The sequence below is a fragment of the Paenibacillus agaridevorans genome (genome assembly GCF_018604145.1).
Taxonomy (GTDB): domain Bacteria; phylum Bacillota; class Bacilli; order Paenibacillales; family Paenibacillaceae; genus Pristimantibacillus; species Pristimantibacillus agaridevorans.
Genome location: NZ_CP075889.1, coordinates 2,399,188 through 2,456,858 on the forward strand (window position 1 = coordinate 2,399,188; position 57,671 = coordinate 2,456,858).

General features: G+C 46.1%; 52 protein-coding genes and 5 pseudogenes (2 of these 57 only partly in view). 7 read left to right on the forward strand and 50 right to left on the reverse strand.

Annotation, left to right across the window (positions count from 1 at the left end; translation table 11 throughout):
* The 5 genes from KJW29_RS09830 to lspA form a co-directional block, all read right to left on the reverse strand.
* On the reverse strand, positions 1-1,835 hold the 5' portion of the coding sequence (locus KJW29_RS09830; RefSeq protein ID WP_246608672.1) for a heavy metal translocating P-type ATPase. Its footprint begins 745 nt before the window's first position; the window shows 1,835 of its 2,580 coding nt (coding positions 1-1,835); its start codon is at positions 1,833-1,835; the stop codon falls past the left edge of the window.
* 13 nt (positions 1,836-1,848) lie between these two features.
* The gene (locus KJW29_RS09835; RefSeq protein WP_246608673.1) at positions 1,849-2,178 is read right to left on the reverse strand and encodes an ArsR/SmtB family transcription factor; all 330 of its coding nucleotides are present in this window, start codon (positions 2,176-2,178) and stop codon (positions 1,849-1,851) included.
* A gap of 113 nt (positions 2,179-2,291) precedes the next feature.
* Positions 2,292-2,978 carry a DsbA family protein gene (locus KJW29_RS09840; RefSeq protein ID WP_214629656.1) on the reverse strand — a complete coding sequence of 229 codons (687 nt, stop codon included), beginning with the start codon at positions 2,976-2,978 and terminating at the stop codon, positions 2,292-2,294.
* Between the two features lie 878 nt (positions 2,979-3,856).
* Positions 3,857-4,294, reverse strand: a complete 438-nt coding sequence (locus KJW29_RS09845) for a cytochrome c biogenesis CcdA family protein (protein WP_214629657.1) — start codon at positions 4,292-4,294, stop codon at positions 3,857-3,859.
* A gap of 20 nt (positions 4,295-4,314) precedes the next feature.
* A complete protein-coding gene (lspA, locus tag KJW29_RS09850; RefSeq protein WP_246608674.1) occupies positions 4,315-4,803 on the reverse strand; it encodes a signal peptidase II in 489 nt (162 codons plus the stop codon).
* Between the two features lie 777 nt (positions 4,804-5,580).
* Here lspA and KJW29_RS09855 point away from each other — a divergent pair.
* Positions 5,581-6,610: pseudogene (locus KJW29_RS09855) on the forward strand (heavy metal translocating P-type ATPase); the annotation flags it as partial.
* Between the two features lie 107 nt (positions 6,611-6,717).
* On the opposite strand, the gene KJW29_RS09860 reads toward KJW29_RS09855, so the two are convergent.
* The 6 genes from KJW29_RS09860 to merR form a co-directional block, all read right to left on the reverse strand.
* Positions 6,718-6,936 carry a twin-arginine translocase TatA/TatE family subunit gene (locus KJW29_RS09860; RefSeq protein WP_214629658.1) on the reverse strand — a complete coding sequence of 73 codons (219 nt, stop codon included), beginning with the start codon at positions 6,934-6,936 and terminating at the stop codon, positions 6,718-6,720.
* A gap of 24 nt (positions 6,937-6,960) precedes the next feature.
* Positions 6,961-8,157 carry a ZIP family metal transporter gene (locus tag KJW29_RS09865; RefSeq protein WP_246608675.1) on the reverse strand — a complete coding sequence of 399 codons (1,197 nt, stop codon included), beginning with the start codon at positions 8,155-8,157 and terminating at the stop codon, positions 6,961-6,963.
* Between the two features lie 17 nt (positions 8,158-8,174).
* On the reverse strand, positions 8,175-9,038 hold the full coding sequence (locus tag KJW29_RS09870) for a multicopper oxidase domain-containing protein (protein ID WP_425517555.1): 864 nt from the start codon (positions 9,036-9,038) through the stop codon (positions 8,175-8,177).
* 680 nt (positions 9,039-9,718) lie between these two features.
* Positions 9,719-11,353, reverse strand: a complete 1,635-nt coding sequence (gene merA / locus KJW29_RS09875) for a mercury(II) reductase (RefSeq protein ID WP_214629660.1) — start codon at positions 11,351-11,353, stop codon at positions 9,719-9,721.
* 152 nt (positions 11,354-11,505) lie between these two features.
* Positions 11,506-11,748, reverse strand: a complete 243-nt coding sequence (locus KJW29_RS09880) for a hypothetical protein (RefSeq protein WP_214629661.1) — start codon at positions 11,746-11,748, stop codon at positions 11,506-11,508.
* On the reverse strand, positions 11,745-12,170 hold the full coding sequence (gene merR / locus KJW29_RS09885; RefSeq protein ID WP_214629662.1) for a mercury resistance transcriptional regulator MerR: 426 nt from the start codon (positions 12,168-12,170) through the stop codon (positions 11,745-11,747). Before merR ends, KJW29_RS09880 begins: the two co-directional genes overlap by 4 nt.
* Positions 12,171-12,869: 699 nt before the next feature.
* Between merR and KJW29_RS37015 the strand changes: the two genes are divergently transcribed.
* Positions 12,870-13,064 carry a four-helix bundle copper-binding protein gene (locus KJW29_RS37015; protein WP_485020618.1) on the forward strand — a complete coding sequence of 65 codons (195 nt, stop codon included), beginning with the start codon at positions 12,870-12,872 and terminating at the stop codon, positions 13,062-13,064.
* 167 nt (positions 13,065-13,231) lie between these two features.
* Here the strand turns inward: KJW29_RS37015 and tnpC are convergent, their stop codons facing one another.
* From tnpC to KJW29_RS09900, 3 genes are all read right to left on the reverse strand, one after another.
* Positions 13,232-14,809: an IS66 family transposase gene (gene tnpC, locus KJW29_RS09890; RefSeq protein ID WP_214629663.1), complete on the reverse strand. Its 1,578-nt coding sequence runs from the start codon at positions 14,807-14,809 to the stop codon at positions 13,232-13,234.
* 72 nt (positions 14,810-14,881) lie between these two features.
* Positions 14,882-15,235, reverse strand: a complete 354-nt coding sequence (gene tnpB / locus KJW29_RS09895) for an IS66 family insertion sequence element accessory protein TnpB (RefSeq protein ID WP_214629664.1) — start codon at positions 15,233-15,235, stop codon at positions 14,882-14,884.
* Positions 15,236-15,592: 357 nt separating this feature from the next.
* On the reverse strand, positions 15,593-15,835 hold the full coding sequence (locus KJW29_RS09900) for an SHOCT domain-containing protein (RefSeq protein ID WP_214629665.1): 243 nt from the start codon (positions 15,833-15,835) through the stop codon (positions 15,593-15,595).
* A 265-nt stretch (positions 15,836-16,100) separates the two neighbouring features.
* Between KJW29_RS09900 and KJW29_RS37020 the strand changes: the two are divergent.
* Positions 16,101-16,211 (forward strand): annotated as a pseudogene (locus KJW29_RS37020) (four-helix bundle copper-binding protein); the annotation flags it as partial.
* Positions 16,206-17,285, forward strand: a pseudogene (locus tag KJW29_RS09905) (Tn3 family transposase); the annotation flags it as partial. The pseudogenes KJW29_RS37020 and KJW29_RS09905, both read left to right, overlap by 6 nt.
* A gap of 59 nt (positions 17,286-17,344) precedes the next feature.
* Here the strand turns inward: KJW29_RS09905 and KJW29_RS36640 are convergent.
* From KJW29_RS36640 to KJW29_RS09950, 11 genes and pseudogenes are all read right to left on the reverse strand, one after another.
* Positions 17,345-17,935 (reverse strand): group II intron maturase-specific domain-containing protein, encoded by a 591-nt coding sequence (locus KJW29_RS36640; protein WP_343222773.1) that lies wholly within the window; start codon positions 17,933-17,935, stop codon positions 17,345-17,347.
* Positions 17,936-17,966: 31 nt separating this feature from the next.
* Positions 17,967-18,596, reverse strand: coding sequence for a reverse transcriptase domain-containing protein (locus KJW29_RS36060; protein ID WP_343222774.1), 630 nt, complete (start codon positions 18,594-18,596; stop codon positions 17,967-17,969).
* A 1,308-nt stretch (positions 18,597-19,904) separates the two neighbouring features.
* Positions 19,905-20,366, reverse strand: coding sequence for a C40 family peptidase (locus tag KJW29_RS09915; RefSeq protein ID WP_425517512.1), 462 nt, complete (start codon positions 20,364-20,366; stop codon positions 19,905-19,907).
* A 113-nt stretch (positions 20,367-20,479) separates the two neighbouring features.
* Positions 20,480-20,605, reverse strand: a complete 126-nt coding sequence (locus tag KJW29_RS36470; protein ID WP_281426347.1) for a hypothetical protein — start codon at positions 20,603-20,605, stop codon at positions 20,480-20,482.
* 91 nt (positions 20,606-20,696) lie between these two features.
* Complete coding sequence (locus tag KJW29_RS09920; RefSeq protein WP_214629667.1) at positions 20,697-21,572, reverse strand: M56 family metallopeptidase; 876 nt, start codon at positions 21,570-21,572, stop codon at positions 20,697-20,699.
* The gene (locus KJW29_RS09925) at positions 21,569-21,991 is read right to left on the reverse strand and encodes a BlaI/MecI/CopY family transcriptional regulator (RefSeq protein ID WP_214629668.1); all 423 of its coding nucleotides are present in this window, start codon (positions 21,989-21,991) and stop codon (positions 21,569-21,571) included. Before KJW29_RS09925 ends, KJW29_RS09920 begins: the two co-directional genes overlap by 4 nt.
* A 434-nt stretch (positions 21,992-22,425) precedes the next feature.
* Complete coding sequence (locus KJW29_RS09930; RefSeq protein ID WP_214629669.1) at positions 22,426-23,136, reverse strand: response regulator transcription factor; 711 nt, start codon at positions 23,134-23,136, stop codon at positions 22,426-22,428.
* Positions 23,137-23,266: 130 nt separating this feature from the next.
* Positions 23,267-23,446 (reverse strand): annotated as a pseudogene (locus KJW29_RS36735) (M23 family metallopeptidase); the annotation flags it as partial.
* 222 nt (positions 23,447-23,668) lie between these two features.
* Positions 23,669-23,926 carry a copper resistance CopC family protein gene (locus KJW29_RS36740; RefSeq protein WP_214629670.1) on the reverse strand — a complete coding sequence of 86 codons (258 nt, stop codon included), beginning with the start codon at positions 23,924-23,926 and terminating at the stop codon, positions 23,669-23,671.
* Complete coding sequence (locus KJW29_RS09945) at positions 23,871-24,122, reverse strand: copper resistance CopC family protein (RefSeq protein WP_214629671.1); 252 nt, start codon at positions 24,120-24,122, stop codon at positions 23,871-23,873. Before KJW29_RS09945 ends, KJW29_RS36740 begins: the two co-directional genes overlap by 56 nt.
* Before the next feature lie 39 nt (positions 24,123-24,161).
* Positions 24,162-24,809: a LuxR C-terminal-related transcriptional regulator gene (locus KJW29_RS09950; protein ID WP_214629672.1), complete on the reverse strand. Its 648-nt coding sequence runs from the start codon at positions 24,807-24,809 to the stop codon at positions 24,162-24,164.
* A 723-nt stretch (positions 24,810-25,532) separates the two neighbouring features.
* Between KJW29_RS09950 and KJW29_RS36745 the strand changes: the two genes are divergently transcribed.
* The 3 genes and pseudogenes from KJW29_RS36745 to KJW29_RS09965 all read left to right on the forward strand — a co-directional run bounded on the left by KJW29_RS36745 (position 25,533) and on the right by KJW29_RS09965 (position 27,712).
* Positions 25,533-25,643 (forward strand): hypothetical protein, encoded by a 111-nt coding sequence (locus KJW29_RS36745; RefSeq protein ID WP_214629673.1) that lies wholly within the window; start codon positions 25,533-25,535, stop codon positions 25,641-25,643.
* A gap of 614 nt (positions 25,644-26,257) precedes the next feature.
* Positions 26,258-26,663, forward strand: a pseudogene (locus KJW29_RS09960) (HAD hydrolase family protein); the annotation flags it as partial.
* A gap of 71 nt (positions 26,664-26,734) precedes the next feature.
* On the forward strand, positions 26,735-27,712 hold the full coding sequence (locus KJW29_RS09965) for a cation diffusion facilitator family transporter (RefSeq protein ID WP_214629674.1): 978 nt from the start codon (positions 26,735-26,737) through the stop codon (positions 27,710-27,712).
* A gap of 81 nt (positions 27,713-27,793) precedes the next feature.
* Here KJW29_RS09965 and KJW29_RS09970 read toward each other — a convergent pair whose 3' ends face one another.
* From KJW29_RS09970 to KJW29_RS10090, 25 genes are all read right to left on the reverse strand, one after another.
* Entirely contained in the window at positions 27,794-28,033 is a 240-nt protein-coding gene (locus KJW29_RS09970) for a hypothetical protein (RefSeq protein ID WP_214629675.1), read from the reverse strand.
* An 84-nt stretch (positions 28,034-28,117) separates the two neighbouring features.
* Positions 28,118-28,420, reverse strand: a complete 303-nt coding sequence (gene qoxD, locus KJW29_RS09975) for a cytochrome aa3 quinol oxidase subunit IV (RefSeq protein WP_214629676.1) — start codon at positions 28,418-28,420, stop codon at positions 28,118-28,120.
* Positions 28,420-29,034 carry a cytochrome aa3 quinol oxidase subunit III gene (gene qoxC / locus KJW29_RS09980; RefSeq protein WP_214629677.1) on the reverse strand — a complete coding sequence of 205 codons (615 nt, stop codon included), beginning with the start codon at positions 29,032-29,034 and terminating at the stop codon, positions 28,420-28,422. Before qoxC ends, qoxD begins: the two co-directional genes overlap by 1 nt.
* A 4-nt stretch (positions 29,035-29,038) precedes the next feature.
* Positions 29,039-31,000, reverse strand: a complete 1,962-nt coding sequence (gene qoxB / locus KJW29_RS09985; protein WP_214629678.1) for a cytochrome aa3 quinol oxidase subunit I — start codon at positions 30,998-31,000, stop codon at positions 29,039-29,041.
* A 15-nt stretch (positions 31,001-31,015) separates the two neighbouring features.
* Complete coding sequence (qoxA, locus tag KJW29_RS09990) at positions 31,016-31,990, reverse strand: cytochrome aa3 quinol oxidase subunit II (RefSeq protein WP_214629679.1); 975 nt, start codon at positions 31,988-31,990, stop codon at positions 31,016-31,018.
* A 480-nt stretch (positions 31,991-32,470) separates the two neighbouring features.
* Complete coding sequence (locus KJW29_RS09995) at positions 32,471-34,801, reverse strand: VirB4-like conjugal transfer ATPase, CD1110 family (protein WP_214629680.1); 2,331 nt, start codon at positions 34,799-34,801, stop codon at positions 32,471-32,473.
* Positions 34,794-35,159, reverse strand: coding sequence for a PrgI family protein (locus KJW29_RS10000; RefSeq protein ID WP_214629681.1), 366 nt, complete (start codon positions 35,157-35,159; stop codon positions 34,794-34,796). Before KJW29_RS10000 ends, KJW29_RS09995 begins: the two co-directional genes overlap by 8 nt.
* A gap of 27 nt (positions 35,160-35,186) precedes the next feature.
* Positions 35,187-35,372, reverse strand: a complete 186-nt coding sequence (locus KJW29_RS10005) for an aspartyl-phosphate phosphatase Spo0E family protein (protein ID WP_214629682.1) — start codon at positions 35,370-35,372, stop codon at positions 35,187-35,189.
* A gap of 150 nt (positions 35,373-35,522) precedes the next feature.
* Complete coding sequence (locus tag KJW29_RS10010; RefSeq protein ID WP_214629683.1) at positions 35,523-36,362, reverse strand: VirB6/TrbL-like conjugal transfer protein, CD1112 family; 840 nt, start codon at positions 36,360-36,362, stop codon at positions 35,523-35,525.
* A gap of 67 nt (positions 36,363-36,429) precedes the next feature.
* Positions 36,430-36,729: a glutamyl-tRNA amidotransferase gene (locus tag KJW29_RS10015; protein WP_425517514.1), complete on the reverse strand. Its 300-nt coding sequence runs from the start codon at positions 36,727-36,729 to the stop codon at positions 36,430-36,432.
* 5 nt (positions 36,730-36,734) lie between these two features.
* Positions 36,735-38,504 carry a VirD4-like conjugal transfer protein, CD1115 family gene (locus tag KJW29_RS10020; protein WP_214629685.1) on the reverse strand — a complete coding sequence of 590 codons (1,770 nt, stop codon included), beginning with the start codon at positions 38,502-38,504 and terminating at the stop codon, positions 36,735-36,737.
* Positions 38,491-38,682 (reverse strand): hypothetical protein, encoded by a 192-nt coding sequence (locus KJW29_RS10025; RefSeq protein WP_214629686.1) that lies wholly within the window; start codon positions 38,680-38,682, stop codon positions 38,491-38,493. Before KJW29_RS10025 ends, KJW29_RS10020 begins: the two co-directional genes overlap by 14 nt.
* 46 nt (positions 38,683-38,728) lie before the next feature.
* Positions 38,729-39,631 (reverse strand): hypothetical protein, encoded by a 903-nt coding sequence (locus KJW29_RS10030; RefSeq protein ID WP_214629687.1) that lies wholly within the window; start codon positions 39,629-39,631, stop codon positions 38,729-38,731.
* Entirely contained in the window at positions 39,628-40,584 is a 957-nt protein-coding gene (locus tag KJW29_RS10035) for a PcfB family protein (RefSeq protein WP_214629688.1), read from the reverse strand. Before KJW29_RS10035 ends, KJW29_RS10030 begins: the two co-directional genes overlap by 4 nt.
* Complete coding sequence (locus KJW29_RS10040; protein ID WP_246608676.1) at positions 40,526-41,920, reverse strand: relaxase/mobilization nuclease domain-containing protein; 1,395 nt, start codon at positions 41,918-41,920, stop codon at positions 40,526-40,528. The genes KJW29_RS10035 and KJW29_RS10040 overlap by 59 nt, the downstream gene beginning before the upstream one ends.
* A 12-nt stretch (positions 41,921-41,932) precedes the next feature.
* The gene (locus KJW29_RS10045; RefSeq protein ID WP_246608677.1) at positions 41,933-42,298 is read right to left on the reverse strand and encodes a plasmid mobilization protein; all 366 of its coding nucleotides are present in this window, start codon (positions 42,296-42,298) and stop codon (positions 41,933-41,935) included.
* 255 nt (positions 42,299-42,553) lie between these two features.
* Complete coding sequence (locus KJW29_RS10050; RefSeq protein WP_214629689.1) at positions 42,554-42,700, reverse strand: hypothetical protein; 147 nt, start codon at positions 42,698-42,700, stop codon at positions 42,554-42,556.
* Positions 42,701-42,783: 83 nt separating this feature from the next.
* Positions 42,784-43,731: a DUF3991 and TOPRIM domain-containing protein gene (locus KJW29_RS10055; RefSeq protein ID WP_214629690.1), complete on the reverse strand. Its 948-nt coding sequence runs from the start codon at positions 43,729-43,731 to the stop codon at positions 42,784-42,786.
* A 371-nt stretch (positions 43,732-44,102) separates the two neighbouring features.
* Positions 44,103-44,423, reverse strand: coding sequence for a DUF6664 family protein (locus KJW29_RS10060; protein ID WP_214629691.1), 321 nt, complete (start codon positions 44,421-44,423; stop codon positions 44,103-44,105).
* Between the two features lie 61 nt (positions 44,424-44,484).
* Positions 44,485-51,696 carry an N-6 DNA methylase gene (locus tag KJW29_RS36645; RefSeq protein ID WP_425517516.1) on the reverse strand — a complete coding sequence of 2,404 codons (7,212 nt, stop codon included), beginning with the start codon at positions 51,694-51,696 and terminating at the stop codon, positions 44,485-44,487.
* 13 nt (positions 51,697-51,709) lie between these two features.
* A complete protein-coding gene (locus KJW29_RS10070; protein WP_214629692.1) occupies positions 51,710-51,976 on the reverse strand; it encodes a helix-turn-helix domain-containing protein in 267 nt (88 codons plus the stop codon).
* A gap of 14 nt (positions 51,977-51,990) precedes the next feature.
* Positions 51,991-52,473: a hypothetical protein gene (locus KJW29_RS10075; protein WP_214629693.1), complete on the reverse strand. Its 483-nt coding sequence runs from the start codon at positions 52,471-52,473 to the stop codon at positions 51,991-51,993.
* A gap of 24 nt (positions 52,474-52,497) precedes the next feature.
* Positions 52,498-56,334, reverse strand: coding sequence for a DUF5704 domain-containing protein (locus KJW29_RS10080; protein WP_246608678.1), 3,837 nt, complete (start codon positions 56,332-56,334; stop codon positions 52,498-52,500).
* Entirely contained in the window at positions 56,327-57,448 is a 1,122-nt protein-coding gene (locus tag KJW29_RS10085; RefSeq protein ID WP_214629694.1) for a copper amine oxidase N-terminal domain-containing protein, read from the reverse strand. Before KJW29_RS10085 ends, KJW29_RS10080 begins: the two co-directional genes overlap by 8 nt.
* Before the next feature lie 133 nt (positions 57,449-57,581).
* Positions 57,582-57,671, reverse strand: the final stretch of a protein-coding gene (locus KJW29_RS10090; protein WP_214629695.1) for a COG1470 family protein. The gene runs 915 nt beyond the window's last position; only the last 90 of its 1,005 coding nucleotides appear in the window; its start codon lies beyond the right edge, outside the window; it ends in the stop codon at positions 57,582-57,584.

A 57,671-nucleotide genomic window follows, 5' to 3' on the forward strand; every position in this document is an offset into this window, starting at 1 on the left:
TCGCCTTGCATAGCTTGAATACCTAATTCGTTGGCATAATTCACGACCGACTTGGCGATAGGATGCGTGGAGTACTCTTCCAATGTTTTGGCAACCGATAAGAGCTTTTCTTCCGAGACGGTATAAGCTATGACCTGTGCAACTTTCGGTTTGCCTTCCGTAAGGGTACCGGTCTTGTCGAACGCGATAGCCGATACTTTCCCCGCGACTTCAAGGAAAGCTCCCCCTTTGATCAGCACGCCGTTCCTTGCCGCGTTCCCAATGGCGGATACGATGGCGACCGGCGTCGATATGACAAGCGCGCATGGGCAGGCCACGACAAGAAGCTCTAATCCTTTGTAGAACCATTCCGACCATGAACCAAGTCCGATGATGGGTGGGAATACCATAACCAACAATGCGAACACAAATACGATCGGAGTATAGATGCGGGCAAACTTATCGACAAAAGCTTCCGTCGGCGCCTTTTGTTCTTGTGCTTCCTCTACCAAATGAATGATTTTTGCGATGGTCGTGTCTTCCACCAATTTCGTGACTCTGATCTCCAGCGAACCGTGTTCGTTAATTGTGCCAGCATATACAATATCGCCGGGCTGCTTGTCGACGGGGATTGATTCACCCGTGATCGGAGCTTGATTCACGCTGGATTCGCCAAGGACTATGGAGCCGTCCAGCGGTATTTTGTCTCCTGGCTTGACTACGATCATTTCGCCGACTTTAATGAGCTCCACAGGTTTTCTGATCAGCTCTTGCCCGTTTTTCACCCAAGCCTCCGGCGGAGCCAGATCGATTAATTCCCGTATGGAGTTTCTCGTTTTTTCGATAGAACGGGTTTGAAGGACGTTGCCTAGAGCGAATAACCAGACTACCGTAGCACCTTCAAACCATTCCCCGATAGCTGCAGCGCCAAGCACCGCGACGGTCATCAGCACATTCATATCCAGGGAGCGGCTTCTGACGGCATAATAGGCACTCTTGGCGGGTCTATACCCGCTAATAACAATGGCTAACACATATAGAACGGTAATGAGCAAAGATGATACACTCGTGTACGAGCCGACGAAGCCAGCGAGCAATAATACTCCTGACAATACGAGACCGTTGACTGAAGACTTCTCCTTATGGACTTCTGCCCTCCTTCTACCCGTGACGAGAGTAGCTTTGAAGCCGGTTTTCGTCACTTCTTTCAGAATTTCTTCGACCTCGTTTTCATGCTCCATCGTCATTTTGCCCGTTGAGAAGTTAACACTGACGCTTATGACGCCTGGATGATTCTTGAAGTGGTTCTCGATCGTTAACGCACAAGATCCGCAATCCATGCCCTCGATTTCGTAGACTCTAGCCGACCCTATCTGTTCTACTTTTTCCAGCATAAAACCGAGCTTATTAAGCGTTTCTGGAAGACGTTCCAGCGCAGCAGGCTCGGTCGTGACTACTCGCATTTTGCCCGTACTATAGTGCACTTGAACCTGAGAAATTCCTTCTTCCCTGCGAACCGCTTTTTCAATCGTGACTGCACACGCGGAGCAATCCATGCCGTGGACCAAATACTCGCTTTTGACACCAGCAGTTTCGTTTGTAATATCTTCTACTTCTTGAGTCTCCGGTTCAGTAGAGCAGCAGGAGTCTGAGCAAGTTGATGGAGACTTCTCGTACTTCGCAACTTCCTTTGTTTCTTCAGCTATTTCCTGACAGCACGCGTCTGTACAGGTTGTCGTTGTATTTGTAATCGGGATGACGTTTAAGTTTTTCTTGAACTTCAATTTCGGTTTCGTTTCGTTGGTTGCCGCAGACGAGCAGCAGGAGTCGCTTTTATTTACGCTATCATTCGTCATAACCACGCTCCTCCTAACGCACCAACTCGTCCGTTTTTTCGCATGCTTGGACTTCATTCTCGACGATGAGAAATACGGAATCCATAGCATCCAACAGATGAAGAATTTGATCATTGCGCAAGCTGTAGTATACAAATTTGCCTTCTTGTCGTCCAACGATGATGCCGCAGCCTTTCAAGCATGCTAGATGTTGAGATATGTTGGATTGATTTCCGTTTAGCTCTTCGACGAGCTGCGTTACCGTCTTTTCTTCATTACGAATAGATTCGAGAATAAGCAATCTTGTTTTATCGCTGAAGCCCCTAATAAATTTAGCCTTGAGCTCGCATGTATGTTGTTCCAAGAGTACATCCTCCTTCATTATCACATCAGTAGTTTCTAATATGATAATGATATTAGCATTCGCTAATATGTGTGTCAAACATTTTATAAAATTCGGTTTCAGTCTACGTAACACTATCTCTCGATATTTAGTTCATGCTCAATCGCTCGTTGGATGGCTGCGTAATCGAACGGATTATCCATGACAATGTTGTTTACGACAATGGTCGGCGTTTGCTGGATGTTGAATTGATCGACTTGTTGCTGGTCTAGGTCAAGCTCATCCAGAATCTTCTGCGAGTAGAGAGCCGTTTTAAACTTTTCAACATCTAGGTCAGGGATGACAGCAGCTGCAATTTCCAGCACATTAGTTTCTGTTACCCATAGATCATCATGATTGGCTTGCGACGGCTGCTCATCGAACATCGCTTTGTGGAACTCCCAGAACAATTCGGGATAATTCATATATACGACTTCGCTTGCTTGAGCGGCAAGATTCGATTCTTCTCCGTGAAACATGGTATTAATATAAGCAAATGTGGCTTTGCCTGTATCGATATAATCCTGTTTTAACTGCGGCCACACCTGCTCTCCCCAAATTTTGCAGGAAGGACATTTGTAATCGCCGAATTCGACGATTGATACCTTTGTTTGTTCATTTCCGTCTTGAGGTTGTCCAGCTATTGAAGGAGATTCCGAGATGGTCTTACTGGAGGCATCTTCAGCATTGTTCAACCAGGTAATGGTGAAAATGCCGACAATTAGCAAAAGTGCGATAAGCGTGTAAATTACGAACATTCTTGACCTTTTGATGTGATTCATAATGTACCTCCGACAATTAGAGTAGATCGTACCATTGAATATAACAACATGCCTTTGGTATCGTTTAGGCACGTCAAAAAACTACGATACATAGTTTTATTGACATGAGCTTAGTATAGCAATTTCGAAACGATGAATTCAGAGAAAATTGTAACAAATTTGAGAACATTGATAAAAATAAACTTAATGTCGACTATTTGGGGAATGCCGCTCTACATCAAATCGAGATGGATATTTTGTCGGAATTGATTTATTAAGTGAGAAGATAATTACTGATTTTCTAAAGAGCCTTGGTGAAGGAGGAAAACGATCCTCATCGTGCACCATTTTTTTGAAGAAAACAAAGTTTTAGACTGAGAAAATAGATAAACTAGGAAAATAAAGTTTTAGACTAAGAAAATAAAGTAGACCGCCGGCGCCTCATTAAGCTAAAGGGTAGTTTTGTTTGGTAAAATCTTCAACTATTGGTTAAGGTGTTTCGTTTGTATTTGTAATTAAGGAGGTGGATTTCATAGGGAGATCATTTCTAATTTTAATGTCAATGATGCTTTTAGTCGTTGGGTGCCAAAGTAAAAAGCAGATAAATTATGACAAGTTGGTAATTCTCAAACGTTTAGGAACTGAAAATAATCATGGAAATTACAAAGAGATTACTAATAAAGGTACAATTCTAACCGTCAAATCGTTGCTCAAAAAGAGGGCTGGGAAAAAGCTAAGCATAGCATGTCTAGACCTCCAGATTATAAGTTTCATTTCGTACCTATAGACGGTAGTGAAGCATTATCTATTTGGTACGACGTTTGGTTTACTAATGAATACGCAGAACTTTATCTAGAAGAGGCAAATCAGTACAAAAAAGCTTTCCAAAGGGGATTCTCTTACACTAAGTGATATAATTTTATAACCAGCAGATTAAGCTCCCTCGGAGAACTATAGTTTAACGACATCATGACGGCAGTCGGCTTCCGATCGGTTGCCGACAAGCTTGGTCGAAATACTCCTGCAAGAACAAGACCCATCAAAATAATCACGATTGCCGATACTTGACGAATTGCGTCCTGATTATCCCTGAATACATTGACAAATACATTGGAACCGTAGCCAAGCGCAAAGAAAACAGCAGAAAAACCTAAAATAAAAAATAGGGTATGGCTCAGCGTTTTTGTACGAATCGCACGGTTTGTTCCGACTTTAAGTTTATTGACCGATATACCTGTAATATAAGATAAATAGGCAGGATACAACGGTAAACTGCATGGAGATATGAAAGAAGCAAAACCTGCCGCAAACGCAATACCAACATTAACAGTGCTCATTTATTTGCTCCTTCATCCTGTTAGGGTGCTGATGAGATCTTTCGATTTCCTCTCTTGGCTTTCAGCAAAGTATCAATTATGACCAGCCCCACACCTAATGATATAAAGACATCCGCAACATTAAACACTAGAAAATTAATAAAAGTAAACTCGAGCATATCTACAACCTCTCCTTTACGGGCGCGGTCAACAAAATTTCCGAGCGCTCCTCCCATTATGAAAGCCAGACCTGAGGAAAGCACGACATTCCCCCTGTAAACCTTCTTTAAATAAATCAATATGAGAGCCAGAACCACTACAGTAATCAGGATAAACAAAACCCGCTGATTCTGTAGTATTCCGAATGCAGCGCCGCGATTTCGGATGGATGTCAATTGAATAAATTCGGGGATGAGCGGGATTTCCTGATCCAGCTTCATATTAACAACCACAAGTCGTTTTACAATTTGGTCAACAACCAATACTATGATCGAAATTACATAATAACGTATCAAAACTTCACTCCTCATTTTTTATTCCCCTTCTTATACCATAAGATTTCCCATACTACTACCGCTTGATCATATGATCGTCAGCGATTCGATGTTTGTTCTGAGAGCTGTAGAGTAGAACATGCTTACGAGCAACGACAGCCACAAGCCTAGTAAAATAATTAGTTCTGTCACATTTATTCTCTCTGTTCAATATATACTACGAATAATAGTTTAATTTCTCAATACACTTTCCGTCAATCTAAGTTCAATAAAGTTCAAGGATTGTACATTTTATGCACAAAAGATCGAGGATCCCGATATTGGAAAGAAAGGATTTGGACGCCTTTGTCTGAAAACTCTTCGGAATTTTGGACACGAACAAAGCAACAAAAAAGCCGTTGAGCAGCACCATAAACAAAACGACAAGCAGATTAATAATCGATAACCATCCCCCCAATCCGCATCTTCCCCGTACGATTCATGTTAAAATGTATTATCTATCTCTAAGCAAATAAATTCTCTTCAGATAAACTTCCATAGGAATGCGTTAAGCTCACGCATGTCCCGCTTCTACAATTTATTATCAGCGAGTTCTAATTTTCGCTATACTTTTTCGGAAAAAAGTATACTAACTTCATATAAGATAATTAGCGGAATCCAAACCAGTAGTCGGATATTAGATCAGGCGGCGTTACCGATACAGAGATAACGATCAAACCGATGGATGAAATAAAACAACTGGAACAGCGCACTGACACTAAGTTAAGCTACACCTCTGGAAAATTAACCATCAGTCCCGACTTCCCTTGTCAGTTTCAAGGCCTATCTGTTCTGATTGTCGGCTGTCTTTGCGCATTGATTCTATCTTCGCAGATTGCAATTGTATCGGGAATTACAAGAACCGCTCGAAATGGAATTCTTGTCAAAGGCGGCGTATTCTTAGAGCAGCTTGGAAAAATTGATACATTAGCTTTTGATAAAACGGGAACGTTGACAAAAGGCGAGCCGCATGTTGCTCAATTCGAAGTTTATGATGAGGAGCGTTTCTACCCGATTGCCGGAGCTATCGAAAAATCTTCATCCCACCCATTGGCTCGAGCAATTATGAAGGAGATAGAAAGCAAGAACGTCCTTATTCCTGATCCCGATGAGATCCAGACAGTTACCGGCAGAGGAATCAAAGTAAAAATTGATGTAAGACCGTACTGGCTCGGCAATGAAAAAAGTATAGAACATATTACCATCCCGCCTGTTATACAAACGCATTTTGATGCCATGAAAGCTGACGGTCTTACGCTTGTGCTTGTAGCTGATAATGAACTTATTCTTGGCTTGATTGGCATCGCCGATGAAATCCGTGATGAAAGCCGTTCGGTTATCGCTTCCTTGCATATGTTAGGAATAAAGAAGACGGTTATGTTGACAGGCGATCATCAAAAAACGGAGGCTTGCTACCCGAAGATAAAGTGAATCGCGTGAAAGAGCTTTCTGATAAAGGGACCGTGGCGATGATCGGCAATGGAATAAATGATGCTCCTGTACTTGCATCTGCACAACTCGGCATTGCAATGGGGAAAGGTACCGACAGTGCCTTTGATACAGCAGATATGTGCTGATGCAGGATCATTTGGGCAAACTGCCTGAAGCCGTGTCGGTGGCCAAACGGGTAAATCGGATTATTCGCTTCAACATAATCGTTTCATTGGGGATAAAAGTCATTGCACTGTTCCTTAAGATTCCTGGATGGCTAACGTTATGGATTGCTATCCTGTCCAATATGGGCGCAACCATCTTCGTTACGCTTGTCAGTTTAACCATATTAATCGAGAGAAAGTCCCGTTGAGTTTACCATTTAACTGCTTGTACGCGAACTGAAACTATGGCCCGTAAGAGACACTTCTAGGAAAGTGTCTCTTACGGGCCACATGCCATGGTTCCATGGCAGTTACTCTACAAGTGATTCGATCCTTTTCCTGCCTGAAGCTGCTCCTTTTCCTCTTCAGGTTTCGGTTGTTTCTCAGGATCAACTCCTCCGCCAAATCCGCGCTTGAACTCCAAAAAAGTCGAACCGATCGCTCTTCCCAGTTGAGGCAACTTGGATGGTCCAAACAGCAACAATCCCAATATAACAATTAAAACAATTCCTGATACGCCAAAATTCATCGGCATCGGATAAACCTCCGTTCGAAATATTTAAAAGTTTACCAATAATGCTGTTACGTACATAAGTACGATTCCCAACGTTACACTAGAAAAATTAAGCCATGATACGGAAGGAGCTCCTATCGCTTTGGCATCCCTCATAATCATTTTAAGAATGACATAAATGACTTGAGCGATGGCACCGGCTCCAATACCGAAGAACAATGCCGCCAACGTTTGATTGAAAACAAATCCGCCAATCCAAGTACCTAATATAGCAGGCGCTCCGCCGAGAATCGCCAATGTCAAAAACGTCCTAAAGGTGGGTTGTGTTTTTAACAATGGAGCTGCAATGCCGATTCCTTCTGTGATGTTGTGAAGCGTGAAACCAATGATGAGGAATGTGCCAAGCGCAGCCTCGCCTGATGCAAACGCAGCACCTATCGCCAACCCTTCTCCAAGATTATGAAGCCCGATCCCTCCAGCTATTTTGTACGATACCGCCTTTTCATTATCCCTAATCATCTTCGACTTCTTCGTATTGCTTTGATCAACTGCAAGTAGAAACAAGAAGCTCAGGACCGCTCCGAACCATACGAGCCCCGTCCCCTGGAAAGTGCCTGGCGCCAAGGCGCCAAGTTCAAGCCCCTCTTGGATCGTATCGATTGCCAGGAAGAAGAGAAGCCCCACAGTAAAGGCCAACACTGCCTGAATCCCTTTGGATGAAAACCGCCTCATGTATGGATACCATAACAACCCTAGACCCACCGGTATCACGCCAACATAAAAACCGATTAACGAATATTGCAGGAAACGATTGACATCAGCAACCGGAGTTTTCATCGCAGCTGGAACTTCCCCGACAAAAATCAAGCTGTTCTCCGTAATAAGCTTTATTTCATGCAGATCCCCCTCTACCCAGGGATATGGAATATACACGGTAGCCCTGCCAAATCGTTCGATTACAGGGCTTGGAGAGAATGTTGCATTCCAAAAAGCCCCATCAACAACGATTTGCGCAATCGTTAACTTCTCTGGACCAGAATTCAGAACTTTAACTTCGAACCCTTCATTTGTAAGGAGGATACGTTCAATATTTAAAACTTCTATAGGAGCGGCCTGTTGTTCTTCAACACCCGTCCCCCATTTAACAATTCCAAAAATAATTCCGGCCAACAGAATTAGAGGCAAAATGCCTAAAAACCAATTTGTTTTCCTATTGAATGCTTGCACGGGCTCAACCTGCACTCCAAATCCCCCCTCTCTTATTCGGCTTCAAAGAACCCCATCCAGCCTAACTCTGTAAATTCACTTTGATGCGCATGGAACATGTACCTGCCTGGGCTAGGAAAAACAACTTCAATGATTCCTCGCTCTCCTTGACATTGCATAATTGTATCCGTATATTGCGGACGAGCATCCGGGTCCGCTCCTGTTGGATAATAATAAAAGAAATTGGCATGCAAATGAAATGAATTAATCAGATCGAATTCCGTTAAATTACTTAAGTAGATGCGTACTAACTCCCCTGTTTTTACCTTAATTGGCCTGGATTGATAGGCAAAGGCATATCCATTGACGGTGTACACCTCATTTTCTCCATCCAAATCCAGGTCGAACCCGTTCATCACCATACTTAACTCTTTTGCCGGTTTCCTGTTTTTTTTCGGATCTATGATCATATGCCCATATAACCCTTTGTGAATATGTCTTGCAAGCGGCGGTACATGACAGTGGTATGGATGCAGCCCAGCCGGCTGCGCTTCAAATTCATAAATGAATGACTTGCCTGTAGGGACTGGTTCCAAACCATCCATATTCGTAGGATGAATTCCATGCATGTGAATGGAGTGGGGATGAGCAGAACCATTACCGAACTTAATTCGAATGATATCTCCTTCTGTGCAGCGCAAGGTTGGTCCAGGTATCGTGCCGTTGAATGTCCAGCCGGGAAACTTTATTCCCTTCGCAATCTCCACATTGCTATCCCATGCCAAAATTTCGTATTCTCTCATTGTTTTGCCATCTGGAGTTTTGCTTATCACTCCGTAATCAAAAGCTGTTAAAGCTTTTACAGCTGCTTCCAAGCCAGGCGTTGATTCTGTTCCAGGCTCATAACCATGAACCATCCCTTGCGCCATTTGATTCTGCAACATATGATGAGTCTCCGTTTTCTCCATTGCACTCGCGGATTTACTGAATAAAGAACTTGTATTAAACAAGCTGCTTCCCAACATTCCTAAGAAACCGGCAGCACCAACCTTTAGGATCGTTCTTCTCGATAAGTTTCGATCTGGCTCAAGCGACATTGTAGATACACCTCCGAATGAAATAGAATAGATTCAGTTCTTTCCCTGGGGAAAAAGATTGTCCAAAAGAATTATTTTTAACTAAAGACAAAAATGTTTCTCTAAGTAAACATTTTGTTGTCTTGAATATAAGCTACCTTGGTCGCTTTGTAAAGTGATTTTTTGTAGGCTTGTACTCAACAAGAACTTCATTCTAAAACCATATTTTTAAAACATAAAAAATCCGTAAGTTAGGCTTACGGATTTCTTCGACCAACCGGTTTGATCGTACTTTACAATTAAGTCCATATTGTAAGAGTCTCAGCACATCGGCGTCAGTCGTGGCGGAAAGACAACCAAACTTCATACTGAGGTACCGCCAACAAAACGTGGAAAACGTACGCTAAGGTATATTTATAAGATTCAATAGCCATATATGCGCAAAAACAGGCTGCCCGGGCAGCCTGCAGTTTATTGAAATCGTTCTCCCCAACCATGTGAATTACCACAGATAATATACCTTATCCAGCGCAACAGGATAATTTGGATACATCTTTATTAAACGTAAGAGTCACCAGTTTTAATCCTTCAACTATCGTTAAATAGGGAGCTAGGGTGTCGTGTAAATCTTCAACCGTTAAACCAAATTTTACAGCAAGTGTGGCGGCGTAAATCACATCTCCTGCATTTTCGGCGACAATATGAACGCCGAGCACCTTTAACGACTTGGAGTCTGCAACTAATTTAAAAACGCCTGTTGTTTCGCGATTTACAAGTGCTCTAGGCACCGAATCCAAAGGAAGAATAGAAGTCTTCACTTCATATCCTTTTGCCGTGGCTTGCTCTTCCGTAAGTCCTACTGTCGCCACCGCCGGTGAAGTGAACATGACCCCCGGAACAGATTCAAGGTTTACCTTTTTCTCTAACCCACCTACTGCATTATCCGACGCGATGCGTCCTTCATAGGCAGCTACGTACACAAACTGCGGACCCATCGTCACATCGCCTGCGGCGTAAATCCAAGGATTTGAGGTTTTTAAAAAATCATCGACCACGATTTCGCCTTTGGAACCAATAATAACATTCGCGGCACGAAGATTCAGTGCTTCGGTATTTGGTTTTCTGCCGGTTGCTATAAGTAGCTGCTCGGCTTCGATGACTTTCTTTTCGCCGTTTACTGAAATATGAATTTGTTTCAAATCCCCATTATCTTCAACGTGCTCATACGTGACACCGGTAATCAGATTCATCCCTTGCTCGGTGACTGCTTTTGTCACAGATTCGGAAATTTCAGGGTCATACTCTTTTAACAACCGAGGACTTCTTTGCAACAGCGTAACTTCTGACCCTAAATTATGAAACAACTGACCTAATTCCAGTGCAATATAACCTGAGCCAATCACAGCAAGTCTTTTTGGCAATTCTTTAAGGTCAAGCAGTGACGTACTTGTTAAATAGTTAGCGTCTTTTAAACCTGGAATATCCGGAATCGATGGTGAAGCTCCTGTCGCGATTAAAAATCTTTTCGCGGTAAGCTTTCGTCCACTCACCTCGATGGTTTTTTCATTAACGAATTTTGCCTCTCCGCGAATGAGTTCAAATCCGTACTCACCAATCAAATGTTCATACTTTTGTTCACGCATTTCGGTTACAAGTTCATTTTTTTGTTTCACTAGCTCTGCCAAATCCACAGTTCCTGCAGATGTAGTTAGCCCCAAGAAAGGGTTGTTTTTGGCTAAGTGATTGATTTCACCGGCACGCATCAGGGTTTTCGATGGCACGCAGCCCACATTTACGCAGGTTCCGCCTACCGTTCCTCGCTCGATGATCGCCACTTTTACACCATGTTCGACCGCTTGAATCGCGGCGGAAAACGCTGCCCCACCTGAACCTATGATAAGAAAATCATAGTCGCCCTCATCGCCGAGAGCATCATGGGATTCGATAACTTCCGCATCTCCGGATTGATATTTTGCCTCGTTGATGGCTTTTTGGGCTGTTTCGATCGCAACGTCATCCGGTAAATCAAACGTGGCTTCATTGCGTCGAAAGCTCGCCTCAATATTCGCAGCTCCAATGCTTTCAAGTGCCATTGCAACGTGCTCTTCACAGCCAGTACAAGTCATGCCTTGCACATGTATACGGTACTTTTTCATTTTTTATCCTCCCATTACGCCAAATCCATATTTTGTAACCGATTTTTGAATCTGCTTTAAATCAGTTCTTCTATCAACGAAGGAAACCGTAACTTTCCCTTTGTTTTCCATGGGTTCAATGTCTACTTTGCTATCCCCATCGACCTTTGAAATTAAATCTTGAGCAGCAATCGTATGATTTTATCGGTTTTTGCTTGTTTGCTGGCTCGTTTAAACATCATGACAAGAGAAATCACAAATACGATTCCCAAATTAACACTGACAGCTGTTTGATGGACAGCAAAATATACTCCAAGCGTAGTTCCCGCAAGTAAAGGGAGAATCAAAACGAGATGGCAAGGACAGGAAAGCAGAGCTAAAAAGCCCCAACCTTTTTTTTTCGCATTTTCTTTCATTGGACTTCTTCCTTTTCCTTTTGATTATTGTCAATGAGCGCTTCGATGATTGGGCATTCGTGTATCGCTTTTTCATCTGGACAACGGTCTTTTAAATCTATTAGCATCGTTTCGATTCGTTGAAAGTCTCTAATTTTCGACTGAACATCTTCCAGCTTTTGAACAACGAAATCATTCATATCCGCACATCTCACATCGTCTTTATCAACAACACCCAGCAATTTATCAATTTCAGACAATGTAAAACCAAGCTCCTGTATCCGTTTAATGAACATGATTCGGTTTATCGTATCTTCCGGATAAAGCCTGTAGCCAGCATCCGATCTTACTGGTTCATGAATCAAACCTTTTCGTTCGTAATATCTTAATGTTTCTTTGTTAACGTTACACAATTTAGAAATATCTCCGGAGCGATAATTCATTTTCATCACCTCTAAATAAAGTATAAACCATGTACCATGGTACATGGTCAAGGATCATTATTTCCCTTCAAGAAGTTGAATATGCTACCCACTAGTTAAATCACAATAACCACGATGTGCAGCCGCGTCTGCGTTTTATTATATAACAGCCTGTTGAATCTATTATCGGGGTCCAGCCAACTTTTTAACGAAAATATACGCTAAGCCTTCGGATAAGACCGGATTAGCGTTTTTTCTGACTCGGGGTAGTACCAGCGTAGCTGACAGCCACCCACAAGCTTATGGATTAAATGTGTGCATCATAAATACCTTGTTTTTTAACCATGTAAGGAGAAAATGCCTCAGTATATGCGGCGACAGGTTTTGAGTGAGCTGTGCTTCTTCCTGAATGTTTGGCTAGGATTTTTCGGATGCCACGGTCCGTATAATCCAACTGAGCCACTTACCTGGTTCGCGCAGCACCTGAAGTATCGTCTCGTTCTCATGTAGAATGTCCCGGTTTAGCTGATGTATCTGCATCCGGTCCGTATCACGTGAGCAACTCATCTGCACCGTAGATTATCCAGTTCTCCGGCTTCTGCCTTTTTGGTTCAAATAGGTCAGGACATACGCACAGTGAATACTTTATCAGGGTAACCACATATTGAAGGAGAACTGATAATGCCAACCCAAATGATGATGCCGACAGGAACGCTTCGAATGCTTCAAGATTGTGCAAGTATTTGTTCCGGAACATGCGATATGCTGTTGAATAGGCCGGATGCTCATTTAAGAAGAGCTCAAATTAAATTATTAGGCGATTGCGCAACCAATTGTGAAGTGTGTGCTAAATTCGTCTCTGGAAACAGTACTCTGATGAAGTTAATTTTGCGAATATTGTGCTTATGTATGTGAGATATGTGGAAATGAATGCTAAAATACTCAGATCAAATGTGTGAGCAAATGTGTTTGAACTGCGATAGAGTAATGTCGCTCACTTGTCATGCAACTTAGCCACAGTTTATAAAAGTAAGCGTCAAACAGCCCCCACCTTGAAACCAAGATGAGGGCTGTTGCTTTGTTTATTCTTGTTTATATACGCGACAAATTAGCGGTAGCGATGATGACCACGGAAGCAGCCTGTCCAGTGCATTTGGATCTTTGGGATCAGCTAGCTGAGGCAGCTGTTCAAAAAGATACTGAAGGTCCTTGAACGGGTTTAATCCATTCTCCTTTGCTGTTTCGATGACGCTGTAGATCGTCGCACTTGCTTTTGCACCGCGCGGTGTGTTGGCAAACAGCCAGTTCTTCCTCCCAATGACGAATGGTTTGATCGCACGTTCGCTCCGATTGTTGTCGATCTCCAGCCGACCATCTCTCAAAAACATTGTCAGTTTCTCCCACTGATTGATACTGTAGGTGATCGCTTCTCCTAGCTTGCTCTTTGGCAATGTGCGCGAACGCTGCTGCTTCAGCCACAGCAAATAAGCATCCAAAATGGGGAGACTTCGCTCCTGACGGATGGTGTAACGTTCTTCAGCTGTCGCCTTGGCCAACTCGCGCTCGATCGCAAATAGCTGGTTACAGAAGGCAAGTCCTTGCTGGGCAGCGGTTGCCGTCTTGTCTTGTGGAAGCGGCAACGCTTTTAATGCCTCGTCGAACTTCCGGCGTGCATGGGCCCAACATCCCACAAGGGTCACTTCCTTGACCTTGTGGTAGCCGGAATAGCCGTCGACATGCAGGTAGCCGCTGAAACCTTTGAGGAAGTTCCTCGGGTTCTCGCCTCCGCGCGTCGGCTGGTAGTCATAGTAGACAATCGGCGTATCGGTGTGACCCGTTCGATACAGCCACAAGTACGAATTCGAAGAGGCGGCCTTACCGGGTTCGTGTAGGACTTGTAGGGTCGTCTCGTCGGCATGCAAAATGTCTTTCTCGAGCAGTTGAATACGCATGCGGTCTGTAAGGAGCGACAGCCACTGCTCAGATCCGTAGATCATCCAGTTTGCAAGCGTTTGGCGTGACAGGGTAAGGCCCAGTCGGGCAAATTGCTGCTCTTGATGATAGAGCGGCTGGCTGTCCACATATTTCTGACTCATCACATGTGCCACAATGGACGGGGATGCGAGACTTCCCAGCTGAATCGGTTTTGGCATAGGCGCTGTGACGATCGGTGTACGGATCTCTTCCCTCTCGCAGCGGCGACACGTGTAGACGAGCCGCACACGACGGATGACCTTCACCTCCGCCGGAATGACCGCAATCTCATTACGCGTTTTGGTGCTCATCTCATGGAGTCCACCGCCGCAGCACGAGCAGAATTGCTCAGACTCCGGTAAGGCATGGTGGATCATCTCGATAGGAAATTGCTCTAGCTTGGCTTCTTGGTTGCCAACACGTTTCTTCTGGTTGTACGTAACCGTCTCGACGTCTGGCTCTTGAGGAGCGGACGCAGCAAGCACTTCAGCTTCGTTAAACAGATTCATCTCCAGTTGGTCGGGATGCGTCTTCTCACTGGAAGCGCCGAAGCGCTTCTGCTGAGCCAAGCGAAACTGCTCTTCATACCATTTGAGCTTCGCAGACAGTTCAGCAATTTGCTGTTCCTGTTTTGAGATTTTCTGTTGAAGAAACTCGGGGTCAGGGGTTTCCGTTCGCTTTTCCATACTAAATGATTTCGATACCGCGCAGGCGAGTACCTGCTGCCAGGTCTGACGATTTGCGTAAGGTGTGATTTCTTAAATCACTACTTCAGCCGGTACTTTCGGATGAGCCTGCCGCTGACTTATTGATAGCCCATCGAGCAGCCAGCGAAGCTCGCGGCTTGTGATCGCAACAGGCTCCCGATTTGCCTGCGGCCACTGGAACGTACCGCATTCGATCCTGCGGTAGTACAACCAAAATCCGTTATGCTCCCAGTATAATATTTTAAGTTTGTTGCGCTCACAGTTGCAGAAAACGAACAGCGATGGAGAAAATGGACTCATCCCGAGTCCTTCCTGGACGAGTGCGGCAAGGCCGTCGATCGATTTGCGTAGATCGGTACTGCCACAAGCTAGATAGACGGGCTTTGACGTCATTTCGCTTAACATACCCGATCGGCCTCCTATAAGCAAAAGCCCAGAACAATTTTCGCCTAATTTTTTCGTATCGTTTTGCCATTCGTCATCGACAACAAGTATATGAAGTCTTTGCATAGAATCTCTCATTCGATAATAGCTTTATTTTACAACTTAAATTTGTTGAAAGCATGAAGCTGCTTTTTCTCGTGGAAAGGTCTTAATACAACAAAAGCGCCTCTTATCGAGAAGCGCCAAGCTGAACAGAACTATTCGTTGTTTTTTGGTTCATTTCGTTTCATCTTGGGATATGTCCATAATCCAAATGCCCCGGCAAACCCGGCAACAAGGGCGATTAGATACAACTGTTCATCCATGGCTGGTACTCCCTTATTTCACGTCATTGATGACTTTTCTCATTCGTAAATATTCATCATCATTAATTTCGCCTCTAATGTAGCGTTTTTTCAGCATCATCAAGGGACGATCCACAACACAGCTCTTCATCATCAACAATCGGGCAACAACGTAAACGGTTGCTCCAATCACAAGTATAACGATGAGCGCCCCGATGCACATCATAACACAAATCATAACCATCATCCATCTATCCATCATCATGCCATCCATCATCGTGAATACCTCCCATACATAGAATTCTTAAACTTGGGCAACTTTATTCGTTCGCGTGTTATTCAATCAACATGAGATGGAGAGGTTGAATAAAAGAAAATCCAACTGCCAAAATACCAGGTACTTGGATGGGTATACACCTACCTATCACTACTTGATTCAGGTTTTCATCTTATTGTATGACCCGATCACGATACATGCCCTGATTAAAGTTCCTAATGTAGGGAAACTAATCCTGATCTGTATTTAGAAAGCGATGAGGTAATTGCACGCTGTTCACCAATCTTGTATCGATGCATGCCTTAACTGTGTAGTCGAATGCCAACACTGCGCTACCGCATGTGTAGGCGAGTCTGACGCACAAAATCGGCAAAGTGTATTCAAGTTTGCCGATCTTGGTGCAGCACTCATAAAGGCTAGGAGTGAAGGCATTGATCCGTTTATTGCACTCGATGCCGTCATGCCATGGGACAAGCTCGTTGAATCCATTGAAGAGGCAAAGCGGCTGGCACGTCCCTTTGAATACGATTATTTGGACTTACTCGAAAAGAAATTTTATAAGTTGCGAAAGTATACACCAACACTGTTGAAATCGCTGGAATTTCGCTCCACCAAATCAGCAGATCCACTTATCAAAGCTATCGATATTATCCGGAATATGATCGAATCCGGGAAGCGGAAGGTTCCGGAAGGCGCACCGTTGAATTTTGTTTCAAACCGCTGGCAGAAGCATGTTTATGATATTGATGGAACAATTAACAGACATTATTATGAAATGGCTGTTCTCACCGAGCTTCGGAATTATGTCCGTTCCGGTGATGTCTCCATTGTCGGCAGCCGTCAGCATAAAGACTTCGATGAATACCTCGTTCCGAAAGAGAATTGGACACGAATCGAACCTGGCACTATAAAACTCGCGGTGAGTATGTCGCCCAGCGATTACTTGGCTGAACGTACGGAATCGCTGCTCAAGAGGCTGTGATGGGTTTCAAAAAATGTGGATATCCTCGAAGGTATCAACGTAGACAATGGTAAGTTGCATATCGAACGTTTGGAAAAGGATACTCCAGAAGAAGCGCGGGATTTCAGCGTATCCTTGTATGAGCTGCTTCCTCGTATTAAGCTGACCGATCTACTTATGGAGGTAGCCAAATTGGACAAGATTTCATGAGCAATTCATTCACGCTTCAACAAATCGACCTCCGAATGAAGAGGAAACAAAGGTGCTCATGGCTACAATAATGGCAGTAGTTACGAATATTGGTTTGACCAAAATGGCCGAAGCCACTCCGGATGTTTCCTACCGGCAGATGGCCAACACAGCCCAATGGCGATTTCATGAAGATGCCATGAAAAAGCGCAAGCTGTCCTTGTCAATTACCACCATAAGTTAACACTACCCTCTTATTGTGGTGATGGTGTAGAGTCGAAGGAGGTCGGCTTGCGCCTTCCTCCGTCCGCTCGTTCAAACGGATCGTGCAGTTTTCCCGCAATCCGCTTTCCTTCATGTCACCCTCTGGGTGCAGTTCGTAGGTTCAAGTCTGGAATTAACGACAGGAGGTTTACCAATTTGTACTTGGAGTAGAGGACGGACTCATGTAACTTTTTCCATCCCATGTTGCGCCAACGTTTAAAGCGGTGACTCCAAATTCGCCGAATAATCCAGCGTTGGAGTCGATTGAAGAGCTTTCTTACATGGGCTTTACGGAAATAGTTGCCCCATCCTCGTATGACCGGGTTAATGGAAGCAATGAGCTCAAAGACGGTCAGCGGAATTCGTCTATGCGTTCGGGCTCGAATGGTATCTTTGAATGATTGGATCGATTTGTCCTTGGGAAAGGCATAGATGTTCATTTTCGGTTGCTTCTTCACCTTTTCCTGCGGTAACGACAGTCCCTTCCCTCGCTTCAGCTTGTATCCCAAAAACTCGAATCCCCATTTAATGTGGGTAATCCTTGTTTTATCCGGGTGAAGCGTCAGTCCAAGAGATTCTAGTATCGTTCTAGCGTCTCTTAGCGCTTTCGCGGCTTCCGCCTGCGTTTTGCAAAGGACGACCCAATCGTCGGCAAAACGCGTCAGGCGATATCCTTTGCCCGTCATCTCATGATCGAATCGGTTCAGGTAAATGTTACTAAACAGCGGGCTTGCAACGCTGCGGTGTGCCGCTGGGCGTTTCGTATTTCTTCCCGCCTTCCATGTACCCGGCTTCGAGCATTTGTCTGACTAGATTGAGAATTCTCCCATCGCTGATTTTTTCTGCGATCATGTCGATGAGCGGCTCGTGATGCACCGTCCCGAAAAAGTCCCGCAAATCCGCATCCACAACCCATTCGTATCCGTCCATCAGCTCGCGATAGATCTTCCTCATCGATTGATGGGTGGAACGGCCCGGACGATACCCGAAACTACATTCGCTGAACAGGGGTTCGAAGATCGGTTCCATTCTGTTTTTCAGCGCTTGCTGACATACCCTGTCCCGGATAGCAGGGATACCTAGCGGACGCTTCTCTTGGGGCTTCCCCTTCTTGGGAATAAGAGTCCGTCTGACCGGCATCGGCCGGTACGTGCCTTGTTTCAGCTCTTCCTGCAACCGTTCCAGTTCGGCTTCGGCGACTGCTTCGAATGCCGGAATGGAAACCTTGTCGATTCCTCCGCTGCCTCCGTTTGCTCTCACCGATTCCCATGCCATTTCCAAGTTTGTTCGGTGATACACCTTGTCGATTAATGAATGAACTTTTCGTCCTGTGCCTTCTGCTTTCATGCGTTTCGTATCCTCCGCCTGCAAGTTCTGGGTCTTTCGCGTAGGGAACTGTCCGTTCCTTGCCGCCTACTCTCGAAACTCACTCCACTTCGGTCTCTATAAAGCGAGCTGCCTTCCCCTTCCGTTTCACCTTTTGAGTGGGTGGAAGCCAACCGCACCTGGGCGGCTGATCCGGACGTTTCTGCTTGTTCGCCCGTTCTAAAGTAGTACGCAGCTCTCCGACTTCTCGCCGTGCGTCCGGTATGCATTTCGGGGTTTCCTTATAGCATCCGTTACTGAGTCTGCCGCGCGATCTTGGGAAGCGGTGGGCGCGGCGCGACCGCTTCGACTTTGTTTAACCACTCGGCCTGTAATGCATTTGTTCAGACACGGCGAGATCTCCATGGGTCACATCGTCATCTTCCGTACCATGCCGTCCGCACACACCTTGGTACGATGGGTGGACTAGAACGATCGTCTCCATAGTGCAGACTCGACCTTGCCCCATCTTTGGCCGACCGGTTCGCAATTCGGGTAGCCCCGTTTCACTACGGCCTGGTACTTCTCCTCAAGCCCTTCAGACTCTGCCTCACGGCAGACGCCCTGCCCTCCAGCAAAAAAAAAATTCGCCGGCCCCCGAGGCGTTACCCCCGAGTTTGGATATGAGTCCCCTAGTCCGAGACTCAGTGGGACTTTAACCCACCTGATGATCGTGCTGCCACGCACGTACTATGAGCCCCTCGGAGTCCCTTCCTACAGACCGCTCATTTCACCTTCCGGGCTTATAGAGTGCCTCTTTACGATTTTTTTTCGTGCAGGGGAGGGCATCCCCAGTTCACTGCATCCATACCATGCCGATCCCCTTACGCCGGAGGATTCTTCGCTGTCACTCCAAGTTCTTAACAGCTTCCGTGGCCTTTATCCAGTTGTTCGAGATTCGGCTTCCTCTCTTCCCTCTTGCGAGGCCTTTTTGACGACGCGGCAGGATTCACTTTATGTTACGGCCTGGTATGTTGCTCGCCCTGTCTCCGACAGGTACTTTCGTCGATACGCTTCTACACACAGACTTCGCCGTACGCAGGTATCCTAGCTACGCGGGGACTTGGCTCTTCCCGCGACTGGACTTTCACCAGCTAGAAGATGCGTGCCTCTGGGCACGCAACAACAAAAAAAGAAGCCTTGCTTAACCAAGCTAGACTCCTTCTTATAACGGTGTAGCCCTATTGTTTTGAACAAATGTAGAAAGTGCACTTTTAAACTTTTTAAGTGATGATTTTCGGCTAGCCTCTTCTCGCTGACCAGGATCTTCAAAACCGTCCTAATAAACCGTTACTTTATATCCATCATTGCATCAAAAATATCTTCAGAAATGACGCGTCTGGCTGTTACATAACGTTTTTTATAGTAATCGTCACTTAGCTTGCTAATAGTTACGCCTCTGCTTGTAGAGGAATGAGCAAACTTTCCTTCACCTATGTATATACCCGCATGGGAGATTCCTTTTCCACTCGTATTAAAAAAAACCAAGTCGCCTTCCCGCAATTTACCCTTCGCTACCTCTATGCCTGTGTCAGCTTGTGAAGATGAAGTACGAGGCAACTTTACATCAAACTGATTAAAGATATGCAAAATAAATCCAGAACAATCAAACCCTTTAACCGTTGTTCCTCCCCATTTGTAAGGAGAGCCGATTACTTCGTTAACCGACTCCATCAAAACTGTTGGCTCCGATTTTTGTGCAAATACGCTGCCGCCTCCAAGCAAGAACATTAGACTCGACAATACAATCATGACACTTTTCCTCAAACCACTTACTCCCTTCACTTACCTTTTAATAAACTACATATTATAGTTTATTTCGCTAAAATGGGCTTTTATCCTTCCGTTTATTTATTAGAATGCTTTCACTTTTCGCCATCTTCTTTATAAGCAGAGGTAACCGCTGATGATTTGACAGCTCGAATAGCTACTACTGAGAGTATAATCGCGGCTATAAGAACGATTGCAAAAAAAACAATAACTTTTGTCACCAATATCCTCCTCCGACTTTCGAATTGACTACAACTAGTAGTATAAACAAAAAAAGAAAGGCAAGGAATATCTAGCGATCCTTGCCCATATCTATCTTAAACAATTCCCAATTAAAAACAAAGACATGACGAATAGAACAATGACGGACGTTACAATGGTTTTCCTATTGGTGAGTGTAATGTATAAATCTCTTGACGGATCAATAATCTGTCGAATTCGATAATTAACAGCTTCATTAGCAAAATGAACGCCAGCTCTTCCGCTAAAAGTTGCATTGCTTTTAATCAACGACAACAATACGCGTCCGATTGGAAGCTCCGAATTCATACGTTTAACTGCATAACGGTCAGCTCTCAGCTCCGTCCAGATTGAATAATAATGAACCATATCCTTTATTAGCGGCACAAACGCAAGTCCTTTGCTTACCAACATTAGGAGACTCATTTGTAAAGGATGGAACGCTTTGCAATGATAAAGCTCGTGCAAAAGGATCGCCTCGACTTCTTCTTTATCGAACCTAGACAGTACTCCCGTCGAAATGACGATTTTAGGCATCCACATGCCGTATGACATGGCTACGAAAGCAGATTCCTTTACGACCACTATTTGCACACCGTCATTCTTGTAGCGATAATTCCAAAATGCAGTACTCTCTTCATCCAAACGACTTTTCAAATAAAGTTGAAGCTTGATTCTTTGATTTGCCTGTAATACCGTATGATAGATGCTAACTATCAACAAGTAAATGATAAAACCATTAAACAATTGCTCGGACAAGGCATGATTCAATGCAATGTCTCTAAACACGGCCAAGAATAATGTTTGGTTATTAGCCCCTGTGGAAACATCGCCTAGTTGATGAACTAAACTATAGCTCATCTGAGCAAGTATCCAGCAAACAAGAACAAAGATGAATGCAAGAATGGCCTCGGGATTATAATAAGAATGTTTTGTACGTTTGTTCATTTTTGTTTAATCTCGTTGATTCGTTTTTCGAGCATCTCAATCAACTCTGGGTCCGCATCATCCAGGTGATCTATAAAATGATTGACCACTAATGAACCAAAATCCTCGATTAATCCGTTTGTTACTGCCCTTGTCTCCTCTATTATAAACTGTTCTTTAGTTTGTACCGGATAGAAGAACGTCAATCGATTTCTCCCACCGCCGGTCGACTCTTTTCGAAGATGCCCCTTCTCGGACAACCTGATCATAACCGTCATGACCGCATTGATGGATATAGGATCTTCATTATTTAAAATTTGGTGGGTTTGTTTGATAGTCAGTTTTTCCTTATCCCACAGCGTGTTCATGACTTTTACCTCAAGCGAGCCGAAAAAACGGTTGAGACCTTCTTCGCTCATATTTATTTTCTTTACCCTCAAATACAGTCCCCTCCTCGAAAATCAATGGATAATCTTATTGTACCATGTCCGATTCTCGAGACAAAGTCATCTTCGCCACTCAGGAGTGACCGGAGGATAACACCCACACAGATCCTGCTACCAACGAAATCGCAATAAAAAGTGCAAACAAAATCGTTCTGGACTGAATTTTGCCGTTGGAACCTGACCCACCATCCGTGATAAATATAAAGGCTATTCCAAGACAAATAGTTATACATAGCCTAAGCACAAGCCCCTTTAAGCATGCATAGACATTGTTGTTTGGCAGCCATTTCTTCACTCTTGCAGGCGAAGGGATTTGAACCTTGCACACACAAATCAATCACAAGTATAAATAACTGTTCATATTTAACAATTTATTCTCTCGCAGTTCGTACGATAGATACTATGTTCAAGTTTCTTCTAAAAAGCTTTTAGATATTAAATTTCACAATATAACCTATTCCCCATACCGTCTTAATCATCGAAGCAGCTTGAGGGTATGCTTTATTTAGCTTATCCCGGATCCGTTTAATGGTTGTATCGACCGTTCGTGTATTAACCGTGGCTTCATTAGCCCATATGTCTTTTAACAGTTGATCTCTTGTCAAAATGACATTGGGTCTGTTAAGAAGATATTGCAACAAGTCACGTTCCCTTCTTGTCAGATAGATATGAAGATCGTCTGAGCTTATTCGATAGTTATCCCAATCAATAATGAAGTATGGAAATACTAACTGGTTCCCGCTTGATGTTCTAACCTCATAGTCCTTCTCGGTTGTTCTACTCTGTAAATCAATTATTTTGGATACTATTTCATGGGGGGCGGAGGACTTGTCCATATATGCATCGCTTCCTCCTTGAAACCCTTCCAGACGTATGTCCCCTTTCTCATTTGTCGTTAAAAAAATGATCGGTGTGGATTTAAACTTACGAATCATATTTCGTACATCCAACCCGCTTATTCCGGGTAGATACATGTCCAATAGGATAACGTCAATCTCGTTTTGTAATAAGTAAAGTAACCCATTATCTGCATTTTCAACTGCTTCAACAACGAAATGTTCATGTTCGAGTTGTTTCTTTAATTGACTTCTGTAAGCTTCATCATGCTCAAAAATTAGAATGCTTTTTCTATCATTCATCCAATTCGTCCTCTCTTGCAATATTAAACCATTATATATAGTTTAATATCGCTGCACTTACGACAAATTTAAGAGAACCCTCAACTGGGATCTCTTATTGTCGTACCATTACTCCAAAAACTTCAAGGATTCAGCTGTACACCATCTTTTCTAATTTCGAAGTGAGATAAACGTCTGTCGAACGTCCTGTTGTCCTCATAATTCCTATAAGGTCTCCTTTTTCTAAAGCTTCACCTTTCTCTACGCTAATCTCGCTAAGATGAGCATATAACGTTTGATAACCATTCTGATGAGTTACAATGACATGATTACCATAACTTTTATCTTAGGCAGCCATTTTTACCTTCCCGTTGTCGGAAGACTTTGATGATCAAATTAGATGATACCGCATCAGTATCTGCGTGTAGTCTGCCCCAACGCTTACCGAATTTGCTCGTTATGTATCGGCTAGCTATACGCACCTGTGCCAACTCCTATTATAACCTTTGTGCCCTGAACGATTTGTTGATCCAGACAATAGCTTGTTCAGGTTTTATTGTCTGGTCTGGATCACTATCATACATCGAGTCGGGAAAAGGAATAGGTCCGGAAGTAGGGACTGGCTTTGGAGATGACTGTTGTTCTTTGCTGGTGTCGGCGATTCTTTTACCGGTATACGAATATCGAATTTTAGACCTCCCTCTATGGGATGACCGTCTTTGCCGACGATCCTCCACCGCACGGAATATGTTCCGTTAGGAACCGCCTCCTTTAACTTTGCTACCAGTGTCGATCGGAATGATTCCCCCATCGCTATTGATGACTTCCAAGGTGCTTAAAGGTGCTACTTCGCTATTAAACTCCAGGACGATTTCTTCTAGCTCCTCCGTCATGATTGTGTTTGCCTCTGGGTATGAATCGTCCAAGCTCGTATGTGCATATACAGGCGCAGACATCGCCGCACCAGTAAGCAAGCTTACAATAGTGAAAATATATAACATTCGCATGTACAAAGACTTCTCCCCACCGTTCTCATATGAGTAAATTCACATCATAAACATGCCACGTTCAATAGCATATTTAGTTAGTTGCACCCTATTCACCATTTGAAGCTTATACATCATGTTTTTGATATGGTTCTTGACCGTGTTCTCCGATATCCCTAAGGTATAAGATATTTCACGATTAACCAATCCGCTTGCTACCAGCCCAAGTATTTCCTCCTCGCGATGTGTCAAAGACGAACTTTTGTGTTCCGGTTTTGCTAATAGGTTAAACTCTCTCAAGATAAGACGCGATAGCTCATTTGTCATCGGTACGTTATCGATCGCAATAGCTTTTAAATACTCGTGCCAAAATGGTGGTTGCAAACTATTTAAAAGATAACCTTGTGCTCCGTTTTTAAACGCTTCGAATATTTGAGTAATATCTTTAGAATCCGTCACAATAACTATTTTGGCTAAGGGAGGTTTTTGCTTGACCAGTTTCGCAGTTTCTATTCTATCTACTCCCGAAATCGGATTGTCCATTAAAATTAGATCCGGGATCCATCGCTCAGTTAACACAAGCGCATCCCTGCCGATTCCTTCTGCTACTACTTGAAAGGTTGAATCGCTGCCTAGGACGGTACGTATACCCTCTCTAACCTGATCGTTATCGTCGATAATGAGTACACGAATCGTTAACTCGTTCATCACGACTCTACCTCACTCTCTCTCAATATCAATGCTCATTTCTCGCTAATTAGCGGCAACCAATTACACTACGTTATATAGTTTATTAAATATGTCATAAGTATAACAAATTCAATACAGTTAATTGGATGAAAAGTGTAACAACTTTGAGAACATTAACGGTAGGAATGAGCTAGCAAGCCCAAAAAAACCTTTATATGAGCATGCGTTCAATTGATGGTAATATAATAGAATATCCAGCTCATTGCTGTAAATCAATACATAGGATTTTCAAATAACAACACAGTTACAGATGTTCCCGTCATTGGAGCAGGACAAGCTGGTTTAGCAGTTGGTTTTCACTTGAAGAAGTTGGGCATCCCTTTTATAATCGTTGAAATCTATTCTCGAATTGGCGGTTCTTGGAGGGCGCGCTACGATTCCCTTGTTCTTTTTACACCAAGAACCTACAGCGGACTTCCCGGTATGCCCTTTCCGGGAAATCCGGATAAATTCCCAAGCAAAAATGAAACTGCTGACTAATTGGAGAATTGTGCTACAACGTTCCATCTCCCTGTTCACCTTAATGTCGAGGTAACCAAAGCATTAAAACAGAACGGTTTCTTTCAAGATTGGACGAACCAACGGTAAGTATATATTCAAAAACATTAAAATAGCGACGGACCTTTCCAAAAGGGAAATTCCCACTCTTTTGCTTCCAACTTGCCATCTAATGTAATTCAAATGCATTCGTCTGACTATAAAAACCCCAATCAACTTCTCCCTAGAGACACTTTGATTGTAGGAGGAGGAAATTCAGGGGCTCAGATTTCTGTAGAAATATCGAGCTTATGAAAAACTTATATGTCGGTTAGTCATCGCCTTTCTTCCTGTCATTAGAGTTTTTCGGTAAAATCATTTTTTAGGTTCGACAAGTTAAGTATTTTAAATGCTCCGTCCCGCTCATTTATTGGCCGATAGATTCAGTCAAGACCTGATCCGATTATCGGTATGGAATTGAAACAACGTATCAAATCCTCCGCTGTTGAACTATAGTCAAAAACAACGAACGCTAACACTGACGGCATTCATTTATCTGATGGGTCAATTCAAATGTTTGCAAATGTAATATGGTGCAGAGGTTTTCAATCCCGTTATGAGTGGCTTGACATTTCCGATGTTCACTTTCAAACAAATGGGTCAATCGCTCATAATCATGGTATAACTACGGTTAGTGGTCTTTATCTTGTTGGCTTACCTTGGCAGAACCGCAGAAGCTTAGCTCTTATAGGCGGAGTAGGTGAAGATGCTAAGTCTATCGCCCAATTAAAAAATCAGACTTTGAACTCATCTAAATAATCTTGACCAATCTCCTTTCCACGACCACAATGTCTGCACAATGTTAGAATTTTAGTTTGATATGGTGCCGTTTTTTTCTTAATACATGATCTTATGATCATATGTTTAAATTATCCGAATTTTATGGCGGCTTACCAGAAGATAAAGAAAGACGCGTCAAGGAGCTCTCCAAACTTGGAAAAGTAGCCATGATTGGGGATGGAATAAACAATGCGTCCGCCCTTGCTTCTGCCCAACTTGGCATTGCGATGGGAAAAGCTACCAACAGAGCCATCGAAACTGCAGATATCGTACTAATTCAGGATCATTTGGGTAAACTACCAGAAGCGGTATCTGTAGCTAAACGAGTGAATCAGATCATTTAGTTTAACATTTCTGTTTCACTCGGCTTGAAAGCAAAAGCGGTTTACTTACCATCCCTGGTTGACTGACGTTATGGATTGCATTCTCTCCGATATGGGAGTAACAATCTTCGTAACACTCGTTAGCTTGACTAGTCTGATCAAAAAGCAATAAGTCAATAAACCGTCTATGCCAGAGCATCGGCGGTTTCCTAAAATTGTGGACAAAGGTGAGTGAAATATAAGATGGGAAATATTGAGCCACATGCTTACAAACAAAATCGCGATCATCACTCGCAAGAACCTTCCATTAAGCATACTCATGATAGCGGTCATTCCCATGAGCATGGAAAAAACACGAATAAACAAGCCTTAAAGCTTTCCTTTATTATTATCGCTACCTATATGTTCATCGAAGCGATCGGCGGATTTATGACCAACAGTTTGGCTTTAATTTCTGATGCAGGCCATATGCTAAGCGATGCGGCCGCACTTGGATTGAGCTTTTTGGCAATTACTTTTGGAGAGCGAAAAGCAAATGAGTTAAAAACTTTCGGATATAAGCGTTTTGAAGTGCTGGCGGCATTTATCAATGGTATCACCTTGATGCTTATTTCTTTGTATATATTCTGGGAGGCTTATCGCCGATTTTCGCAGCCTCCAGAAGTCATGAGTAGTGGCATGCTTATTATTGCGGGGATAGGCATGCTGGTAAATATTGTTGCCGCTTTTATTTTAATGAAAGGCAATACATCTGAAAACTTAAACGTTCGTAGTGCCTTTTTGCATGTCATTGGCGATTTAATGGGGTCAGTCGGTGCCGTAGCAGCAGCTTTATTAATTATGTTCTTTGGTTGGAACTTAGCAGATCCAATTGCAAGCGTAGTGGTGGCTGTCCTTATTATCTTCAGCGCCTATAGAGTAACTCGTGAATCCATCCATATTCTAATGGAAGGTGCTCCGCCCCATATTCAAGTGAGTGAGGTACGGTCAGCACTCCATTCTCTGCCGCATGTCAAAGAAGTACATGATCTTCATATATGGGCAATATCTTCAGACACCCCCTCCCTCAGTTGCCATATCGTAGTTGATGATTCTCAAGTTAACACAATAGTAATAAATGAAGCGAAAGATGTTTTAGTTAATAAGTTTAGAATTATGCATACCACAATTCAGATCGATACATCAGATACTAAATGTGATGTTTATGAACAAGAACACTGAGACTTTGTCGTATTTGTATGGGTGAAATCAAAGAAAATCTCGATGATTAAATACCATCATCGAGACTGTTCTCTAGCAGTTTCACACTTCATTATAAAAAATCCGGCCTCGCGGCATAATGCCGTCTGCCTGATCGTCAGCTCGGCTGAATTCAAGCAACGATTCTCCTCGGGCACAATTGTCATTATACTCCTGGATACTGCGCACGATGCCGAGGCGATATACCAGTTGCTTGAACATCAACGCATTAAGCTGTTCATAGAATTCAATAACCGGAGCAAGAACACCACCGCCACCAACAATAAAGTCACGCTTTAGCAAACTTTCTGCAATGGGCCGTCCGCTTGTGCGATTTGATGTAAGTAGCGATAGTTTGCGTTACGTCCATCTTTTATTACTTATATTTCAATGCATTTGGTTCAATACCCAGATACTTCCTACAACAATTACAATTGCAATAAAAGCAGCTGAAATCATCTTGCCAATTTGCCAAATTCCTTGTTCTCCTTCTGATACGTGCATAAACATAAATAATTGAATGGCCGCTTGGATGAACGCTAGGGCAAATACAATGATAACAATTGCACTATACGTTAAATCTAAACTCCTTCCTACCCAAACTGCTATAAAAGTTAAAGCAATAGATAGGAGGAAACCAATGACCTGCGACCATGGAAAATGATTGCGATTAACTGTTTTATTTTCCATTATCCCACCATCCCTAATAGGTATACACCTGTAAAGACGAAAATCCATACAAAGTCTAAAAAGTGCCAGTATAAACTGGAGACAAAAACCTTTTTAGCAGTATCTGGTGTTAAACCTCTTTTACGAACTTGTATTATAATCAAAATTATCCAACCAATTCCAAGTGATACGTGAAGCCCATGCGTACCAGTTAGAAGATAAAAAGAAGACCAGAAAGCATTTGTACCAAGTGTTGCACCTTCTTTTACCAGGTGCATAAATTCAGCAACTTCCATATATAGAAATCCTAAACCGAATAATAATGTGATTATCAACCAAATAATCATTGATTTAACGTTGTTTCTTCTCATCTCATTAATCGCCAAACCAGAAGTGAAACTGCTAGTTAATAAAATCAACGTCATAATTATTGTATTATTTAAGTCAAAAACTTCATTGGGAAGCGGACCTCCCACTGTGCCATTTTTAAGGGCAAAATATGCCGCAAATAAAGTAGCAAATAACGAAACTTCTGCACCTAAGAAAATCCAGAATCCAAATATATTCAGTTTGCCTGTTTCAGACTGATATTCCAAGGGCGTGTTTGTACTTGCACTATTATTTATGTTCCCCATAAACTCACGCCTCCTTTTGAAAAGTTTGTTCCAGTTTTTTAATTTCATCCACACTAACATAATATCCTTCATCTTCTTTATGTGAGCGGAGTGAACGTAGTACCATACAAGCAAGTATACCTATTCCACTAATTATAGCCATCCACCACAATTCAAACACTAAACCGAAACCACCAACAAAGAAGAGAATTGACATAATAAATGGTGTAGATGCGTTGCTAGGCATATGAATCGGTTTATAATCCATGTCTTCTTTCTTTGTTTCTTTATTCTGCTGCTTTATGTGCCAAAAAGCATCTATTTCTTTAATCTCAGGAAGAACCGCAAAATTATAATGTGGAGGAATAGCTGTTGTGGTTGCCCATTCTAGCGTGCGTCCGTTCCACGCATCTCCCGTCGTCTCTTTTTTGGCATTACGCATACTATAATTTACATTGTAAACCAAGATCACAAAGCCAATTCCCATACCAACTGCCCCAATGGTGGAAACAACATTTAATGCTGTCCATCCATCTTCCGGAAGGTAAGTATATACACGTCTCGGCATACCTGCAAACCCTAATAAGAACTGTGGCAAGAAGCAGACATTAAATCCAATCGCAAAGAACCAAAACGCCAGCTTTCCAATTCGTTCGTTCATTTTATGTCCAAACATCTTTGGATACCAGTACACGAAGCCTGCGAAGCAAGCAAATACAACTCCAGCAATTAACGTATAATGGAAGTGGGCAACAAGGAAGTAATTGTTATGATATTGAAAGTCTGCTGCTGCCATTCCAAGCATAACACCTGTTACCCCACCAATAATAAATGTCGGAATAAATGCTAGCGCCCACAACATTGCTGTAGTAAATTGTATTCGGCCCTTGTACAGGGTGCCAAGCCAATTGAAGATTTTTATCCCAGTAGGTATGGCTATTGCCATTGTGGTTATTGAGAATACATTGTTTAACGCTGCGCTTCCTCCCATTGTAAAAAAATGGTGTACCCAAACAAGGAAGCTTAAGCCTGAAATAACGACTAAAGAAATAATCATCGATTTATAGCCAAACAATGTTTTTCTTGCGAAAGTTGCTATAACCTCTGAGAAGATTCCGAAAGCTGGTAATACAACAATATATACCTCAGGATGTCCCCACAGCCAGAAAAAGTTTGACCAAAGCATTGGATTTCCGCCGCCAGTCAATGTAAAGAAATGTGTATCAAATAATCTGTCGAATGTCATTAACCCTAAAGTAACTGTTAATATCGGAAACGCAAAGACAATAATAAAAGAAGTGATCAACGTTGTCCATGTAAACATCGGAATACGCAGTAATGTCATGCCAGGTGCTCGCATTTTAATAATCGTTACAATAAAGTTAATACCTGTTAATAGAGTACCAATCCCAGAAACCTGTAAACCTAGTAAATAATAATTTATTCCTGGTCCCGGACTTCCCTCAATAGCTAGTGGAGCATAGTTCGTCCAGCCTGCATCGGGTGATCCGCCAAAAACAAAGGAGACGTTAAAAAGGATTGCTCCAAAAAAGAATGACCAGAAACTTAAATTATTTAAAAATGGAAATGCTACATCTCTTGCTCCTATTTGTAAAGGAACAACGACATTCATCAATCCGAGTAGAAATGGCATAGCCATAAATAAAATCATGATAGTACCGTGTGTTGTGAAAATCTCATTATAATGCTGTGCTGACAAGAATGTATTATTAGGCACTGTTAATTGAGCTCTCATTAACAATGCATCCACACCGCCGCGAAAAAGCATCAATAAGGCAGCAATGATATACATGATTCCAATTCGTTTATGGTCAACTGATGTTATCCACTCTGTCCAAAGCCACTTCCACTTTTTAAAGTAAGTAAGAGCAAACACTATTCCAATCACGGTTAATAAAATGGAAATATTCGCTCCAAGAATCATTGGATCATTTAGAATTAAATTATCCTTTATAAAATTAAACATCTTGTTCGTCCCTTCTTAATGGTTCGAGTGAGTACCATTATTTGAAACCGTCTCTTCATTTTCGTTATTTTCGTTGTCATCCGTTTTCACTTTAATTCCCTTTACTTCAACACCATATTTCTTACGAATGTTCATTGCATACTCGGAATCTTGACCATGATCTACAAATTCCAAATGAGTGGACGAGAACGTCATTTCATCAACTGTTTCTGGCAACATTAATTTTTCATAAGTTTCTTCAACTAATATTGGCGCACTTTCTTGTGTTTGTTTCACCCAATCTTGATATTCCTCTTCTTCTAAGGCATTAAAATTAAACTGTTGATGTGTCATGCCTGCACCAGTAAAGTTAGAGTTCCTGCCTTTATATTCTCCTGGCACATCTGCCTGTAAGTATAGTTCATTTACCATTCCTGGCATCCCATATATTTGACCGCCTATCTGCGGAACCCAGAAAGAAGCCATAGAATCTGCAGCAGTTACTTTAAAGAGAATCGGGTGACCTTCAGGAACGTTTACGTAATTTACGGTTTCAATATTTTCCTCTGGATAACTAAATATCCATTTCCAGTCTGCGGCAGTAGCATGGATAACGATAGGTTCCTTCTCAATAGTTGATTTAGGCGGTTCTTTCAATTCATAGAGAGCCTTTGCATTTGGAATCGATAATGCAGTTACAATTATGATTGGAATGATCGTCCAGATGATTTCCAATTTCGTGCTACCGTGCATATCCGGTTTATAATCTTTAGTATTAAAATTTTTGCGATCACGGTACTTTGTGACTATAATTGCAAATAAAACATAAACGACGATTAGGATAGCAAGCATAAAGTAGATTGAGTACATAATCAGATCCTTTTGGATTGCTCCAACCGGACCCTTTGGATCTAATATGATGAGGTCGCTGCGGATACCTAATGCTGCAATTAACATCAGTGAAAATAAACTTATAATCACAATTAACCACGGTTTAACATTCTTGAACATATTTGTTCAGTTCACCTTCCTTTCTAATTGGGGGCATGCATGCAGCTCAAAGATTATGCTACTACAATTAAACTAAGTTACGTAGTCTAAATATACGATGTCATGAGATAGTCAACTTTTGTTCACCTGCCTCACACAATTCGATCATATCTTGTTCACAATTATGAACACATGTTCATGTTTTAAACAAATTATAATCGCCTCGTTTACATACTCAGACGTTCCATTACTAATACTGCTATTTATTGTCTAATAGTAATACAACACATATTTCAAATAGGAGTTAAGAAATGTGATTGTTGCTACAATCGCACCTAGCATACAATAAGCTTTCTGCTTTATGAATATTGAAGTAACTTCATGTATGAGAAAAGAAACTAGTAGACAGTATACTTGTTCAATCTTACTAAACTCAAACAAGTTCATGGATAACACTGCAGAAGGCGGCTGATCTTGTTGCAATCAGCCCCTTCTGCTTGATTACTCCCCAGGCTTCGTTGTCATTAAGCTATACAGCTTCGTGTGTCGCGGGAACTTGTCGGTAAACGGAACAAGAGAGCTTCCGATCTTCAGTAGTCCGTTCCCGGCATCTACGTTTGTCATATAAGAAAGCTGCAGATCCGAGATGTTCAACAACTCCGCAAGCTCCCTGCGATCCGTGCTCGCTTGATTCAGCATGACGATAAATTCGCTATTGGCGAGCATCGTCCGCGCGATATGGCTTTGCAGGAGATCATCCACATTTTGCGTAATGCCCGTACAAAAAGCGCCATATTTTCGGACGCGCTTCCAGAGCGTGAACAGAAAGTTGGCGCTGTATTCGTGCTGGAACAGAAGATAGATTTCATCAATGAAGATAAACGTATTCTTACCCTTGGCACGATTTTGCGTAATCCGATTCAGTATATTGTCCAGCACCACTAGCATACCTATCGGAAGAAGTTGCTTGCCTAAATCGAGAATATCGTAGCAAATAAGCCGATTATGGACATTGACATTAGTTGGCTTGGCGAACGTGTTCAGACTGCCCGAAGTAAATAATTCAATAGCCAGCGCAATGTCCTGCGCCTCCGGTTCTGCCTGCTTGAGCAGCTCCGCACGAAAATCTTGCAATGTCGGTGGCAGTCCCTTATAGTTGCTCTGCAAATACTTGCGGTACACAGCGGCAGTACAGCGGTCGATGAGCGATTTCTCCTTCGCACCAAGCTGGTGTCCACCTATCAACTGCTCGCACAGCGACAGAACGAACTCCGATTTTAGAATGATCGGATTGGCACCGTCACCATAATCCCGGTTCATATCCATCGCATTGATATGGTTCGGCGAAGTCGCTGAAATATGAATCGTCTCGCCGCCCAACGCGCTTACCAACGCGGAATACTCCCGCTCTGGGTCGATCAGGATAATGTCGTCATCGCTCGCCAGTATCTGGTTGACGATTTCTCGCTTTGCAGTGAAGCTCTTGCCGGAACCCGATACTCCGAGAATAAAACTGTTTCCGTTCAGCAGTTGCTTGCGATTGGCAACAATCATATTTTTGCTGATGACGTTTTGCCCGTAATAAATACCGGATGTGTGCATAATCTCCTGCGCTCGGAACGGGATAAAGACAGCCGTACTTTCGGTCGTTAGTGTCCGTAAGGCATGGACCTTTCGCTGCCCATACGGCAGCACCGTATTCAAACCGTCCATTTGCTGAAAGGAGAGCGTGGAAAACTGGCATAGATGCTTCCGCGCCGTCGTGAGTAATGTCTCCGTGTCGCTATCGAGTTGCTCCTTGCTGTCCGCGATGTGCACCATCGTAAGTAGTCCAAACATCATCCGCTGGTCACGCGTGGTCAGGTCACTAAGAAACTCCTTGCTCTCCTTACGCTGCTGCTCCATGTCGTAAGGGACAACAGCCGAAAAGTTGTTGTTACGATTTTGCCGCCGCTGCCAATTCGTAATGTTCGTTTCCACGCCGAGCAGACGGTTCTCTACTTCACGTACAGCTTCATCGGTCGGAATCGGGATTACATCGAGCGACAACAACAAGTTGCGGTTCAAGTCACACAATTCGGCTACCATGCTGTCCTTGATGTAGCTGGCGTAATCCCGCAGAAAGATGACCCGTCCGTAATGGTTCCCCATCCGAAAATGGTCTTTCGCAAACTCGAACGAATCCGGGGAAATATAATCCTTGAAATCATGACCCTTACGCATCATTTCCTGCATGTCAAAATGAAAGTCCGCTTCTTCGCCAATTCGGAAGAAGTCGTGTAGGATGCGCAAACGATCCGTCGCATCAAGTTCCGTACACTTTGAGCCGAGGCGAGAGAAATGTGCGGTCAACTCCGTACCGACCCGCGCGAAGTAATGGCGGGCTTCGTCGACGTTCTTTTTCACAACGGAAATGGTGATGTATTTATCTTGAATCGTCCCATTGGTGTTGCCGTCCGTCGCTTTGCCCAGCAACATGTCGTTGTACTCCTGCCGATACACATCAAGCTCGTCCTGCTGAAGCGGAATGAAAACCGAACGTTCCACCTCTGCCTGATGAAGCCGCCGATTATGAATCGTTATCTTCGTCGTCGTGCCGCTGTCAAACGAATTAAGCAATTCGGAGTAAGAAAGGAACATCGCTTCCTTATCTTCTCGCGATGCGACAGCGTAATTGATATCCGCGAAACGGAACGACTTCGAAAACTTGTTGCCGACAGCAAAAATCCCGTCCGGCCAGATGGCACGGATCGGGATCGCTTGTTGTACGCTTTTAGGAATAGGAGACCGTTCCTTGTCCTGTTTCAGAGTGCGCCTGAGCGTCTTAATCATTGCGCTTCATCCTTTCTTGCTCATGCATGTGCAAGCTTCCTTTCAGCGCTTCGTAGTACATGTTGGTTGAGCGGAATACAAGCCGTCTTGGCATCAGGAACTCCGACTTCACGTATGCCCACAGTATTTGCTCCGCTGTCATACCGTGAAAATGGATAAATCCGAATGCGGCACAGGGAGCCGCTCCCAATATGCACATCCAACTGAGTGTTTCCAGTCCGAAGTGATTGCGCAATCCGAAGTACAACCCAATCGCCGCAGCGACCGCCAGAATAGAAAAAAAGAACTGCCGCAAGGACAGTCCAAAGTACAAGCTTTCCGTATAGTCCCGGATTTCCCGGTTAATCTTCACTTCCATTTCACCACATCCTCCTTCGCTTCTGCATTATCGCTGATGCTGCCCACGTCCAGCATTTTTTTTATTCAGTCGGACAATCAGTTGATCGATCTTCCGACTTTGCGCCTGAACCGCCTTATTTTCGGCCAGAGGGATACCCTGCTCCAACGATTCGATCCCAAGCTGGTTTAATTTTTTGCGTTCCGCTTCCAATTGCGACAGTAATCTTTTCATCGGTCAGCCTCCATGTCTATATGGAATGGTGTCTTGCAATGACTGACAAGTTGGATGTTTGCGTTGGACTTATCTCTGCGAGAACTGCTTGGCGAAGCATAGAAATAAGTCTACCAACGAGCGAAGAAGACACGCAAAGGTGTGGTGGCGTTACAGCCCCATCATTTCACGCACAATGCGATCTGCCATTTTCACCGTACCTACGAGAACGAGCATGTTGAAAATGAGTTCCCCGATATAGGTCCATACCAGCGTGACCGCACCTGCAGCCTCATCGACAGCCGAGGGCGAGGTGACGAAGGCGGAGTAGATAATACACGCCAATACAATAATTGCACCTTCCAGACAAGCAGCCGCGTATCCTTTCAGGAACGACTTGCCAATGTTTTGGCTTGGCTCCCCCGCGAACGCGGACAGCGGAACCGGGGCAATTGCCGTATACATATAGATACGGAAAAATCGTCCATACACCGAAAGGATCATCACAAAGGATAGTACGGTAATGAACAGACTGCCTAGAATGGTGACGATCCATAGCGGGATGCTTTGCCAGAAGCCCACGTCTTCAATCGCTTGCGCTATCGTATCCGGCAAGGCCATTGCCTCTGATGTTCCGAATCCGGAACGTCCCATCATCGTCGAGATGATCCCCTGTACAATCGTAAATAGAGCCATCATCAATTCCAGCCCATAAGTTACTACCGCTTTCGCTAGCACAAAGCGGATAAACAGCTTGACGGCCACCTCCGGCTTCTTCACTTCAGCAAAACTGCCGGTCGTCTTCACAACGCCAATCAGAAAAAACAAGACCAGAAGCGCCAGTCCAGTCGCCTGCAATGCGCCATGAATATTGATGATGACACTCCAAACACCCCCGCCCTTAAAGTCCGCTGGCGATTGGGTAACAAGTTGCCAGATTTCATTCATCTTATCGTTCCAGGTATCCAAAGCATTTTCGAGATTGTCGATCACCCAACTGTTTTTTGCCATATTCTCACCCCTTCCGTAAACGAGGGACGGACGAATCGTCCGCCCCCCTTATGCAAAAGCTTCAAGCTCATCCGGCAATCAGGGTAAGAATTTCCTTTGTAAACGTAATAATGACTCCTCCGGCGAGCGTCAGAAATCCATTTGCACGTTGGGACGGATCATGGGACTTTAGCGACAACCCAATCTGAACAATCCCAAAACCAAGAATAATCATGCCGATTGCCCGGATTAAGCCGAAAATGAAAGTGGAAAGGTTGTTGATTGTCGTCATCGGATCGCCCTCTGCATAAGCGGTGGAGACGAATATAGTCCCCGTTAAGATTAGAACGATGTACAGGGCCAGTAGCCGTTTCGTTTTGAATTTCAAGATCATCATTCCCTTCGCAAAAATAGCGACTCTACTTCTTCTTCCGACAGAAGCTCATAATCTCCGTCCTCATGGAGGAACACGGATCGCCAGTCCAAAGCGTGCTCTGTCCCACCATGTTGGTAGGGAAGACCGTTGCCATCCGTCGTGAGCGAAACATGAGGATGCTTGAGCAAATCATACTTGTCGTCTTGAATTGGATACTCGCCACGAATAAGGAGCAAGCAATAGCGGTTATCCAGCAACCTCACCTCATCAGGCGTGAGCAATTCACGGCCTGATTGCTGGTAATTTATCGAGTAGCTGCCGTTCCTTCCCTTGCTCTGACCGTAGGTATTGGTGTCAATCGTTTCCTTGCCAAGCAGCTCCGAGACGTATTTGTGGGTGGACTGTTCGTTACCGCCCAAGTACAAAAATTCATCACAGTTACCCACAATCGATTCCCATGCGTCCTTGTACAGCGCTTTGAGCTGCGCTAAATTTTGTAAAATGATGGAGACGGAAATTTCCCGGCTGCGCATCGTGGAGAGCAGTTTGTCAAATTCGTCGGGAAGCGCCACGTTGGCGAACTCATCCATGACAAAGTGAACGTGAATCGGGAGACGCCCGCCATGGCGGTAGTCCGCCTCGTACATCAGGCATTGAAAAAGCTGCGTATACAACATGCCAACAATAAAATTGAAACTACTGTCGTTATCAGGAATGACAGCAAACATCGCCGTCTTCTTCTCTCCCATAACGGGCAATTCCATTTCATCGACCATACTCATCCCCGCAATCGTATGCAGGTTGAACTTCTCCAGCCGAACGCCGAGGCCAATCAAAATCGACTTGGCCGTCTTGCCCGCCGCCAGCTTGAAAATGTTGTACTGCTTGACGGCAAGGTGTTCCGGGTCGCGCATGGCCAACCGCTCGAACAGTTCATCAAGTGGACTCTGGTATGTTTCGTCCTCTTCTCGCACCTCTGCAGCCGCGATCATTTCCATAACCATTGGGAAATTTTGCTCCTCGGGCGGTGCTTCATATAGGAGGTATAACACAAGCGCTTCCAGCAAAGCGGTCTCGGAGCGCTCCCAAAAGGGGTCGCTTGTATTGCTGCCCTTTGGTGTCGTATTGCGGATCAGGTTGGTGACCAGCTTGAGAACATCTTTGTCGTCTTGCAAATAGGCAAAGGGATTGTAGCCATGCGAACGGTGCGGATTGATGAGATCCAACACCTTGATGTCATAGCCTTTGGACTTGAGCAGATGCCCGGTATCGCGCAAGATCTCGCCTTTGGGATCGAGCACAACAAAGGACGTATGCGCCTGCATGACGTTCGGTTTGGCGTAAAACCGTGTTTTCCCAGACCCGGAACCGCCCACGACAAGGACATTCAGGTTTCGGCGATGCTTACGGCCGTCCAAGCCGATACGAACCTGCTGCGTCAAAATTTTGTTTTGCTCCGGTTGCTTGCTTCGATATTTGGCATTAATTTGTTTCGCTTTCCCCCATTTAGCGCTGCCATGTTCTTCACGACGACGATAATTGCGCGGAGATGCCAGATATACGCCAACCGAAACCGTGTAAATGAGTGTAAACAGCAACAGACTTCGCGGCGTATCATCGACCCACTGAATTTGAAAAGGATGATTGATCGCTACGCTAAGATGCAGCAGCAGTTCGGGTAAGCCCTTTGACAAAGCGGGGGCGGCAAGCAGAGCCGCCCACACGACAGGAATAAAAAAAACCGCAAAGAGTAAAAGATTACTCCTTGCGGTTTCAGCGCGCCGCATGATGACTCCGGCGCTTTATTTTTTTATAGGGAGCGTCAATCGCTTTGAGCAATAAATCGTCAACAGGATCAGTCGGCCGCAGCTGACCGATCAAATCGTTGCGCAACACATTCAAAGCGTTGATGACAATGCCGTGCTCGTACTGATCCATTCTTAGGATGCGTTCTTCCTCTTTCATTGCCACTCCTCCCAACAGAATAATGAAAAGTAGATTCATGCCACATCTAGCGGGTAGAATCGCTACGATTCGGTTGCTGCTGTCGCTGTTGGGCCAGCATGCGGTGCATACGGCGGGAAATGTCGTGTGCCGCATCCTTCATTACCGTTAGCTCGGCTCGAATTTGCTGTGGCTCCATATCCTTGAGCCGTTCATGAACCCGACCGAAGCGAAAAGAAGCCGTCTCGACGCCGAACTTTTTGCAAAGCATATACGCAGCACAGTAAGCCTGGAAATTGAAAGCTGAACGGCTGTAGTCGTTACGGCCGCTATCGATCTCCGCATGCGCCAACTCCTGCGCGAGCGCCCGAAAAATATCACCCGCCCCAAGTCCACGACGTATCACGATGTTTCGGGTATCCGGCTGATAGAGCGCATGAACTTCCGCAGGCAAGGCATCTCCATTTGTAATCGGAATTGGTGAACGATCCATCAACGCCTTGATGCGTGTCCGGTCATCCGGGTAGATCGGCGGCTCTTTTTTCGGTGCGGTTGTTTGCGCAACATCGAACATCTTCTTTGGGTTGTAGCTTATCGCGGTACTCCCATCTTCCCGCTTGTATTCCTCGCCTGGCTCCAGAATGTAAAAACCGGTCTCCTTGCGACGAATATAGGCGCCTTGTTCTTTCCAGCTTTCAAAATCAGCAATACGTGTGGCATCCGGGCGCTGAGTGTGAATAAGCAGCGCATTAGCGACACTATAGAGATCAAAACGGCTTTGTACGTCCAGATAGTGCTGGAATTGTTCACCGTTTTTAGCAATGACGGCTGTGGCAGCATCAATCGTCTCATACGTCCACTGCCGCAGTTCTTGCTTTTTTTGCGCCCATGCATCTTTATCGAATGTCTGCTCACGCTGACTGGATGTTGCAGAGGCTTGGGGCTGGAATAACTCGTCCAGTTCGCTCATTTGGATTTCCCTCGCTTTCGACTCCCGGTTGTTGGGACGGATACTTTACTGCCGGACGCCGCTCTACTGCGATTTTTGCGCTTAGGCAACGATGGTTCCTGCTCCGGTTGCCGCCGCCTTGCCTCTGCTGCCCGGTTTTCCTCCCGGATTTCACGCAGTAATTGACGAATGGATACTTTTTCATTTGGCTTTTCAGGGTCAATCGTAACCTTTTCGTATGCCGCGTTGCGCTCGGAGGTAGGCGCGGACGGAGAGGATGGTTCCGTTGTCCTCTCCTCTTGTGTCTGTGGGAGGGGGCGCGGACGATCTGGTTCCGTTCCGACCTCCCACTCCTCGGCCGCCGGATGATCGGTTCCCTGTTGCTCGTTTACCGGCTGAGCCTCCGCTGCCGGCTCGGGCTTTCCCAACAGATTGTCCAAAAAATCTTCGCTCACTGCCCCCTCGTTTGTTGCCCGAGGTTCGCTGGTCCCGTCTTCGGGCGCTGGCAATACTTGCTCCATTTCTTGCGCCGCCCCTCTACTCTCGTCCGAATGCCTCTCGCTGCGAGACTTCACAATTTCCTGCTTGATGCTGGCTGTATCTACGGTCGCCAGTTTGAAACGCTCAACGATCCGGTTGATCTTGGACGCATCCTCGGCCCGTGCCATCACATCGCAAAGCCCGTCCACGTTTTTCTTGTCACGCAGCGCGCAATAGAGGACTCCATAGCGCTTCGCTTCTTTGCAAAAAGTCGGCAAGTCTTCATTTCGCACTGCAAACACCTTCAGTTCCTTGCCACTGCGCAGCATGCTTTCCAAACGAACACGGCCCCTTGTTCGCTTTTGCCCTTGCAGGGCGGCGAACAAATAAACGGCCAGATGCTTTGCGCCTTCGCCGGAAATTTTCGCCATGACTTCAATGCCACGCAGACTCATGCTGACGACCTGATCGGCCGCCTCGGTTCCGCTGCTCATGGACATTTGCCTCCCTTCGTGCCAATTGGTCTTCCTCGTTACGTTGCAGCTTGTTTGCCAGTTCGTCGGATCGGGCAAGGATGCCCGTACAGAGCCTCACCTCCTTTCGTAGCTTCGCGAGCTGACGGGAAAGTTCGGCAATCTGCGATTTATACCATTCGATTTGCTCGGGATCCTGGCAGCGGCGAATGCGATTGTACAGCATTTTGCGAGAGCCGTATCCTTGTTTCAACTCCGTTTGCAGTCCATCGTGATAATCTGTCAATTGCGCCTTGCTGGAGATCCGTTGACGACATAGCAGCTTGGTCTGCTCCGTGATGGCCGCTAGATGTCGTAAGTCTTCACGCAATAAAAAAGACGTCCGTTTAGGGGACGCACGGGTACGGGGCAGAATCCCCATTTTGAATAAGTAACGCAAATACAAGGCTTGCAAACCGCTAAATTTACGCCTGATGTGTAGTGTGCTGCGAACAATAACGGCTCGTCTGCGCCGCGGCAACGGTACGGGTGGCTGACGCTGCGGAAGCTGGTTTTGTAGAATACGCTCTTTTATCGCATGCTCCGTGTATTCGTCGCCAAGACTGCGCAATCGGACAAATCGCTCTTTGCCTGGCGGGCGTACCGCCAAATACTTGACGTTTGACTTCACCTCATACCCCTGCTTTTGGAGGATCGCGAAAAATTGCCTTATCGTCATGGCTGCACTAATAGCAGCGTCGATGTCCTCGCGAATCAAGCCGCGCCAAGTCGGCTTGCTTTCCTGTTCCGCTCTCCACTCTCCGTAATGTTTGGCCTTACCCGGTTCCGGCTGCTCGATGACCGATAAGGCATGCTCCCGGCACAGTCGATCGGATGTTTGCCGCATAAGCGCGTATGAGGCTTTGTTATCGTAGTAGCGTTTACCGTCCAAAAACGACACAGCATTTAATACGAAATGATTGTGCAAATGCTCCTTGTCCAAATGGGTCGATACAACAACTTCAAAGCGTTCTCCCCATAGCTCCTGCGCCAATTTAACACCAATGGCATGTGCCACCTTCGGTGTCGGTTCGCCCGGTGCAAATGCCTGATACCCGTGAAAAGCCAGGATGCCATCGGTCTTTTGATACTGTCGTTTGGTTCGCTGCATTTGTTCGTAGGCGGTAAGCGGATCGCAATTGATCCCGCTCACGTAAAGCTGTTTTTCCGTTTTGGCGTCCGCACTGGTATAAGCGAGCACCTGCTGCAAATCGTCATGCGCTACACGCGCTTGATCGGTTTTGTCGGGATTGGTGGCGTAATCCAGCACACGCTTTAGGCGGTCGGTAACGTCCCATATTGCGGTTGTCGCCATCATACGCCGTCCCCTTTAAGGTGGATGTACGCTAGGATTTCCTTGCGGCTCGATTCTTGGTTCCGGTGCTGTCACAGCCTGTTGAATCTGCTGGACGGCGCGGCGCAAGTGGTCAGCCTCCTCTTGAAAAGACGTCCGATCCAGATGTCCCGTCGCATGAGCCTTCGCTGCGAGTTGGTTAAGGTTATTACCTATAGCGTGCAGCTCTCGCATCATCGCGAAATAGTCCGTTGGCGGCATCGCCTTCGGGACATAGCCATTAATTAAAGATCGAATGTAACCCTCCTGCGAAAGCCCGGATTTTTTGGCACTCGCTTGGAGTCTTGCGTTTTCATCATTATTCACCCATACCTGAATACGAATCGCTCGTCTTCTCATCATGTTCACTCCTTTTTCAAGAGAACAAATAAAACCTCCATTCTTGATAAAACAGCATGCTGCTGAGACAGGGGTATTAGGGGCTTGCCCCTAACAAGCGAATTTGGGAGACCAAATTCAGTGCTTGCTGCAACACGAGACATTCGTCTCGCGTTGCCCTGAAAGCCACCTGCCGGGAAAAAGAGGAGGGCATCGAAACGACAAAAGACGCTGATTTCTCAGCGTCTTTTGTCGAAACGTTATAGTGGTTGGCTTCCATCAACGTTCCTTGCCTATCTCCCTGCGTACACTCTCCATCACTGTGTGATGGTCTAAACGTGTCGGATTGTTTCGCGCTTGTTCCTCTGCCTCCAACAGTACTTTTTCAATCTCCTCAGCCTGTACAATTTTGTCCTGTTCGCTCATGTCCCGCCTCCTCGGAATCAAAATATTGATGCCACTTCTACTTTCGCACGACGCCGATCTGAATACCAATGTGCCGAACTGCGCTATCGGGTCGCATCCTCGCGCTGTTTAAGATAGACCTTCAGGTCGTCGTTTACGTCTTTCCCGATAGGTGGATCGTCGGAAATCAAGTAAGTATCACCGAGTAATTGCTGAATCATCATTGTCGCTGAACGACCTGGTGCATCGTTATCCAAATGCAGAACTAGGTGCTTCACTTGCGGATAGTTTTGCAAATAATTGGTGAGCGCAGCTGGTTCAACGCCTTCATCCTTTTTTTCTTTTGGACTGTATATCCCAGCCAATGAAAGTTGATGCAATTGTCGCCAGCCTCTCCCCGAATGTTCCGAAAGTGTGCAGTACGATAATAGGTCAATCGCGCTTTCAAACAGATGCAACTTGTTGCCGTTGTCATCAGCCGGTATAGCGAACGAATACCGTTTATCGCTGCCTGGCGCTTCACCCATATAGCCCGTCTGGGTCGTCCCTCGAATCGCAGCATAACGTGGAGTGCCTTCCAAGTCAAAACCTACAAAAACCGCATTGTGGTACATTCGGCTTTCATATAAGCGGCCTGAATGGAGACAAAAATTGATTACATCGCGAGAAATGCCACGTCTTCGGAGATAAGCGATGACGCGTTTTGAATTCTCATTCGCTTCGGGAAGCTCCAACTGCGCAAGTGAAGAATCCTGCTGAACAACTGGCGCTGCCGAAGATATATGGACGGGCGGATTATCGTCAATTTGCAATACCGCTTCGGGGAACGATAGGCCTCGTACTTTAATGAGATAATCCAATGCCGAGCGCCCGCCGATCCCTCGCGACCACCAGAACCATTTTCCATTGGAAATTTTAAGGCTGTCGTGGGTTCGGGTTGAATAAGCGTTGCGTGAGCAACGAACCAGTTCGTATGGCTCGAACCATTGCAAATAGGTGAGCAGATCCAATTGCTTTGCACGTTCGATCTGTTCCTTGCTTACATAGCTCATTACTGTAGTTCCTTTCAGAGAAATTATCGTTCCATGCTCCGCTTTTTGGGATATCGATAAGCCCTGCCTCTTCTCAATTCCGTTACACCATTCTTTTTCAAAAATGCGGCCAAATCATTTTCATAGACTCGAGTGGTCACTCCATTCGAATCACGAATGTAATAATACATGTCGCCAAATATGTTCTTCTCTTTGGATATCAACTCCAATGTTGACACGGTTTCTCCCTCCTCGGTCGAGTCGGTTCCGTAACAAAAAAGCGGCAGAATCGGACAAAAGCATCCGCTGCCACTTGGGATGGGATACATCATGCACATTCCTCCAGAAATGCGAAAAAGGACTCCAAGCAGGAGTCCTTTTCGTCATACGATTCATAACTTTAGCACGCCAATTTTGCGCAAATATGCGAAACAATCGGTATGTCCTTGAACATAAAGCGCTAAACGTTCCATTTGTTCCGTTTCATCAAGCGTCCGCTTAACCTCAAGCCATGCGCGATGCTCCTCGACACTTGAAAATATGGTTTCCCAGCCTTCATAAACATGCATGACAAAGGGATATTGTAACTGAATTTCTATACGTCTCCCTAACAACGCCGCATACGTTTCATCACTACGCAAACGCTTGATAACTTGATTAGCTATTTCATCGATCAAGCTCTCCAGCTCTAGTATAAACGGCGACTCCATCATTGCCCCTCCCTTCTTAAACAACATACAAGAGGGAGTGGGAAAACGCGAACGTACCAGACAGTCAACGTTCACGATTGACAGCCTTCCGCTCAGGCTCTTCATCCGACATGCTATCCACGCCCTCGTTTTCCCGTTTGTCCATGTTCAACAAGGCGTTCAATTCTGCAAGCCGCGCAGACTTGGTTTGGAGTTCCTGTTCTTGCTTGAACGGTGCCTCAATCTGCTCCTTCGCTGTTACCATCTGCTGCTTGAGGGTGGATAACTGCTCACGGTAATATACCTGTTTTCCAGGCAAGTCCGACAACACATTGTTGATCCGCGTAATGTTGCCTCCTGCATCCGTACCTAACGTAACCGTATGGCCCAATGCGCCGCGCAGCGTCACCTTATACTCCTTCATGAAGCTGTCAAAAGATAACCACAAGGAAAAACCCATGTAACTGCCTGCTTTCTGCGGATCGGGAGAGGTCATGCCCTTGCAGGCTTCCAACAGGGCTGCGCCCGCCGAAGCACGTTCCGAGAACATATAGTCTTTGATGGTCATGCCGGGGAAACGGGAAACGTCGTTGCTATCCTTTTCCGACGCCTCGGCGCGCATGAACAAGGCCACGTCCTGCTCATACCCAGCAATACGTTCCTCCGTAGACTTGATTTGCTGCGGCAACATTTTGAGCAGCCGATCCTCCAGTGCATATCGCTGGCTCAAGTGGTTCGCTTTAAGCAGCTTGAGCTTGGATACCTGAATGTCGAGATCCATCTTTTCCTTGATGTACGGATTTCCAGTCGCAAGCGCTTTAACTTCGGCATAGGACAAAGCCGTTTCGTCAATGTCTTCGGCAGACCGCACCGGCGATTTGCTGGTCATAATCTGCGAGATAAACCGCTGCTTGTTTTCGAGCGTTTGATAAAGGTAAGCGTCAAACGTGTTCTCTGTGACATAGCGGAAGATGTGAACCTCGCTGTTCTGGTTGCCTTGCCGAACAATCCGCCCGCTGCGCTGCTCCAGGTCGCGCGGACGCCACGGACAGTCTAGGTCATGAAGTGCGATTAGCTTGGTCTGAACGTTCGTCCCCGCGCCCATCTTGAACGTCGATCCTAGCAATATGCGGATCTGTCCCGTTCGCACCTTGGCAAACAGTTCTTTCTTCTTCACTTCTGTGTTGGCGTCATGAATGAAGGCTATCTCCTCAGCCGGAACGCCTTTCTCCGTCAGTTTGCGTCTTAACTCATCATACACATTAAAGGTGCCATCCTGCTTGGGAATAGAAAGGTCACAAAAAACCAGTTGCGCGAGTCGCTGCTCTTGACTGTCTGCCCACTGCCGATAAACATTTTCCGCACAGACGCTTACTTTGCTGCCTTCGTCATCGGGTAACATTGCGCTTGCAAGACGTTGATCGAGGGCCAGCTTGCGTCCATCGTTGGTGATCTTGAGCATGTTGTCTTCATGCGGCTCTACTTGCTTCGCCCGCACCAGTTCGGCCCGGCTAGCGAGATTAGCAACCATTTCACGCTGAAAATCGCTCGGAGGCACAGCAACATTGTGGAAGTGAGCTTTTGGAACCGGAAGCTGGAGCATATCGGCCGTCTGAATATCCGCCACTTCCTTAAAAACATTCATCAACTCCGGTAAATTATAAAAACGGGCAAACCGCGTTTTAGCGCGATAACCCGTTCCCTCTGGTGCCAGCTCAATCGCCGTGACCGTCTCTCCAAATGTGGACGCCCATGAATCAAAGTGCTGCAAGCCTTGCCCGCGTAGCCGTTCGTATTGCAGGTAGCGCTGCATCGTGTACATCTCCGTGATGGAATTGGAGATCGGCGTACCTGTAGCAAAAATGATGCCCCGTCCCTCGGTCAATTCATCCAAATAGCGGCACTTGGCAAACATGTCCGAGGATTTTTGCGCTTCGGTTTGCGACAACCCGGCGACGTTGCGCATTTTCGTATAAAGGAACAGATTTTTATACGAGTCTGCTTCGTCGACGAACAATCGATCGATGCCGAGTTCCTCAAAGGTCACTACATCATCCTTACGGCTTGTGTCGTTCAACTTCTCCAACTTGACCTGCAGCGTCTTCTTGGTCTTTTCGAGTTGCTTGATGGCATACCGCTCGCTCTTGGCTTCCTTCAGTTCGCGGATGCCGTTTGTAATCTCGGCAATTTGCTCGAACAATTGCTGCCGCTGGCGCTCCATCGAGATCGGAATTTTTTCAAACTGCGAGTGTCCGATAATAATGGCGTCGTAATCGCCAGTGGCAATCCGTGCGCAAAACGTCTTCCGGTTCTTCGTTTCAAAATCCTTCTTGGTGGCAACCAGTACGTTTGCGGACGGATAGAGCTGCAAAAATTCCGCAGCCCATTGCTCGGTCAAATGATTAGGAACGACCAACATGCTCTTGTTGCAAAGGCCCAAATGCTTGCTTTCTATCGCCGCGGCGGTCATCGCAAAAGTTTTGCCCGCGCCGACGCAATGGGCGAACAGGGAATTGCCGCCGTAAAGCGTTCGGGCAACCGCATTGACCTGATGTTGCCGCAACTGGATTTCCGGGTTCATCCCGGTGAAGCGGATATGACTCCCATCATATTCGCGTGGACGGATGGAATTGAACCGATCATTGTACAGTCGCGTAAGACGTTCCCTGCGCTGCGGATCTCGCCAGATCCAATCCCGGAACGCCTCCTTCATCATTTCCTGCTTTTGCTGTGCGATAGCCGTTTCCTGCTTGTTCAGCACACGTTTTTCCACGCCGTTTTCAACGACCGTATCGAAAATCCGTACATCCCGCAGATTCAGCGTATCTTCGAGAATTTTATACGCATTGATGCGATTCGTACCGTAAGTGACATTGGCCTTAATATTGTTACTTCGATCATCGCTTTTGCCTTTGACGTTCCAAGCTGCGGTGTAGCCGGAATACAGTACGTCGATATAGGACTGATACATGTACGGTGTATCCACCAACTCAAAAATGAATGCTCGAATGACTTCCGGCGGCAACCAGGTTGCTCCCAGCCGCACATCAATTTCCGAGGCATCCAAATCCTTTGGTTGCACACTTACCAGCGCATTGACGTTTTCGCTATAGCGTTCCGCTTCAAAAGCGGAGAACTGTTTGGCGACGCGCAGCTTTTCACGGACATTGCCCGATAGATACGCATCCGCTGTTTCGTATATCGCTTGCCCTTCTTCGTCCAGGTTTTCAGGATTCGGGAAGATCACGCCGCAAAGCTCCTGCACAACTCGTTCCTGCGTGAGCCCGGTCAACTCTGCCATATACGACAGATCGACGCGGGCTTTCGTACCGATGGAAACCGCCAGCGCCTCCGAAGCTGTATCCACCTGTTTGATGTTGGTGCGTTGCCGAATGGTACGCTTCGTGAACATATCCGCCTTGCGCAGCAACCGTCCTTCCTCATTTACGATTTCAAGAGAACAAAGAAGGAAGTATGAACTGTCGTCGGAGAAAGCAAGGCTGTTGGCCCGACTGTTAATCAGCCCATATTGCGCAGTGAACCGATCATAGCGCGTGTTCAGTTTGCGCTGCTGTTCCTGGATCATCTCGTCACTGTAATCCTCGGTCTGATATTCGATAAGTTCGCGAACCGTGTCTCGAAGCTGTATCATGCCCTTGATTCGGCCCGCCGCCGTGGTCGAAGTTTCAACCGGCCGCATTCGGCTATTTTCACGAAAATAGATGCGCCCCTCAACCAGCGCGAAGCTGAAATTACGAACGGACGGATCGGCAGGCAAGGAGGCTTCCTCCTCCTCCGGCTGTTCGTCCCGTTCCAACTCGACCCACTCCGCATGGATGTTCGCCAGCGCCTCGCGTAACAACTCGTCCAAAGGAGCGTCCGGGTAGGGCCGGCAGGTCGTTTCCTGCTGATTGCCGTACATCCGATCGTCAAAGGCCATCGTGCCAAGCATCATATCGGGACGGGCTGCAAAATAGGCATTAACCGGAACTCCTTCTGCTGTCTCACCAAGCGCAAGCCACTCCTCATTTTGCTCGCTTACCGCTACCATGCGGTCCCGTTTTTGTAAAAACAAAATGTCGGCGGTCACTTCGGTTCCGGCATTAGCCAGGAACGCATTATTCGGCAGACGCACCGCTCCGAGCAGTGCAGCACGCTCTGCCATATATTTTCGAATCGCAGGATTTTGCTTGTCCATCGTTCCTTTGGACGTGATGAAAGCAATGATACCGCCCGGACGAACCATATCCAGCGTCTTTGCAAAGAAATAATCGTGGATGAGGAACTTGTGCTTGTCATATCGCTTATCTGCCACGCCATATCCGCCAAACGGTACGTTCCCAATGGCTAAATCAAAGAAACTATCCGGCAAATGCGTCTGTTCAAAGCCGCTGACCGCCACGGAAGCCTGCGGATAAAGCTGCTTGGCAATACGGCCGGTAATGCTGTCCAGTTCTACGCCGAAAAGCTGTGAATCTTTGAACGAGTCCGGCACTAATCCGAAAAAATGACCGATCCCGCAAGAGGGTTCCAAAATATTACCGCTACGAAAGCCCATCCTCTCCAGGCATTCATACATTGCCTTAATAACTGTCGGAGAGGTGTAATGCGCATTCAACGTGGAAGCGCGGGCGGATGCATACTCCTCCGGGTCCAACAAATCTCGAAGCTCGGCATATTCCTTTTCCCATTGCGGATTCCCATCATCAAATGCTTGCGGAATGCCGCCCCAGCCAACATAACGAGCAAGTATGGATTGTTCGTCCGCTGTCGCTTGCCGCTGTTCCTGCTCCAACTCGTTTAACAGCCGAATCGCTTCCACGTTCCATTTGTACTTGGTTTTTGCGCCGCCATGCCCCAATTCATTATCCATGATCCGGTAGTTGTTGGCTGAAACCGATTCACGCTGGAGCTCGGGGACAGCGGGAAGAGAAACCGGAGCCAAATTCTCGCCCTCATCATGTGCCGCTTGCTCCGTTTCGTCCACCGTTTCCGCATCCCATTCCGCTTGTTCCGAATCCCAATCCTGCTGATCAGAAATGAGATGATCGTTTAGTGGATTCTCGCGCAGCATGCGCTCTAAATCCCGGCGGTTTATTTCCTGTATGAATAAAGGAAATTGAACGTTCTGCAGCACAACTTTTCGCCGTTCCAGTTGCGTAATTTCGTATTCGTCTGCACCGATAAAGACGTTACTGCCCTCGACATACGCAGAATGACCATGAACCCGATCGGGTGTTTGCCGTGATTCATCCGGTTGGTCTTCTGAACGCAGCATGAGGCGTTCCGTCGTTTCCGCTATTCGTTGCCTACGCTGCTCCTCCTGCTGCTCGGCATAAGCAGGCAATCGTTCTTCTTCCTGACGATTCAGGTATCGTCCCGCTGTCAGCAATTCGCCGATACGCTTCTGCACCTTGATCCACGACAACAAAACCTGAGCATCCGGGTTCATGATGGAACCGCGTGTTATCGTAATCCCCTTGCTATTGTGATCTTCATGAATATCGGTGCCGGTCAGAGCAGGGAGGCGTCCACCTGTGCCATATTCCCGTTTCAGAAAATCCGCGTTTTCTTGCGCAGATAACGACTGCCCAAAAAAGAGCGCAATGCGAAGCTTTCCGTTCTCAAAGCCGCTGCCGTTTTGCAGAACGGCGTCAATAGCCGCTTGTGGAAGTGAAAAAGCGGAGGCGCGTTCGCTCTCCGTTTGCTCCATCCACAATGTCTGCTGCTGCATAGAAGGCATTGACTTTCGAGCAGGATCAAATTCGTTAAGAATGATCATATTCGCGATATGCCCGGCAATTACCGACCAATCGTAAAAACTCTGCGCCGTCCGCTGTTCCGCCGTACCCGTCCAAAGATGCAGAACGTTGCGGTACGGCTCAAAACCGGTTTGCATACCATCGGCTAGTGTCAATTCAGTGATTCCTTCTGGAAACAGGCTGCGTATATACAACGTTCGCTCGCGACTTTCCTCATGTACATCGAAAAAGGCTTCGATAGCTGCCTTGCTCTCCATAAGCGGCGCAACGCGAAGCATATCATTAATAATCGCTTGGTCATGAAAAAACGGAAGACTCCTGTCTTCCGTTGATCGGTCGTACCATTCTAATGATAGATCAGTTCCGTGAGAATCAGTTCCTCGGCTTGTTGTTTCAGACTGTTCATGTGACCCGTCCAGCCCATTGGGTCGGTCGCCTTGTCCGGGGCCGGATGCTGTCGAATCAGTTGCTGCATCGTCAGGTCGATCTGCTCTCGCGCTGTCCGATCGATGTTCGTCAGGTGCTGGTTCAATGTCTCCGACAGCATCAGGTGCGCGTAAGTGCCTCTCCGCTGCTCCTTCAGAAATGTCTTGCGCAACATTCCATATTTCCCGATGTTGATCGGTTCGGGCATCGTCAGGTCGGGCAGCAGGTAATCCCCTCTCGGCGTGTAGGTCAATTCCATGCTCCATCATCCCTTCGTGTATTTTAGCTTCATTGTGTGGCAAGGATTCCAACCTTGCAACGGTGTGGCTCGCCTGACGCTCTTTTTTTCGCTGGTCATCTCGGCGCATCGACCGAACGGTGGATTCGATCTCGCGCAACATCATTTCGGCTACGTCACTGATAGTCGCGCCCAACTGTGACAGTGTAGGCAGTGTATTAAAATAACCGACGCCAGCTAGATCGTCAACGCTGATGTAATGGGACGGTTCCAGACCGCAGCGTGTCAGCGTCATAAAGGCGACCGCGTGCCCAGCGGCTTCCTTGAACAGCAGTTCCACATGCGGCTCATCCAGTTCTTCCAGTAGGCTGTGGTCACGTTCAGCCAGCAGCATCTGCACGTAATCTGCACTATGGTCTTCCACCGCGTTTCGGACCGCGGACAACAGCGTGTCAACCAACTCCATGCCCGGTCCTCGCTCACTGCCAAACGCATTTTCCAGCGTTTCGATGACGGCCTCCGTATCCTGCTCCTCCATACGCCATAAGGAAACGGGCTGTTGGCTTCGACTCTGAGTGTCCGACACATCGAAGACATGACGCACTCCCAAATGACTGCCTCGATCCTCGATCAGCGCGATGCCTTTTGCGCCGCGCTTTACCCAACGATTCAACCGCTTGTTCCAGATTTCAATCGCCGCACAGGCCGTAGCATCCGGACGCTGCGCGTAGATCAAAAGTTGATCCTGGAACGGATATTTGTAGTTCCAGGCTGCCGTTCGCAGAAAATCGGCCAAACGCTCGGGGGAATTCGAAACCGCATGGGCCGTGTTCGCGGCAAGCGTAGCTATTCGCTGTAACTTGGCTGTCAAAGGTCGCACCTCCTCATACGAAGGTAATTTGGTTCGTCAAACGAATGCCTTCCTCGGAATATCGGGGCGTAAGCCGGATAAGTCCGTTTTGCTGAAGCCGATGCAGGTTGCGACGTACAGCAGAAGTGGAGAGACCCACCTCTGCCGCAAGCCGTCTGGACGAAAGTAATACCATGCCATTTCGTCCGCCTGCACAATCCAACAAATAGCTGTACAACAGCTTCGCCGCAGGCGTTACCGATACTCCGGCCAGCAGCCGGTAACGGGCAAGATCATTCATATAAATTCGTCCTCCTATCGTTCCGGCTCCGGCTTTTTCTTGAGTGCAGCGGGAATTGAAGGCTGCTGCCGATTCTGCTCGGTCAGGCGTTCGGGACGAGCATAGCAATACAAGTAAAAGTTATAATCTCCGACAAAGGGAAAGCAGCGCAAATAGTAACGATGTTCCTGTGTTTGCATGCGGAAACCATACACATCCGTACTCCATCCGCCCTGAATGCGCGCCTCCGGGTGCTGACTGCAAAATCTGAGCATCTCTCTGCGGCTCTTGAGTACACCCAGATCCCCAATGGCTTGCATCACTTTTCCCAGTTCCGCTTCAAAATCTGGCGTCTGTAATGAAGAGTTCCTGCCGAACCAGCTCATCCAAAATTCCTCGCCCGAACGTCCAAAATCGCTGCGAAGATGGCCAATGCAGCCACGTTGAACATTCTCCTCTGCAGAACCGGAATAAAATAGCGCCGCATCCTCGGGTGCGGCGCTTTGCAGCTTTTCCATCTCTATTCCTCCTGGCTGGTGATTTTAATGCGTTCCTCCCGTTCCGAAATCATCGTAGCTGGACAAATCGGCATGGTAAAACACAACATCGCCATCCAGTAGCGAGAACGATGCTCCATAAGGATCGACGAAGTTGCGCTGATAACCCTCCATCTGCCATTGATTAGTAAGCGGCGCATTTTTGTACTGCAAATGCGGGCGGCTGATGTCCTTGTTGCGAATGGTTTCGATGTTGAAATTGACCACGATATAGCCTTCACGCAGGAAAATCGGCGCCTTATCGTCCAAGCGATGGGTGCGTCCGTACTCGGCCAGATTCATGCCCGCTGGCACTGCATAAGGAGCAGCGGGAAGACTATACTCGCCAAACCAGCGCTGCACCGAGGCATTCGCCCGCGCCGTATTAATGCCTGAAGGTACCTGCATGCTGCCGATAAACGTCCGAAGCTGCGAAGGCAGCAACATGCCATCGTAGCCCCCTACATAAATCCGCTTTTGCGTTGCGTCCTTCAAAACCTGCTGCACATACGAAGTCTGATTACCAGACGAACCGTTCAGACTCCATTGCGATTTTGCCGTATTCGTTAGCTCCTGCTGTGACACATTGCGCAGACGGGTATCTAGCGTCACCAGTCGCTGCTCGGTATCCTCCGATGAACCAATCCGAATAAACCGCTTGTTGTCCGAATGATAGTACAAGTCCACCCTTTGCCGATTCTGACCCTTCTTGTCTACGAAATAAAAGGTAGGCGTAATTTTCACGCCGTCTCCCGCGCCAAACATATTCCCTAACGTTTTGACTTCAAATTTGAGGTGATAGCCCGTTTTGACAGCAACATTCTTCTTGCCACTCGCCGGGTGACTGCCCGGTCGAATCGGCAGCACGTAAGGAGACGCATTTCCGCGCGCCGCGCCGTCGATCCCTTTTGTACCTACCCAATAACTATTTCCGGTCGGAGTCGCGCTGCCTGTCGTTGTTCTGAACACCGTTTCCCACTGAAAATCGGCTATGTCGGTAATGCGAAAATCGAACAGACGGCCTATAACCTCGACAGCCACAACCTGCGTCGCTACATGATGAGTTAAGTCCAGATTGGCATTACTTTGTGATGTAAATGAAGCCGGACTGTTTTCAGCAGACGTGCGGAACAGCACATCGTAGTTCCCTTCGTCCACCCAAACGGGCATGTAAAAAGTAGTCGTTAGCTGACTGACAGGAATCGAAGTCCAGGTGTCTTTCGGAATTAAAGTTGCGCGGTCAGACTTATATACATCGAACGGGAACCGCACCTGTTTGATGCGCACATATTTAGCATAGTCCCGATTGCCGTAGCCTTTGATGTCCTTGTGTGCGCCACTGGTTGGAATAGTGACCGTGAAAGGTCTATCCAAAATGAGCGCGGCTCGTCCGGCTGTCGGCGTTGTCTTTTGGTTATGCGCCTTATCGTCGGAAACGGATGCCTGATTAACAACGGGCGTATGCACCGTCACCGAATTGATGCCATTGATCGGGTAGCTTTTGTTGTCACCACCGCCAATGCCTTTAATGAGCGTATAATAAATCATGCCTGAGCTGGGTTGGCTAGCTTTATTCGTTTTTCCGCCGTCGATGACATATCCCGAGCCGTACAGCACATTCTGACCGATCACGGTAGACGCTGGAATCTTTCCTGGCGTTGGAGCCGTTTCCTCAACCGTCCGATTATCCATCACCGTACTGCCGTTAAACACGAGTGAATCGTTTTTCACCTTGATTTTGCCAATGGCGTTTTCCGCAACGGACTTCCAATCCTCGTTCGGAATGGATGGACGACTGGAACTTCCCGATAGGGTCTGACCAGAGAGCGTCACGTTCGAATAAACCGGGTCTGTTACATGTGCGCTGAGCGCAGCATCGTGTGTGGCAGATACTGCTGGAGGTGTATAGCCGCTCGGTTGGAGCGTTACCGTTCCAGAAGGCAATGCGTAATTGGCGACCGTCGCCCTTTGCAGGCCATACACTTCGAGATTTTGAATCGTCCAGAAGCTGTACTTTCGCTCAATCGTATAATCTTTCGTGATCGTCTGCGTCGCAGAACGCGGAACATCGATTGTAGTCGGATTGCCTTTGTCATCTGGTGGTCCAGCTTGTGTCTCCGTCCACGTAAGGGTATAGGTTTTGCTCACCTTAATGGGATATTGCTTCGTACCTTTCGTTTCCGTGAATGTGTTACGGTACAAATATGATTTGGCTAACACATTTGCATACAGGCTCTCCGAAGTCGGAATGCCTTGCAATACATCGAATTTTTCCGCGCCGCGCGTATCTGCTTTGATGACGGCGGAAGCGCCTGCGTCCATTGCTTCGGCTTGCTGGCTCGTGCCGGGAGACGAGGTATCACCGCCACCACTGTCGCCTTTGCGTATGGTATGGTCCGATGTGGAATCCCCACTGTTACCGTTCGCATCTTTCACGACGATTGTGATTTTAACGGTTACACTGGAGCCAGAACTGAATGGGATTTTGATCGGCAGTGTTTTACTCGCCTTCAGCCCGCTGAGCGAGCCGGACTTGTCGCTGGGCGTAACGAACGTTGCATTCTCTATGTTGGTGATCTCATACGACTTGAGCGGCGTGGAAGACTTCGCTTCAAATACAAACTCCCCATTCACTGAGGTAACCGAAGCACCGACATTATCTGGCGCGTCGATACGGGATGTTACTGTGACCGGGGAGGGGATTTTATAGACGCCGACGAAGTTGGAGCCGCCTGAACCGACCAGAATGGAACGTTCCCGCAGCTTTGCATCTCCTTTTTCCTGTATGAACATCTTCTCGTCCGGCTTATTGTTGTTTGTAATATAGGACCGGATGATTTCATACGTCTGCCCTCCCGATGTAAGTTGTGATTCGAACGTATGGTTGGCTTCATTTCCAGTCTCATAGACGCCTTTATTGACTTCCTTGAGCTTCGTACCATCTTCCTTCTGATAGATCACCTTCACCGGGTTATATTCGGCGTATTCGGCTATCGCATCCGTTCCCCCAAGCGCCGTCGTAAAACTGCGAATGCGTACTTTATCATTGGTTTCGGAATTTTCCTGCAACCATTTCTTTTGTGTTAAATCCTGCTTAGGAGATAAGTAGGAACGAACAATTGAATAGGTTTTGCCGCCGTCCTCGATGGTTGCCGGAAATTCATGATTGATCGTTTCGCCAATCTTATACTTCCCCTTGTGATAAGTCGCTGCTGGTTGATTGATGATCCGTCCGCTCACCGTTTTAGCAATGACATCGACAGGAAACTTTGCACTGCGGTAAGGGATATGCAAACCAAAATAGTCATCCAGATCGTCTGGAACTCTCCAACCCTCAGCTTGTTTAATGCCAGATAAGGTGTAAAATGGACCTTTCCGCACTGTGCCATCTCCATTGATCGAAACCATTACAGCATAAAAGTAAAGATTATCGTTATCTTGAATGCCGTCCATACCAGCCTGCCAAAGCCGCTGCGTAACTACAGCTTCGGGTATCTCGTAGTATGATGTCAGCGGTTGCCCCGGTATCGGAGGATCGGGATACAGTCCGGTTTGCTGCACTTCTTCATTTAAAAATAACGCATGCGGCTTGCTTCGCGGATCACTACACTGTTTAGGCAATGTCGCCGTACAAACTTGTTCCCGCGCAACAATCCAACCTACCGTTCGATAACGGATTGAGGTGCTTGCTGCCGTACTTGTGATTTCAAACTGGATCATACCGTCACGAATAACAATCTGAGGAGCCGCAGCCTCTGCTTTTTGATTCACAATAAAAGGCATAAAAAAAGTGCATGCCAGCAGCATGCACAATACACGTTTGAAACGATTTATCCTATTCATGTGATGATTCCACCTTTTTAATGGTGTGGTTATTGAATAAACTTGCCGATGGCGAGACTTTTAATGTGCTTCCCCAATCGCCACCAACATTGGTTACCATCTTAATATCCGTATACCCTTCATACCACACCTTTTTTTCAAAATCGGCTTTCTGTGGGAACCACTCATCATAAATTAAGCGTTCAGGCTTTTGAAAAGAGATGAATTGTATCCGAAACTTGGCACGAATATAGTCCGCTCCAAACCCGTCATGGAAAATCATAGAGGGCTCCGGGTCCAGATAACCGATGACCTGAATTTGATTTCTTTTGACCCAATCCACATACTCACGAATATATTTCAGTTCAGCATCAGAGTTTCTCATCTTCGTATCAAGCACAGCTTTCGCCCACGTATCGTCTATCGTTCTGTAATCGACATTCAACCAGAGTGCGCCGAATGTTTTCAAACGTTTCATCCATAAGTCTATATTTCCCTTATTGTATTCCGGTTCATTGGCATACAGATCGGCAGCCACTTTGCTACGGCCAGGTCTGGCATAAGGGTAGCCCATTTCATACATCTCATTTGCTACATCTGCCAGGATGTACGGGTAATCTGCCGCATTTTTCGGAAGATTGGTCGTGCGAATCAAACGCCCCCATTCATCATACCGGGCATTATCAGCAGCCTTCTTCGTAAAAATGAATACGGTCGATGTGTCATTGTCCCATTCTACTTTTGCTCCCAGAATCTCACTCACAAACCGAAGCGGAACAAACGTCCGCCCGCCGCTCAGGATGGCTTTCGTATCCAAAGTGACCGCTTTACCATCCACCTGCACAACATTTTGGTCAATGGTCAGAACGATAGATTGATCGTCTCTTGAAATCGGAACGGTCTGCGTTTTCGATTCCCAGCCAACCTTGGCTCCGAGCGATTCGGCAACAAAGCGCACCGGGACAAGCGTTCGCCCGTTCGAATCAATAAACGATTGCGCGTCGGGAAACCAGATTTTTTTGCCGTCCATGACGATACCGACAAAGGTTGGCGGTTTGCTGGCTGCGCTTGCTGTCAAACTGAATATGCTTCCGATAAGTGTCACAATGAGAAGGGATATTAAACTTCTTTTCAATTGCCTCACTCCTTAAAGAAAATGTGTAGGACTGGAAAAACTTGCTGTTTCCTACATCATAGTGCCGATTCTCTTGCCTGTCCACTGTCAGGCAACGTGTTCTTGTTCTGGCAAAGGAAACAGGAGCCGCGCGTTACGTCTTGCGTGAAGCCCTTTTCCTCAAAACTACAACGATGATGATAAGAATCAGCAGCAAGCCCCCGTAGACGTAGGATGGGCGAAA

Bases quoted from the DNA above. Each gene is read 5' to 3' on its own strand.
- KJW29_RS09840 (WP_214629656.1), bottom strand. From the start codon at position 2,978: ATGAATCACATCAAAAGGTCAAGAATGTTCGTAATTTACACGCTTATC.
- KJW29_RS09845 (WP_214629657.1), bottom strand. From the start codon at position 4,294: ATGAGCACTGTTAATGTTGGTATTGCGTTTGCGGCAGGTTTTGCTTCT.
- lspA (WP_246608674.1), bottom strand. From the start codon at position 4,803: ATGAGGAGTGAAGTTTTGATACGTTATTATGTAATTTCGATCATAGTA.
- KJW29_RS09860 (WP_214629658.1), bottom strand. From the start codon at position 6,936: ATGCCGATGAATTTTGGCGTATCAGGAATTGTTTTAATTGTTATATTG.
- KJW29_RS09870 (WP_425517555.1), bottom strand. From the start codon at position 9,038: ATGGTTCATGGTTATGAGCCTGGAACAGAATCAACGCCTGGCTTGGAA.
- merA (WP_214629660.1), bottom strand. From the start codon at position 11,353: ATGAAAAAGTACCGTATACATGTGCAAGGCATGACTTGTACTGGCTGT.
- KJW29_RS09880 (WP_214629661.1), bottom strand. From the start codon at position 11,748: ATGAAAGAAAATGCGAAAAAAAAAGGTTGGGGCTTTTTAGCTCTGCTT.
- merR (WP_214629662.1), bottom strand. From the start codon at position 12,170: ATGAATTATCGCTCCGGAGATATTTCTAAATTGTGTAACGTTAACAAA.
- KJW29_RS37015 (WP_485020618.1), top strand. From the start codon at position 12,870: ATGCTTCAAGATTGTGCAAGTATTTGTTCCGGAACATGCGATATGCTG.
- tnpC (WP_214629663.1), bottom strand. From the start codon at position 14,809: ATGGAAAAGCGAACGGAAACCCCTGACCCCGAGTTTCTTCAACAGAAA.
- tnpB (WP_214629664.1), bottom strand. From the start codon at position 15,235: ATGTTAAGCGAAATGACGTCAAAGCCCGTCTATCTAGCTTGTGGCAGT.
- KJW29_RS09900 (WP_214629665.1), bottom strand. From the start codon at position 15,835: ATGATGGATGGCATGATGATGGATAGATGGATGATGGTTATGATTTGT.
- KJW29_RS36640 (WP_343222773.1), bottom strand. From the start codon at position 17,935: ATGACGGGCAAAGGATATCGCCTGACGCGTTTTGCCGACGATTGGGTC.
- KJW29_RS36060 (WP_343222774.1), bottom strand. From the start codon at position 18,596: ATGAAAGCAGAAGGCACAGGACGAAAAGTTCATTCATTAATCGACAAG.
- KJW29_RS09915 (WP_425517512.1), bottom strand. From the start codon at position 20,366: ATGATTGTATTGTCGAGTCTAATGTTCTTGCTTGGAGGCGGCAGCGTA.
- KJW29_RS09920 (WP_214629667.1), bottom strand. From the start codon at position 21,572: ATGAACAAACGTACAAAACATTCTTATTATAATCCCGAGGCCATTCTT.
- KJW29_RS09930 (WP_214629669.1), bottom strand. From the start codon at position 23,136: ATGAATGATAGAAAAAGCATTCTAATTTTTGAGCATGATGAAGCTTAC.
- KJW29_RS36740 (WP_214629670.1), bottom strand. From the start codon at position 23,926: ATGGGGGAATCATTCCGATCGACACTGGTAGCAAAGTTAAAGGAGGCG.
- KJW29_RS09945 (WP_214629671.1), bottom strand. From the start codon at position 24,122: ATGCGAATGTTATATATTTTCACTATTGTAAGCTTGCTTACTGGTGCG.
- KJW29_RS09950 (WP_214629672.1), bottom strand. From the start codon at position 24,809: ATGAACGAGTTAACGATTCGTGTACTCATTATCGACGATAACGATCAG.
- KJW29_RS36745 (WP_214629673.1), top strand. From the start codon at position 25,533: ATGCATTCGTCTGACTATAAAAACCCCAATCAACTTCTCCCTAGAGAC.
- KJW29_RS09965 (WP_214629674.1), top strand. From the start codon at position 26,735: ATGGGAAATATTGAGCCACATGCTTACAAACAAAATCGCGATCATCAC.
- qoxD (WP_214629676.1), bottom strand. From the start codon at position 28,420: ATGGAAAATAAAACAGTTAATCGCAATCATTTTCCATGGTCGCAGGTC.
- qoxC (WP_214629677.1), bottom strand. From the start codon at position 29,034: ATGGGGAACATAAATAATAGTGCAAGTACAAACACGCCCTTGGAATAT.
- qoxB (WP_214629678.1), bottom strand. From the start codon at position 31,000: ATGTTTAATTTTATAAAGGATAATTTAATTCTAAATGATCCAATGATT.
- qoxA (WP_214629679.1), bottom strand. From the start codon at position 31,990: ATGTTCAAGAATGTTAAACCGTGGTTAATTGTGATTATAAGTTTATTT.
- KJW29_RS09995 (WP_214629680.1), bottom strand. From the start codon at position 34,801: ATGATTAAGACGCTCAGGCGCACTCTGAAACAGGACAAGGAACGGTCT.
- KJW29_RS10000 (WP_214629681.1), bottom strand. From the start codon at position 35,159: ATGGAAGTGAAGATTAACCGGGAAATCCGGGACTATACGGAAAGCTTG.
- KJW29_RS10005 (WP_214629682.1), bottom strand. From the start codon at position 35,372: ATGAAAAGATTACTGTCGCAATTGGAAGCGGAACGCAAAAAATTAAAC.
- KJW29_RS10010 (WP_214629683.1), bottom strand. From the start codon at position 36,362: ATGGCAAAAAACAGTTGGGTGATCGACAATCTCGAAAATGCTTTGGAT.
- KJW29_RS10020 (WP_214629685.1), bottom strand. From the start codon at position 38,504: ATGCGGCGCGCTGAAACCGCAAGGAGTAATCTTTTACTCTTTGCGGTT.
- KJW29_RS10025 (WP_214629686.1), bottom strand. From the start codon at position 38,682: ATGAAAGAGGAAGAACGCATCCTAAGAATGGATCAGTACGAGCACGGC.
- KJW29_RS10030 (WP_214629687.1), bottom strand. From the start codon at position 39,631: ATGAGCGAACTGGACGAGTTATTCCAGCCCCAAGCCTCTGCAACATCC.
- KJW29_RS10035 (WP_214629688.1), bottom strand. From the start codon at position 40,584: ATGAGCAGCGGAACCGAGGCGGCCGATCAGGTCGTCAGCATGAGTCTG.
- KJW29_RS10040 (WP_246608676.1), bottom strand. From the start codon at position 41,920: ATGATGGCGACAACCGCAATATGGGACGTTACCGACCGCCTAAAGCGT.
- KJW29_RS10045 (WP_246608677.1), bottom strand. From the start codon at position 42,298: ATGATGAGAAGACGAGCGATTCGTATTCAGGTATGGGTGAATAATGAT.
- KJW29_RS10050 (WP_214629689.1), bottom strand. From the start codon at position 42,700: ATGAGCGAACAGGACAAAATTGTACAGGCTGAGGAGATTGAAAAAGTA.
- KJW29_RS10055 (WP_214629690.1), bottom strand. From the start codon at position 43,731: ATGAGCTATGTAAGCAAGGAACAGATCGAACGTGCAAAGCAATTGGAT.
- KJW29_RS10060 (WP_214629691.1), bottom strand. From the start codon at position 44,423: ATGATGGAGTCGCCGTTTATACTAGAGCTGGAGAGCTTGATCGATGAA.
- KJW29_RS10070 (WP_214629692.1), bottom strand. From the start codon at position 51,976: ATGAATGATCTTGCCCGTTACCGGCTGCTGGCCGGAGTATCGGTAACG.
- KJW29_RS10075 (WP_214629693.1), bottom strand. From the start codon at position 52,473: ATGGAAAAGCTGCAAAGCGCCGCACCCGAGGATGCGGCGCTATTTTAT.
- KJW29_RS10080 (WP_246608678.1), bottom strand. From the start codon at position 56,334: ATGAATAGGATAAATCGTTTCAAACGTGTATTGTGCATGCTGCTGGCA.